We start from the raw sequence: 53,364 nt of genomic DNA, 5'->3' as shown, positions 1-53,364 counted from the left end.
GGCCGGCGCCCCCCCCCCCCCCCCCCCCCCCCCTCGCCCCCCCCCCCCCCCCCCCCCCCCCCCCCCCCCCKCGSCCCCCATCGGCCCCCATCGGCCCCACCTATTCGCCGCCCCTCACCGCTTGGCCCCGGCGGAGTATGCTGGCCACATGCAGACCTCCACCGAGCTTGCGCGGCCGATCGACCGCTATTTCGCCAGCTACTCCGACGACCACCGCAATGTGATCAACCAGCGCATCCACGTGGTGGCGGTACCGGCGATCCTGTGGTCGGTGGTAGCCCTGCTGTGGTGCCTGCCGCCGCTGATCACCTGGTTCCAGTACGGCATCTGGTCGGCATTCGCGATGTTCAGCGCCTGGTGCTTCTACAACAAGCTGTCGCGCCCGCTGGGCATCGGCATGCTCATCCAGTTCTTCGTATTCGGCTGCCTGTGCCGTCTGCTGGAGGCCGAAATCGGCCTGCACAACCTGTTCTGGCTGGCGGTGGGCGTGTTCGTGGTGGCCTGGATCGCGCAGTTCATCGGCCACAAGTTCGAGGGCCGCAAGCCCAGCTTCCTGACCGACCTGACCTACCTGCTGATCGGCCCGGCGTGGGTGATGGCCAAGTTCTACCGCAAGCTCGACTGGCGCTACTGACACGCCGGCAGCCGACAACGACCGTCGTTTCCTGAACGGGCAGATCCCGTCACCCGCACTCCACGACGGCCCTGCCAGCCTGCACCGGTGATCCGCTCCCCATCGCCCGCCCGTCGACGGCAGCCCCTGTGCGACAGGGCCTGCGGTCTCCCTGCGTGGGCGTAGGGTGTCCTCCGAGGGCAACCGGGGAGGAACCACAGGAGCGTGATGCTGCGCTGCAGAAAAAATGAATCAGCGGACGTTACATGCAATTGATCGCTGTTCGATGGGTTTCGGCGACATTTCGCAGCCTGTTATCCTCCCTGACCTGCTCGTGAATCATGGATTCCCTGCATGCTCCCCAGCCTGCCCCTGCTGCTGGCCCTGCCGTTCCTGATGGCAGCGGCTGTTGCGGCCTTCCCCCGTAGTTCGCGCTCGACTGCTGCCTGGCTGGCGGCGCTGGCGCCGTTGGGCGGGCTGGCCATCCTCGGCTGGCTCACGCCGTCCGTGCTCGATGGCCAGGTGGTCCGCACCCTGGTGCCCTGGCTGCCGCAGATCGGGCTGGACTTCACCCTGCGCCTGGACGGGCTGGCCTGGATGTTCGCCGGGCTGGTGCTGGGCATCGGCGCGCTGGTGGTGCTGTATGCGCGCTACTACCTGAGCCAGCAGGACAACGCGCACCGCTTCTACTGCTACCTGCTGCTGTTCATGGGCGCCATGCTGGGCATGGTGCTGTCGGGCAACCTGCTGTTGCTGATGATCTTCTGGGAAATGACCAGCATCAGCTCGTTCCTGCTGATCGGCTTCTGGTCGCACCGCCAGGACGCCCGCGAAGGCGCACGCATGGCGCTGGTGATCACCGGCGGCGGCGGCCTGGCCCTGCTCGGTGGCGTGCTGCTGATCGGCCGCATCGTCGGCAGCTTCGATCTGGACGTGGTGCTGGCCGCCGGCGAGCAGATCCGCGCCAGCGCGCTGTATCCGTATGCCCTGTTCCTGGTGCTGGCCGGCATCTTCACCAAGAGCGCGCAGTTCCCGTTCCACTTCTGGCTGCCGCACGCGATGGCGGCGCCGACCCCGGTCTCGGCCTACCTGCACTCGGCCACCATGGTGAAGGCGGGCGTGTTCCTGCTGGCGCGCCTGCACCCGGCGCTGGCCGGCAGCGACCTGTTCTTCTACACGGTCAGCGGCATCGGCGCGCTGACCCTGCTGATCGGCGCCTGGAACGCGATCTTCCAGCACGATCTGAAAGGCCTGCTGGCCTATTCGACGATCTCGCACCTGGGCCTGATCACCCTGCTGTTCGGCCTGTCCACGCCGATGGCGGTGGTCGCCGGCGTGTTCCACATCCTCAACCATGCCACCTTCAAGGCCTCGCTGTTCATGGCCGCCGGCATCATCGACCACGAGACCGGCACCCGCGACATGCGCAAGCTGGGCGGCCTGAGGAAGCTGATGCCGTTCACCAGCGCGCTGGCGATCATCGCCTCGTTGGCGATGGCGGGCATTCCACTGCTCAACGGCTTCCTGTCCAAGGAAATGCTGTTCGCCGAGGCACTGACCGCCGGCGGTGGCCCGGGCGCGATGCGCACGGCGGTATCGATCGCCGCGCTGCTGGCCGGCGTGTTCGGCGTGGCCTACAGCCTGCGTTTCGTGCACGACACCTTCTTCGGCCCTGGCCCGCACGACCTGGACCGCGTGCCGCACGAGCCACCGCGCTGGATGAAGGTGCCGGTGGAGCTGCTGGTGGTGATCTGCATCGCAGTGGGCGTGGCACCGGCACTGACGGTGGCGCCGGTGCTGCATGCCGCTGCCGCCTCGATCCTCGGCAACGCCATGCCCGAATACAGCCTGGCGGTGTGGCACGGCTTCAACCTGCCGCTGGCGATGAGCGCGATCGGCGTGGTTGGTGGCGTGGCGCTGTACTTCGGCCTGCGCAAGCTGATCAACCTGCACGGCGTGGAAACCCGAACCACCGGCCGCAATGTGTTCCATGCGCAGCTGGATGCGATTTCCGCGCTGGCCATGCGCCTGACCAACGGCATCGCCAATGGCAGCCTGCAGCGCATGCTGCTGGGCCTGGTGCTGGTGGCGATCGTGGTCGCCGCCGCGCCGTTCGTGGCCAACCCGGCCTCGCCGAACTGGACCGCGCCGCAGCCGATCCCGCTGCTGGGCTGGGCGCTGTGGCTGGTGATGATCTCCTGCGCGGTGGCCACCCTGCGCGTCTACAAGCAGCGCCTGCTGGCAGTGCTGCTGGTCGGCGGCGTCGGCCTGATGGTGGCACTGACCTTCGTGTTCCTGTCCGCGCCGGACCTGGCGCTGACCCAGCTGCTGGTGGAGATGGTCACTCTGGTGCTGATGCTGCTGGGCATGAACTACCTGCCCGCGCAGTCCGGGCCGGAGCGACCGCGCTGGCGCAAGCGGCGCGACGCGGTGATCGCGATCATCGCCGGCGCCGGCCTCGGCGCACTGGCCTATTCGGCGATGACCCTGCCGCCGACCACCATGGCCGGCGAACTGCTCGCCCGCGCCCTGCCCGAGGCGTACGGCCAGAACGTGGTCAACGTGATCCTGGTCGACTTCCGCGGCTTCGATACCTTTGGCGAGATCACCGTGTTCGGCATCGCCGCGCTGGTGGTGCACGCACTGCTGCGCCGCACGCGGATGGCACCGGAGCAGATCATGCCTGGCCCGCCGATCAAGCTGCCGGTGCCGGCCGACCTGGCGCAGATCATGTTCCCGCTGACGCTGACCGTGTCGATCTTCCTGTTCCTGCGCGGCCACAACGCGCCCGGTGGTGGCTTCATCGCCGGCCTGGTACTGGCGGTGCCGCTGCTGATCCAGTACGTGATCCAGGGCACTGCCTCGGTGGAATCGCGCTTCGGCTTCGACTACATCCGCTGCATCGGCATGGGCCTGCTGATCGCCCTGCTCAGCGGCAGCGCGTCGATGCTGTTCGGCGTGCCGTTCCTGACCAGCGGCCACCTCGACCTGCACCTGCCGCTGATCGGCGACGTGCCGCTGGCCAGCGCGATTGGCTTCGACATCGGCGTCTACCTGGTGGTGTTCGGCGGCGCCATGCTGATGCTGTCGATGATGGGCACCATCAAGCCGTCGCGTACCCGTACCGCCCGCAAGGGTGAGATCGACCTGCAACGCCGTTCGGCCCGCACCGGGGAGATGGACTGATGGAACTGGCCCTGGCTACCGCGATCGGCGTGCTGACCGCCATCGGCATCTACCTGCTGCTGCGTGCGCGCAGCTTCGATGTGATCCTCGGCATGACCTTCCTGTCCTACGCCACCAACCTGCTGATCTTCGCCGGTGGCCGCGTGGTACTGGGCAAGGCGCCGGTGCTGCAGGAAGGCGTGGACAGCCACCTCGGCAACTACACCGACCCGCTGCCGCAGGCGCTGGTGCTGACCGCGATCGTGATCGCCTTCGCGATGACCGCGGTCAGCATCGTGCTGGCCATGCGCAGCCGCAGCGACAACCACAGCGACCATGTGGACGCCCACGAGCCCGACGACGACCTGCAGGATGAGCGCGTGCCGCCACGCCAGGGCGAGGACCGCGCATGAACCATCTGGTGATCCTGCCGATCCTGATTCCCCTGCTCGGCGCCGCGCTGTCGCTGTTCGTCGAACACCGCCGCTACGGCCCCAGGGTGCAGCGCGCGGTGGCGTGGACCGCGCTGTCGGCGCTGGCGCTGGCGGTGGGCCTGCTGTTCGCCAACACCGCCAGCGGTGACATCAACGTCTACCTGCTCGGCGACTGGCCGTCGCGCCTGGGCATCGCGCTGGTGGCCGACCGGCTGTCGGCGTGGATGCTGCTGACCACCCTGCTGCTGGCCATTCCCTGCCTGCTGCATGCCTGCTCGGGCTGGGACCGCCGCGCGCCGCACTTCCATGCACTGTTCCAGTTCCAGCTGGTCGGCCTCAACGGTGCGTTCCTGACCGGCGACATCTTCAACCTGTTCGTGTTCTTCGAGGTGATGCTGATCGCCTCCTACGGCCTGCTGCTCAGCGGTGGCCGTGGCCTGCGCATGCGCATCGGCCTGCATTACGTGGTGTTCAACGTCACCGCCTCGACCCTGTTCCTGATCGCACTGGGCCTGCTGTACGCCTCGCTGGGTTCATTGAACATGGCGGAACTGTCGCAGCGCATTGCCGAGGTGCCACCGGCGCAGCTGACGCTGGTAAAGGCCACGATGGGCCTGTTGCTGCTGGTGTTCTGCGCCAAGGCCGCCTTGATGCCACTGTACCTGTGGCTGCCGGAAGCCTATTCGCGCGCGCCAGCCGCCGTGGCCGCCCTGTTCGCGATCATGACCAAGGTCGGCCTGTACTCGGTGCTGCGCATCCAGATGCTGTGGTTCGGCGATGACGCGGGCGCGATGGCCGGCTATGGCCGCGACTGGCTGCTGTGGGCCGGCGTGGCGACGCTGGTGCTCGGTGGCCTCGGTGCGCTGGCCGCGACGCGGCTGCGCGTGCTGATCTCGTACCTGGTGATCGTATCGGCGGCCACGCTGTTCATCGCCTTCTCGGTCGGCATCCCGCAGGTGCTCTCGGCCGGCCTGTACTACCTGCCGCACAGCAGCTTCGTGGCCGCGGCGCTGTTCCTCATCGCCGATCTGATCCGCCGCCGCCGTGGTGGCGCCAGCGACCGCAAGGAAGTGGTCGCGCCGATGCCAGGCAAGGAAACGCCGGCGGTGCTGTTCCTGATCGGCGCGGTATCGGTGGCCGGCCTGCCGCCGCTCTCCGGCTTCCTGGCCAAGGCCGCCCTGCTGGCCGGCATGCCGGCGCAGTACACCGGCCCGGTCTGGACCGCGGTGCTGGTCAGCAGCCTGCTGGTGATCATGGGCCTGACCCGCGGCGGCATCCGCCTGTTCTGGCGCGTGCCGCCGGTCGACCCCGATGCACCGAAGCCGCGCAAGGCACGCCTGCGCCGGGTCGAGCTGTACGCCGCCTGCATCCTGCTGGCCTATGGCATCGGCATGACCCTGGCTGCCGCCCCGTTGATGCGCTACACCGACGCCACCGCTGCACAGCTGCTGCACCCCAGCGAATACGTGCAGCAGCTGCGCGCGACCACGCCGGAGATCCGCCAGCCATGACCGCCCAGCGCTCCCTGTTCCGCCGCGTCATTCCCTCACCGATGCTCAGCATCATGGTGGTGGCGTTCTGGCTGCTGATGTCCGACAGCTTCACCCTCGGCCAGATCATGCTGGGCCTGCTGCTGGGCGTGGTGGTGCCGCTGTTCGCCGCGCGCCTGGACCGCGAATTCGCCCGCATCGGCACGCTGCGGCCGCTGCCCAAGCTGTTGTGCGTCACCCTGTGGGACATCCTGATGTCCAACATCCGCGTCGCCATCCAGGTGCTGGGCCCGGAAAAGAACATCCACCCGGGTTTCATCTGGCTGCCGCTGGACATTGCCAACATCCATGGCATCGCCGCGCTGACCAGCATGATCACGCTGACCCCGGGCACGGTCTCGGCTGCGCTCAGTGACGACCGCAAGTACCTGCTGGTGCACGTGCTGCACCTGGAGGACCCGCAGGACCTGATCGATACGATCAAGCGCCGTTACGAGGCGCCGTTGATGGAGATCTTCCCATGACCGGTTTTGAAGTCATCCAGACCACGCTGGTGGTGTGCATGCACGTGGTCGGCCTGGCCATGCTGCTGGCCACCTGGCGCCTGCTGCGCGGGCCGACCGTGCCCGACCGCATCCTCGCGCTGGACACCCTGTCGGTGACTGCGATCGCCGAGCTGATGCTGTTCGGCATGTACCTCAATTCGCCGATCTACTTCGAGGCCGCGCTGATCATCGCCATGCTCGGCTTCGGCAGCACCGTGGTGTTGAGCAAGTTCGTGCTGCGCCGGGACATCGTCGAATGATCACCGCGATCCAGATCGGCCTGTCGATCCTGCTGCTGTTCGGCTGCTTCTTCATCCTGGTCGGCGCACTGGGCCTGGTGAAGCTGTCCACCTTCTTCAAGCGCCTGCACGCACCAACCAAGGCCAGCACGCTGGGCGTGGGCTGCGTGCTGGTGTGTTCGGTCTGCTACCACATCTTCCTGGGCCAGGACCCGCAGCCGCGCGAGCTGCTGATCACCGTGTTCCTGTTCATCACCGCACCGATCAGCGCGCACATGATGGCCAAGGCCGCGCTGTCGCTGCTGATGGAGAAGCGCCCCAGCCTGCCCGGCAACGAGCCGGTTGCCGAAGAACAGATGCCTCCGCCGGAACCGGTGCGGGAAGAAGAGCACGCGCAGAATCGGTAGTGCCGGCCGCTGGCCGGCATGGTGACGCCCGGTGGGTGGCGACCGTTGGTCGGCACGAAATCGACCGCATCCACGCAGAGCGTGGATCTACAACGCCGGGGCGCCGACCAGCAGCAGCTCCAGCACGAACCAGCCGATGAACGCGACCAGCAGGATCGCGCCTTCGCCGCGGCTGATCTTCAGGTCGCCGCGCAGCATCGGGTACAGCACCAGCGCGAACGCCAGCAGCGCCGGCAGTTCCAGGCGCACGAACGAGGCCGGCAACGCCAGCGGCTGCAGCACGGCCATCGCACCAATCACCAGCAACAGATTCACCACGCTGGAACCCAGCACGTGGCCGAGCACCATGTCGCCGTGCCCGCGACGCGCAGCGGCGATGGCCGTGGCGACCTCCGGCAATGCGGTGCCGATCGCCACCGGCAGCAGGCCGACCAGCAGGGGCGTCCAGCCCAGCGCGGCGCCGAAATCGGCGGCGGCGCCCACCACCAGGCGCGCGCCCCAGTACAGTGTCAACGCGGCAATCAGCACGCGCAGCACGTTCAACGGCAGGCTGGTGCGGCTCAGCGCGGATTCGGCAATGGCCGCCTGCACCTCCGCGCCTTCGCTGCGGCCACGGCGCAGCAGCACCACCTGCACCGCGATGAAGCCGGCCACCAGCACGCCACCTTCCCAACGCACCAGACGGCCATCCAGGCCGAACAGGATCAGCAGTACGCCAGCCGCCAGCAGCGACCACCACAGCACCGCCTGCAGGCGCGCGCGCAGCAGCAGGGGCGCGGCAATCGCCGCTACCGCCAGGGTCAAGCCCAGGTTGACGATGCTGCTGCCGACGGCATTGCCCAGTGCCAGCTCCGGTTGGCCGACCGCCAGCGCGCGCGCGTTGACCGCCAGTTCCGGCAACGAGGTGGTCACCCCGAGCAGCAGCAGTCCGGCCGTGAACGGGCTGGCCCCGAAGCGCTGGGCCAGGCCGGACACGGCCTTGACGATGGAGTCCCCGCCCAGCGCCAGCAGCAGCAGGCCGAGCAGGAACCAGGCAATGGCAATGGCGATCATCGAGCACTCCCCCAGCGGTCGTGGCGCGATTCTACGCTTGGCCCGCGCACCTGGCTGGGCCCTCGATCAAGAATCAGCCACAGCCTTCCGCATAATCGACCTGCGGGGTGCGGCCCACCCGCCAAGCGCCGACCCGGCCATCGGCACCGAGCGCGAAGTCGATCACCGCAGCCCCTTCCTGCGCGGGGCGAACGCGCAGGTGCTGGGCCTTCTCGTCGTACTTGTCAGGGCCGACATCAGCCCGCTCCGGGTACAGCACCTGCAGCTCACCCAGCGTCATGCCGACCTTGCCGCCACCCGGTGCAGTGATGGCAGCGCTGCGCACGTCGTAGCGCACCAGCTTGCGGCCCTCGATCATCAGGCGCGGATCCTCGGCATCCTGCGGGCGCAGGAAATAGCAGCCCTCGTTGCCGTCGTCAGCGGGCAGCGGCTTGCCGGCCGCGTCGGTACCCAGCCCCTGCAGCGGCGTGCCGAAGCCGGTGCGGACCTCGGCGATGCCGGCACCCAGCTTTGCTCCCGCGAAGCCGTCCAGGCGCGCCGGGCCCTGTTCTGCCGCCGGCGCCGGCACAGCAGGAGCGGCAGGGGCGGGTGAAGGAGTCGCATCAACCGCGGCGGGCGCCTCGGCGGTGCGGTTGCAGGCGGCAAGAGACAGCAACAACAGACCGGCAATCGGAAGGTGCTTCATCGGTGCGGTTCCCTGGCACGAAGGTGGCTGCACGCTAGCGCAATGGGCGTGCACGCGCTGCATTGTCATCGCCGTTTCATCGCCCTCGTTCAGGCTCGGCGTGCACCGACTTGGCTGTCCCTTCCATGCAACCGCGCAAGACCGATCTCGCCCGAACCGCGCTGCAGGCCCACCGCGCGCCGCTGGACATGCGCCAGCGACGGCTGCTGATCCTGTGCGACGGCCAGCGCACCGTTGCCGACCTGACCGGCCTGCTCGGCCAGGAGGCCCCGGCGATGGTGATCCAGCTGGTGCAGGCGGGCTATCTGGCGACCGGCACGGCAACGGTGGCGGCGCCCCCTCACACCGTTGCCGAACCGGCCAATGCGGCGCCGGTGAAGGGCCCAACGACCGCCACCGCCACGCCGGTCGAACGTCGCCGTTCGCTGGTGGCGGCGCGCATCTACGTGCTGGGCATCCTGGAAATGCAGCGGCATCCACAGGCAGCAGCGCTGTTCCGCGACCTGCAGCAGGCGCGTGCGGAGGATGAGGTGCTGCAGCGGCTGCAGTCGGCAATGCAGCTGCTGCCCGCGCTCACTTCGGATGGCTATTGCCAGCGCGTGCGGCAGCGCCTGCTGGAGGCGTTGCCATTGGAGCATTGCGACGCGTTCGCCGAGGCCGCTTGAAGAAAAAAGGGACGGAGGGGATTAAGTCGTTTCAAGCACACGTGCGCTGTTTGCGACTTAATCCCCTCCGTCCCCTTTTCCGGGTCAGCGGAAATTGTTGCGCAGGCCGTTCCAGCACTGCTGGTAATCGCCCTGGCGATGGCCCGCAGCCAGCGCCTGCGCGGTCGGGCGGATCACCGCGCGGGTCTCGAACATGAAGGCCATCGTGTCCTTGATCACGTCCGCCTTGGACAGGTCCGCATTGGACGCCTTGTCGAAGGTGGGCGCATCCGGGCCGTGCCCGCTCATGCAGTTGTGCAGCGACGCGCCGCCCGGCACGAAGCCTTCGGCCTTGGCGTCGTAGGCGCCATGCACCAGGCCCATGAACTCGCTGGCGATGTTGCGGTGGAACCACGGCGGGCGGAACGTGTTCTGCGCCACCAGCCAGCGCGGTGGGAAGATCGCGAAGTCCATGTTGCTGGTGCCTGGTGTGTCGCTGGGCGAATGCAGCACCAGGAAGATCGACGGGTCCGGGTGGTCGTAGCTGATCGAACCAATGGTGTTGAAGCGGCGCAGGTCGTAGCGGTACGGCGCGTAGTTGCCGTGCCAGGCCACCACGTCCAGCGGCGAATGGTCGATCGGTGCACGCCACAGGCGGCCCTCGAACTTGGCGATCAGTTCGAAGTCGCCATCCACATCCTCGAACGCCGCATGCGGGGTCTCGAAGTCGCGCGGATTGGCCAGGCCGTTGGAACCGATCGGACCCAGGTCAGGCAGCTTCAGCAGCGCGCCGTAGTTCTCGCAGATGTAGCCACGGCTCGGGCCATCGGGCAGTTCCACCCGGAAGCGCACGCCACGCGGAATCACCGCGATCTGCTGCGGCTCGATCTCGATCACGCCCAGTTCGGTCAGCAGGCGCAGCGCGCCCAGCTGCGGCACGATCAGCAGCTCGCCATCGGCATCGTAGAAGTAGCGGCCGACCATGTCGCGGTTGGCGGCGTAGAGGTGGATGCCCACGCCGGCATGCGCATCGGGCGAGCCATTGCCGCCCATCGTGTACAGGCCCTCGACGAAGTCGGTCGGCAGCTCCGGCAGCGGCAGCGGGCTCCAGCGCAGCTGGTTCGGCGAGGCCGGCTGTGCGCCGAAATCACACTGCAGCTGCGACTGCGCGAACGGAGTGAATTCGCCATGGGTCACCGCCGGGCGGATCCGGTACAGCCAGCTGCGGCGGTTGCTGCCGCGCGGCGCGGTGAAGGCGGTGCCGGTCAGCTGCTCGGCGTACAGGCCGTGGGCCACCTTCTGCGGCGAGTTCTGCCCGACCGGCAGCGCGCCGACGACGGCCTCGGTGGCGAATTCGTTGCCGAAACCGGACTGGTAGCCGCGGGCGGTGAGGGCGGTGGACATGGAAACTCCAGAGATTGCCGGCCAGCGGCCGGCACTACCATTTGGACAGGCAATGTCGGCGGGAGGCCGACATTGCCTGCAGACCTTACAGCACGCCGCGGCGGATCTGGTCGCGCTCGATGCTCTCGAACAGCGCGGTGAAGTTGCCTTCGCCGAAGCCTTCGTTGCCCTTGCGCTGGATGATCTCAAAGAAGATCGGGCCGATGCAGTTCTGGGTGAAGATCTGCAGCAGCTTGCGCTGGTGGGTTTCCGGATCGGCGTCGATCAGGATCTTGTTCTTCGCCAGGCGCGCCACGTCTTCACCATGGTTCGGCACGCGCTGGTCGATCACGTCGAAGTAGGTCTCCGGCGTGTCGAGGAAGTCCACGCCCTGCGCGCGCATCGCTTCAACGGTCTCGTAGATGTTCTCGGTGAAGCAGGCGATGTGCTGGATACCCTCACCCTTGTACGCGTCCAGGTACTCGTTGATCTGGCTCTTCGGGTCGGACGATTCGTTCAGCGGGATGCGCACGATGCCGTCCGGCGCGGTCATCGCCTTGGACACCAGGCCGGTCTTCAGGCCCTTGATGTCGAAGTAGCGGATCTCGCGGAAGTTGAACAGGCGCTCGTAGTAGTCCGACCACTGCTGCATGTTGCCGAAGTACAGGTTGTGGGTCAGGTGGTCGATGAAGGTCAGGCCGAAGCCCACCGGGTGCAGGTCGGCACCGGCGATCGGCTCGTAGTCGCCGTCGAAGATGCTGCCGGCACTGCCGTAGCGGTCGACCAGGTACAGCATGCAGTCGCCGATGCCCTTGATGACCGGGGCGCTGACCGCCTTGCTGTCCGGCTTGAAGGCAATGGCTTCGGCGCCGTTGCCCAGCGCGGTCTGGTAGACCTCCTGGCCCGGCTTCTTGAAACGGATGGCGAAGCCGCAGGCGCACGGACCATGCTTTTCAGCGAAGTCGGCGGCGAACGAATCGGGGTCTTCATTGACCAGGAAGTTGACGTCGCCCTGGCGATAGACGGTAATCGGACGCTGCTTGTGCTTGAGCACCGCGCTGAAGCCCATCTTCCGGAAGTACTCGTGCAGCTCCTGGCCACGGCCGGCCGGGGCGGCGAATTCGACGAACTCGAAGCCGTCGATGCCCATCGGGTTCTCGAAGGTGGTGACCTGCATGCCGGGGTTGGGGTGCGAGGCGGTCGGGACTGCGGTATTCATGGCGTGGCTCCGAATCGGTACCGCATCGGTACAAACCAGGTGCGGGCAGGTAGGGACCCGGCGAGAATGCAGGGTCTGGACCTACCCCTTATAGTTACACTTGAAACCACCAGCAAGGTGCACCGCAACATGAGCCCCGCCGATCCTGCCTCGACCCGCCTGCGTGCCTCGCACGTCCTGCTCGACCTGGAACAGTTCCTGCCGTACCGGCTGAGCGTGCTGTCCAACCGGGTCAGCGGCAACATCGCCAAGCTATACGGCGATCGTTACGGTCTGGCGATTCCCGAATGGCGGGTCATCACCATCCTGGCGCTGTACCCCGGCTCCTCGGCCAGCGAGGTCTCCGACCGCACGGCCATGGACAAGGTGGCGGTCAGCCGCGCCGTGGCCCGCCTGCTGGAGCGCGGCTTCATCAAGCGCGAGACCCACGGCGACGACCGCCGCCGCTCGGTACTGGCGCTGTCGGCGGCCGGCTTCGAGGTGTACGAGACCATCGCACCGATGGTGATCGAGATCACCCGCAAGCTGATGTCGGTGCTGAGCGAGGAGGAGGAACAGCTGCTGGAAAAGCTGATCCTGCGCCTGGCCGGCGACGGCCTGGAACGGATGGGCGAAGGGGTCTGAAAGAAAAAGGGGACGGAGGGGATTAAGCCGCAATCAGCACACATGTGCCTGAAACGACTTAATCCCCTCCGTCCCCGTTTTTCAGCTCAGGTGCTTGCGCCGTGCGTGGATCCACGGCACCGCCAGCGCGGCGATGGCGCCACCGGCGAAGCCGAGCGAGGCGGCGACGGTGGCTGCTTCGACCGCCCCCGGCAACGCCAGCGCGGCTGCCACCAGCAGCAGCGACGGCAGGCCGACGAAGGTGCCCAGGAAGAAATGCCAACGCGGCGACCAGGTGTTGAGCTGCAGCAGGCTGACCGGTTGCCAGGCTTCCGAGGCGGCGTCCTCGGCAATCTTCGCCACGGCCTTGGCCAGGTCCACTTCCGGCAGCGCGCGCCCCAGGCGGGCGGTGGCCAGCAGTTCGGCCACGGCCTCCACCGGCGGGAAGCTGGACGGCCACGCCACCGGTGCCGGCACGCCGTAGGCGGTCAGCAGCGGAACACTCAGCCAGGGCGCCACCAGCGGGCGCATGCGGCGGCGGCCATGCACGCACCAGATCTGTGGCTGCCCATGCGCGGTGACGCTGTACAGCGCCAGTTCGTTGGCCGGCGGATAGCCGAGCATGGTCACGCGTGCGGCCAGGCTGTCCTGGCCCATCGCGCGCAGGAAGCCGGGGCGGCTGCGCCCTTCCTGCATCCACGCCAGGCCCAGTGCCCCCACCAGATACGCCTCGGCCACGTCCTTGCTGCCAGCGGTGGCGCGTTCGTCACTGGCCAGGTACCAGGCCAGCGATTTCGGTTCGGACACATCCTCCAGGCCCCAACGGCTGTCGTCCCCCAGCACATGGCGCACCGGCAGGCGCGCAGGAGCGGTTTCGCCACGTTCGCCCGGCTGCAGGAACGGCAGCACGCCCTGGATGAAGGTGGACAGCTCGATCGCACGCACGCCGTGGCCCTGCCACTCCGGTGGCAACAGTCCGGCCAGCTGGCCGTTGGCGGCCAATGCATCAAGCCGGGACTTCTGCTCGACCAGCTTCTGCACCGCGCCCTTCAGCACCACGTTGTCGGGCAGCGCGATCTGCGGCAGGCGATGGCGCGGCGCGGCCAGTTCAACGGTGTCCTCGCCGGTACCGGCGTCATCCAGCAGCGCCTCCTGCGGCGGCAGGGTCACGCCCTCGCCGGCTCCGCCCTCGGCCAGCTCACTGGCGGGTTCGGGCAATCGTTCGGCGTGGTCGCTGTGCATGGGCGTTCCGGCAGGGTGCATCGACGGGATGTCGACTGAGGTCCTTGCCGGTAACGGCGAGCGCGTTGCGATATTGAGATGCCGATTGCGGGAATGTGACCGCAACCACAGTAGATCCACGCCATGCGTGGATGCGACCCAACCTCAGTGCCGACCCTGCCGGCCAGCGGCCGGCACTACCGGTCAGGCGCCCACTGCTTCAGGAAGGCGCTTACCCGCGCGGGCTGGAACACCTCGCCCCTGCGCAGCTCACCGGTAGCCTGCGAGACCAGCAGGCTTCCATCGGCATCAAGCACCAGCAGGCGCGGATAGTCGCGCTCCATCTCCGGGAACTGGGCGAAGAAGGCGGTGTTGGGCTGTTCGTCGCTGGCGTTGACCTTCACCCACACGTAGTGGGCATCGCGGAAGCGGCGCAGGTCGCCGTTGCCTTCCACGATCTCGTCCAGCGCATGGCAGCGGTCGCAGGCGGCATTGCCGACCTCCAGCAGGATGCGCTTCTTGCCGCGCTGGGCTTCCACCTTTGCGGTGGCCAGATCATCGGCGGGGTCGCGGGCCGGGTCGAACTGTGCGCCGAGCCCGGCGATGGCGGCGATGTCCGCCGCCACCGGGGTGTTGCCCGAGGCCACCGGTTCGCTGGGGTCAGCGACCGGTGGCTCGGTGGGCCGGGTATCCAGGGGCTGCGTGGGCTCGGCGGCGGCAGGCGGTTGCGGTTGGGAACAGGCGCCGATCAGCGCCGCACAGACCACCACCACTGCACCACCGAGCTTCATGCGCATGCCTTCTACCCTCTCATCGTTACTTGACGCCGTGCATCAGCTTGTTGATCAGCGGGGCGATCAGGAACAGCACCACGCCGGAGCCGATCAGGGCCCAGAACCCGAAGGTATACCCCTTCAGGGCCGACTCGACCGTCATGCCGCCTTCACCACTGACCACGCCGGCGAAGATGCCCGACAGGTTGTTGCCGATGCCGGTGGACAGGAACCAGCCGCCCATGCCGAAGCCGACCAGGCGCACCGGTGCCAGCTTGGTCACCATCGACAGGCCGATCGGCGACAGGCACAGCTCACCCACCGACTGGATGACGTAGACCATGAACAGGGTCCAGAACGGGATCTTGCCGTCCACGACCATCTGCGACAGGGCGAACATCAGCAGCGCGAAGGCGGCGCCGTTGAACAGCAGGCCCAGGCCGAACTTGCGCGGGATGGACGGATTGGTGCGGCCCATGGCCACCCAGATCCAGGCGATGATCGGCGCCAGGGTGATGATGGCCACCGAGTTGACCGACTGGAACCACGCGGTCGGGAAGGTCCACTCACCGAACTGGCGGTTGACGATGTTCTCGGCCAGGAAGGTGAACGAGCTGCCGGCCTGTTCGAAGAACATCCAGAACATCACGTTGAAGGCGAAGATGATCAGCATGGCGATCACGCGGTCGCGCTGCACCTTGCCCTCGCGGATGCCCTCGATCAGCAGCACCACGGCCAGCGCGGTGAACATCGCGCCCAGGATCCAGGCTAGGGCGGTAGCGCCGGTGGCCAGCAGGAAGTAGGCGATCGGAATGGCCACCACGGCACCGATCAGCACCATGATGATGCGGCCGAAACCTTCAGCGCCGGCCGGCGGTGCACCAATGCCCTTCAGGCCGGCACGACCGATGTAGAACCACACCAGCGAGATCAGCATGCCCACGCCCGAGGCGATGAACACGACCTTGTACGACGGCATTTCCGAGGTGCCGAAGACCTTGCGGGCCAGGTACTCGGTCAGCACCGGGGCGATCATCGCGCCGATGTTGATGCCCATGTAGAAGATGGTGAAACCCGAATCGCGGCGCTCGTCCTTCAGGCCGTACAGCTTGCCGACCATGGTCGAGATGTTCGGCTTGAACATGCCGTTGCCGACGATGATCGTGGCCAGGCCGAGCTTGAAGATGTGCTCCTGCGGCAACGAGATCATGAACAGGCCGGCGGCCATGATGACCGCGCCGGTCAGGATCGAACGCTGGTAGCCCAGCACCCGGTCGGCCACGTAGCCACCGAAGATCGCCGCGGCGTACACCAGCGCCAGGTAGGCGCCGTAGATGCGGCTGGCATCGCCTTCACCGGCGGCATTGCCGTTGTAGAACTGGGCGACGATGTACAGCACCAAGGCCCAGCGGATGCCGTAGAACGCAAAGCGTTCCCAGAACTCGGTCATGAACAGCATCCACAGCGGGCGCGGATGGCCCAGCGTGGTCTTGAAGTCCGGCAGGGCCGGCTCTGGGGTGTTCGCAGTGGCGTTTACGCTCATGCGGGTTTCCTGGTTCGGTGGATGACGAGCACGTCCGCTGTGCAGTTGGAGCAACGCGCGAGGATCACCGACTTCTGGCGTTCACGTCAAATACACGCCGTTTGAGGCAGGTGCCGGCCTGCTCGCTGAACTTGCATCTGAAACGATCCAGCCAGCGGCCGGGATCCAAGCTGAATACGGATCAGCCCTGTGCTGACGAGGGCCCGGCCTGCAGGCTGGTGCGCACCTGGAACAGCTCGGGGAAGAAGGTCAGTTCCAGCGCCTTGGCCAGGAAACCCACCCCGGACGAGCCGCCGGTGCCGCGCTTGAAGCCGATCACCCGCATCACCGTGCGCATGTGGCGGAAGCGCCAGAGCTGGAAGGCGGTCTCCAGGTCCACCAGGTCCTCGCACAGCGAATACTCGCGCCAGTACCGGTCGGTGTCCTGGTAGATGCGTTCGAAGACCGGCTGCAGTGCGTCGTCGGCCACATGCGGCTGGGTCCAGTCATGGGCCTCGTAGACCGTGGGGACAGCATGGCCGAAGCGGGCAAGGTACTTCAGGAACTCCTCGTACAGGCTCGGCGCCTCCAGCACGGTGCGCAGCTGCGCCTGCCCGGCCGCGTCATGCTCGAACACCTGCAGCATCTGCGCGTTCTTGTTGCCCAGCAGGAACTCGATGTAGCGGTACTGCAGCGACTGGAAGCCCGACGAAGGGCCCAGCACGTCGCGGAAGCCCATGTACTCGGACGGGGTCAGCGTTTCCAGCACCGACCATTGCTCGGTGAGCTGGCGCAGCACCTGCTTGCTGCGCGCCAGCACCTTGCGGCACTGCCAGACTTCATCGCGCTGCAGGAAGCCGATTGCGGCACGAAGCTCGTGACCCAGCAGCTTCAGCCACAGCTCCGAAGTCTGGTGCTGGATGATGAAGAGCATCTCGTCGTGGTGCGGCGGGTTGGACAGCGGCTGCTGCGCGCTGAGCAGCTGGTCCAGCCGCAGGTAGCCGCCATAGGTCAGGCGCCCCTGCAGATCGGTGTGGATGCCGGCTTCGAGATCGCGTTGGTTGTTGTCGACGGACATGGGTGCGGCCAGATCGGGGGCGGCAAGGGTAGCGCGTTGCCGCCATGCTGGCAGCCGCCACGTCCATACCGGGGCGTCCGGTTGGCCGTGGAGCATCGGCCGATGCCGGGCCTGCGCGTGGAACCGCCCATGCCGTTGTACTGGCGGTCAGCCAGAGGCGTATTCTGATGCTTTGCAGCAACGACTGAATACGTTGTTGTTATTGGCGCCCCACCCGCCGGCAGGGGTAAAACGGGGAATCGCCGTGTTGCGGCGCAGGAAGGCTATTCCGTACGCGTTCCTTAACATGGCGATTCATATCATTTGTAACTTCTCTGTCGAAGGTGCAGTACGCAATGACGGTTGCCGCTGAATTCAAGATCGAATACCTGCAGTACCTGGACGCGGACGGCAAGCTCGTCCGCGATGACCTGCCCGCGTCGCTGCGCGACCCCAAGGTCCTGGTACCGCTGTTCAAGCAGATGCTGTACGTACGCACGTTCGACAGCAAATCCATCGCGCTGCAGCGCACCGGCAAGCTCGGCACCTATGCCGCCTGCCTGGGCCATGAAGCCGCGCACGTGGGTATCGGCGCTGCGATGCAGAAGGACGACGTGTTCGCACCGTCCTATCGCGAGTACGGCGCGATGTTCATGCGTGGCGTGCGTCCGCACGACGTGCTGATGTACTGGGGCGGCGACGAGCGCGGCAACGACTACGGCGGCAATGCGGCCAAGGACTTCCCGTTCTGCGTGCCGATCTCCACCCAGTGCCTGCACGCCGCAGGTGCCGCGCTGAAGTTCAAGCTCAACAAGGAACCGCAGATCGCCGTGGCCGTGTGCGGCGACGGCGGCAGCTCCAAGACCGACTTCTACGCAGCCCTGAACTCGGCCGGTGCCTACAAGCTGCCGCTGATCCTGTGCATCGTCAACAACGGCTGGGCCATCTCGGTTCCGCGTTCGGCCCAGACCGGTGCCGAAACGCTGGCGCAGAAAGGCCTGGCCGGCGGCCTGCATTGCCTGCAGGTGGACGGCAACGACCTGATCGCGGTGCTGGCGGCGATGGAGCAGGCGCGCGAACGCGCGCTGGCCGGCGACGGTGGCACCGTGCTGGAACTGATGACCTACCGCCTGTCCGACCACACCACCGCCGATGACGCGCGCCGCTACCGCGACGACGCCGAGGTGAAGGATGCCTGGCAGCGCGAGCCGATGCTGCGCCTGCGCAAGTACCTGACCGCGGCCGGCGTGTGGAGCGAAGAAGAAGAAACCGCCTGGATCGCCGAGTGCGGCACGCGCGTGGACGAGGAAGTGAACCTGTACCTCAACACCCCGGTGCAGCCGGTCGAGGCGATGTTCGACTTCCTGTATGCCGATCCGCCGCCGGACCTGCTGGCCCAGCGTGCCCAGGCGATCGCCCTGGAGAAGCGCCATGGATGAGATCAAGAACGGCGCGCCCGGCGCGCACACCAACGCCGCCGACAGCGCTGCGGTCGCGCGCGGAGAAGAAAGCATGACCACCACTCCGATCACCCTCATCGAAGCCATCACCCAGGCGCTGGCCTGGGAGCTGGAACACGACCCGTCGGTGCTGGTGCTGGGCGAAGACGTGGGCGTCAACGGCGGCGTGTTCCGCGCCACCGCCGGCCTGCAGCAGCGCTTCGGCTCCGAGCGCATCCTCGACACCCCGCTGGACGAAACCACCATCGCCGGCCTGACCATCGGCCTGGCCGCACAGGGCATGAAGCCGGTGGCCGAAGCCCAGTTCGACGGCTTCATGTACCCGATGGTCGACCACATCGTCTGCCACGCCGCACGCCTGCGTTACCGCACCCGTGGCCGCCTGCACTGCCCGATGGTGCTGCGCGTGCCGTGGGGCGGTGGCATCCGCGCGCCGGAACACCACAGCGAAGCCAACGAGGCGATCTTCACCAACGTGCCGGGCCTGCGCGTGGTGCTGCCGTCGTCGCCGCAGCGCGCCTATGGCCTGCTGCTGGCCGCGATCCGCGAGCCGGATCCGGTGATCTACATGGAGCCCAAGCGCATCTATCGCCAGTACAAGGAAGTGGTGGTCAACGACGGCGAAGCCTTGCCGCTGGACGTCTGCTTCGTGCTGCGCGACGGCACCGACGTGACCCTGGTGACCTGGGGTGCACAGGTGAAGGAAGCGCTGGAAGCGGCCGACAAGCTGGCCGGCGAAGGCATCAGTGCCGAAGTCATCGACGTGGCAACGCTGCGTCCGCTGGACTTCGCCACCATCGCCGAATCGGTGGCCAAGACCGGCCGCTGCGTGATCGTGCAGGAGGCCCCGAAGACCGCGGGTTTCGGCGCCGAGATCGCCGCGCGCCTGGCCGAGGAATCGATCTACGACCTGCTGGCCCCGGTCGAGCGCGTCACTGGCTACGACACCCACATTCCGCTGTTCCGCCTGGAAATGAAGTACCTGCCGAGCGTTGAGCGGATCGTGGCCGCGGCCAAGCGCGCGGTGGCGGCCGGCTGACATGCGGGCCCGCCTTCTGGGGGCTTACCGCAGCCAGTATCCCAATCCGCTCCGGTTCCACACCGGCCAGATCGTCGAAGTGGGTGTACGTGACGAGGAATGGCCGGCGTTTGCCTGGGTACGCACCAACGATGGGCGCGCTGGATGGGCGCCCATCGCCTGGTTGCAGCTGCTGGACGAGGGTCGCGCCGAAGCGCTGTGCGACTACGACGCCCGCGAGCTGGATGTGGAAAGCGGCGAGATGGTGAAGCTTCATCACGAACACGGCGGGTGGTGGTGGTCCGAGCGCGCCAATGGCGCGACGGGTTGGCTGCCGGCCCGCGAACTGGAACTGCTGGAAGAGAACTGCAAATGAGCCAGACCAAGAACTTCAACCTGCCCGACCTGGGCGAAGGCCTGCCGGACGCGACCATCGTCGAGTGGTTCGTCAAGGAAGGCGATGTGATCAAGCTGGACGAGCCGCTGGTCTCGATGGAGACCGCCAAGGCCGTCGTCGAAGTGCCCTCGCCGTTCTCCGGCAAGGTGCTGAAGCTGTCCGGCGGCGCCGGCGACATCATCCCGACCGGCTCGGTACTGGCCAGCTTCGAGCTGGACCCGAACCTGCCGCAGCGTGCCGATGGCCAGGACACCGGCCACAGCCATGGTCACGCAGCGCCCGCCGCTGCACCGACGCCGCCGCCGCTGCCGGCCGCTGCCGCACCGGTCGCCACGGAAGAAACCAAGCCCGCCGCTGCCGAGCGTGATGACGCCGGTACCGTGGTCGGCGCGATGCAGAGCTCCAATGCCGTGCACGCCGAACAGGCGCTGGCCGTCGGTGGCGTCAAGGCCGTGCCGGCCGTGCGTGCGATGGCACGCAAGCTGGGCGTGGACCTGAGCCGCGTGGCCGCTACCGGCACCGATGGCGCGGTGACCATGGCCGACGTCAAGCAGGCCGCCGCCAATGGCAGCGCCAAGCTCGGCGCTGCCCCGGCTCCGGTCGCTGCCGCAGCGTATGCCGCGCCGGCCCCGGCGCAGGTGTCTGCCCCGGTGCAGAGCGAAGCCCGCACCCCGCTGTCCGCCGCCGGCAAGCCGATGCGCACCCAGCCGCCGGGCGTGGTCGCCAAGGGCCAGCCGGAACCGCTGAAGGGCGTGCGCCGCAACATGGCCCGCGTGATGGCCGATGCGCACAGCAAGGTTGTACCGACCACGCTGAACGACGATGCCGACATCCACGCCTGGCTGCCGGGCAACGACGTCACCGCGCGCCTGGTGCGCTCGATCGTGGTCGCCGCGCAGAAGGTGCCGGCGATGAACGCATGGTTCGATGGCGAAGCGCTGACCCGCACCCTGCACGCCCAGGTCGACATCGGCATCGCCGTGGACACCGACGACGGCCTGTTCGTGCCAGCCCTCCGCAACGCCGACATGCTCGACGCACGCGGCATCCGCGAAGGCGTCAACCGCCTGCGCGAGCAGGTGGAATCGCGTTCGATCGCCGCCTCGGAACTGAGCGGCTACACCATCTCGCTGTCCAATTTCGGCATGTTCGCCGGCCGCTACGCGACCCCGGTCGTGGTGCCGCCGTGCGTGGCCATCGTCGGTGCCGGCCGTGCCCGCCACCAGATGACCCCGGTGATGGGCGGCGTGGAAGCGCACAAGGTGATCCCGCTGTCGGTCACCTTCGACCACCGCGCGGCCACTGGTGGTGAAGCGGCCCGCTTCCTGCGCGCGATGATGGACGACCTGGCGCTGGCCAGCTGATCAGGTGGGTGCCAACCTTGGTTGGCACATGAATTGAAAAAAACGCCGGGCACTGCCCGGCGTTTCTTTGTGCACGCATCCACGCATGGCGTGGTTCTGCAGAACGCGTGCGATCAATCGCGAGCGACCAGGCCCTCGGCGCGACTGTACACACGCAGGCGGTGGCCATCCGGATCGGCGCCGACGAAGGTATGGCCAAATTCCAAGGTCACCGGCGCCTGCAGGATCTCCACACCGAGAGCGCGCCACGCATCGTGCATCTGCTGCACAGCCTTGGGGTTGGCCGCCACCATCGCCAGTTCGGCGGCACCGGCCTGCGCAGACACGGGGGGCTGCACGTCATCGCGCTGCCACAGACCCAGTGCGGCGCCATCGCCGAGCAGGAACAGGGCGAAGCCGGGCGACTGCTCGACCGGTGGCTTGCCGAGAATGCCGCTGTAGAAACTGACACTGGTGGCGACGTCGCGCACGTACTGCAGCAGGGTGCTGGGCGTGAACATGGGGGAGCTCCGTTGTTGGGAGCGATCATGGTGGAACACGCCTGCTGACGGATTCTGTCAGTAGCGTCGACTGTTGGTAGAGTCGACTGTCAGTCGACTGCTCTTCCTCCAGCCTGCTTGAACCCCGCGCTGCGCGCGATAGTCGACTGTTGGTAGAGTCGACTGTTAGTCGACTGCTCTTCCTTCAGCCTTCTTGAACCCCGCGCTGCGCGCGATAGTCGACTAACAGTCGACTCTACCCCCCGCCGCTCCCCGTTGTTGCTGTGGTCATGAGCGGTCCAGCCAGTCCGGGGCGATGCCCTGCGCCTTCTGCCAGCGCCGCAGCAGGGTGGCGCGTGGCACGAGGTAGCGGTCCTCCAGCACGCGCACCTGGCGGATGCGGTCCAGCCGGAAATGGCGGAAATCCTCGCGGCTCTCGCACCACGCCGCCAGCATCGGCACCTCATCGAAGTAGCCCAGCGCGAACGGCCAGACAATGCGTTCGCTGCGCTGGCCGTGCGCATCCTCGTAACCGAACTTCAGGCGCTGCTGTGAACCCACCGCTTCGCGCACGGCCTGCAGGCGCGCAGGCGGCACCTTGGCCGCAGCGCGCGAAGGGCCAACGCGCAGGCCGCTGTCACGCAAGGCTTCCCGACGCGCTGCCGGCAGCACATGCGCGATGCGCGCCAATGCATCACGCGCGGCCTCGGCCAACGCAGGCTCGGTGCGCGCCGCAACCCAGCGCAGGCCCAGCACCAATGCATCGATCTCTGCGGGCGGCAGGGTCATCGGTGGCAGCGTATCGCTCGGCGCCAGCTGGTAGCCGACGCCGGCCTCACCACGCAGGTCGGCACCCTGCTCGCGCAGGGTCTCGATATCGCGGTACAGCGTGCGCAGGCTGATGCCCAGCGCTTCGGCCAGCACCTGCCCCGCCACCGGCCGCCGATGGCGGCGCAGCAACTGCAGCAGCTGGGTCAGGCGCAGGGCACGCGACATCAACCGACCAGTGCGCTGGAAGTCACCACGTGCTCGCCCGGCGGCGGGGCCAGCGCGGCATCCACCAGTGCCCTGGCAATCCGTTCGGCCGGATTGATCCGCCACGCCCGCGGCAACACCGGCCCCAACACGCCCAGCACCCGCAGGGCGAAGTGTTCGCCACGGCGCACCTGCTGCCGCTGCCCGCCAATCAGGCCAGGCCGCACCAGGGTGAGCGAAGCAAACTCGAGCGCGCGCAGATCGCGCTCCAGTTCACCCTTCACCCGGTTGTAGAAGATCGCGGAGCCTGCATTGGCCCCTGCTGCCGAATTCAGTACGAAGGCGCGCGCACCCTGGCCGCGTGCCAGCCGCGCAAATGCGAGCGGGTAGTCATGGTCGATGCGATGGAAGGCCTCACGGCTCCCCGCCTGGGCCATCGTGCTGCCCAGCGCGCAGATCACCGTATCGACCTGCGCCCAGTCGGGCGCCTCCGGCAGGGCGTCGAACTGCAGCAGAGGGGCGTACAGCTTCGGGTGGGCCAGGGTCAGCGCCCGTCGGGTCGGGGCCACCACGGCACGGCAGCGCGGGTCGTCCAGCAGCATCGGCAGGGCCAGCCCGCCGACCAGACCGGTCGCCCCCAGCAACATCACGCGCATCACCACCTCCACTGCGGCATCCTGTCGCCCATCTTAGCCGTTCAAGCCGTCGGCGACCGCGCCGATATGCTGGAACCAGTCCCTGCCAGCCCCAGGATTTGCTCCATGACGGACCAGCCCGACCACCGCCCTGCCCCCGGTACCGCCCTTGGGCCGCCGGCACGCGTGCGCGCGGTGGTGGACGATGGGCTGGGCGACCGCGTGGTTCTGCAGGGCGGCGGTGGCGTGGCCCTGCAGCAGCTGTTCGCCTGCGCCGACGCGCCCGAGCCGCTGCTGGCCGCGTTCGCCAATGGCATGGCCACCCTGCCCGGCGAACTGGGCGACATGGGCGACCGCCTGCAATCGGCGCAGGCCAGCGCCGATTGGCCACGCTATGGCCGCGCGATGCGGCAGTTGATCGACAAGTACATCCGCACCATCGAGCAGCATTCACCGGATGGGCAGCCGGAAAGCCTGCGCCTGTCCGAGCAGCTGCGGCTGCTGCTGGGCGGCGCGGTGGTGGCCCTGCTGCAGCACGACCCGGACCTGCGCGAGCAGGCGCAGGCGCTGGCCCTGCGCCTGCGCCAGTGGCAGCCGGGCACGGCACTGGAACCGATCGAACAGGGCGTGCGCGAACTCGGCCACCAGGTCGGCGTGCGTGCCGAGAGCTGGCAGGAGCAGCAGGCGCTGCTGCTGGAACTGTTCGCGCTGCTGCTGGAGAACGTGAGCGAGCTGCTGGACGACCGCAGCTGGCTGCAGGGCCAGATCGCCGCGGTGCGCCAGCTGCTGGATGGGCCGCTGGAAGCCGAAGCGGTCGAGCGCACCCGCGCCGAACTGCGCGAGGTGATCTACAAGCAGGGCCTGCTGCGCCAGGGCATTGATGATTCGAAGGCGGCGATGCGCGGCTTGATGGGCGAGTTCATCGAGCGCATGGATGGCATGGCCGCCAGCACCGGCGAGTACCACGATCGCATCGGCAGCTATGCGTTGCAGCTGCGCGAGGCGCGCAGCATCGCCGACCTCAACCAGCTGCTGCAGGACGTGATGCGCGACACCGGCAAGGTGCAACAGCAAGCGGCGCAAGCGCGCGATCATCTGGCCAACGCGCGGCAGGAAGTGGAGCGTGCAGAGCAGCGCATCGCCGAGCTGGAACAGGAATTGCGCGCCGCCGGTGACCTGGCGCGCATCGATCCACTGACCCAGGCGCTGAACCGCCGCGGCCTGGACGAACTGCTGCAGCGTGAACTGGCCCGCGCCGCGCGCAACAACTCGCCGCTGGGCGTGGCGGTGATCGACCTGGATGATTTCCACCAGACCAACGATGCACATGGCCATGCCGGTGGCGATGCACTGCTGCAGCACCTGGTAGCCGTGTGCAAGCTGCTGCTGCGCGCCACCGACGGCATCGCGCGGCTGGGCGGCGATGAATTCGTACTGGTGCTGCCGGAAACCCAGGGCGCCGACAGCATGGCCACCGTGCAGCGCCTGCAGCGTTCGCTGGCACACCGCGTGCTGACCGTGCAGGACCAGCGCGTGCCGGTGCATTTCAGTGCCGGGCTGGCGCAATGGCAGCCCGGCGACGATACCGAAACCCTGCTGCGCCGCGCCGATGATGCGCTGTATGCAGCCAAGCGGCAGGGCAAGAACCGGGTGCAGGCGGGCTGATCGTGGCGTGGGGTCAGATCCCTTTTCCACAGGAAAAGGGATCTGCCCCCGACGATCAGCGAGATTACTTCCCGCGCAGCTTCTGGAACCCGGTCACCGCGGCCAGCACGATGGCGCCGGCGATGGTGCCGGCCACCGACAGGAACTTCATCAGCCACGGCGCCGAGGCCACCAGGCCGCGACCAAAGGCGGCCACAGCCCCGCCCTTGCGCGAGAGGTACAGGCCAACGTCATCAAGCTTCACGATGCCCGCCACCAGCCCATAGACGAAGACCGTCATCGCCAGTGCCACCACGGCCAGCGTGACCACCTGGTTGGTGAACGATGCGGTGGCGACCACGCCCAGGGTCAGCACGATGATCTCGGCCGAGAGGATGAAGTCGGTGCGGATCGCGCCCTTCACCTTGTCCTTCTCCCACGCCACCATGTCCACCTGCGCGTCGGCCAGCGCCTTGCGCCGCTCGGCCTGGCGCTCGGCATCGTCATCGGACGAATGCAGGAAGCGATGTGCCAGCTTCTCAACGCCCTCAAAGCACAGGAACGCGCCGCCGATCATCATCAGCGGCACGATCAGCGGCACGTTCCAGCCACGGCTGTGCAGCCAGGCCTCCAGCGCGCTGATCGCCAATGCTGCGGGCACCAGGATCACCTTGTTGACCAGCGAGCCCTTGGCCACCGCCCACACCACCGGCAGCTCGCGGTTGGCGTTGACCCCGGTGACCTGCTGCGCGTTCAGCGCCAGGTCGTCGCCGAGCACACCGGCGGTCTTCTTCGCCGCGACCTTGGTCAATACCGAGACATCGTCGAGCAGGGAGGCGATATCGTCGAGCAGGGCGAACAGGCTGGCACCGGCCATGGGGCGTCCAAGAATGGGAATGAGCGGATTCTGACCGATACCGGGGCGGCTGCGGAAGCGGGTGGATTCACTGCGTGCCTACCGCCCCCCGGCGACACTGCGGAATCCGGACATTGCCGGCCAGCGGCCGGCACTACCAACTTTGTCGCATGGGAGTGTCGCTTGAGCAATCCGCCCACCGCCAATGGCAATCCTCCGCTGGTCAAAGGCATGAACCGGCGCAGCCAGATCCTGCGCCTGCTGATGCGCTATCGCCATTCAGGCGTGTTCTCGGGCATGAACCTGGATGCCGCAGGCAGTCCGGCCGACGTTCCCGCGGACGGCAACCCGGAACAGTTCGTCAGCGACCTGGAAGCGCTGGGGCCGACCTTCGTCAAGCTGGGCCAGATGCTGTCCACCCGCCCGGACATGGTGCCGGTGGAGTTCGCCACGGCGCTGGAGCGCATGCAGGAAAAGGTGGCCGAGATTCCGGTCGAGCGCATCCACGCGATCGTCGAGCAGGAGCTGGGCGCACCGGTGAACAAGCTGTTCGCCGCATTCGATCCCGAGCCTCTGGGCTGCGCGTCGATCGCGCAGGTGCATCGCGCAGTGCTGCACGACGGACGCCAGGTGGCGGTGAAGGTGCAGAAGCCTGAAGTGGCCGCACAGCTGCGCTCGGACCTGGAAGCGTTGCGCAGCTTCGCGCTGGCCGCCGACCACCTGACCCAGGTCGGCCGCCGTGTGCGCCTGCGCGACTGGCTCAACGAGTTCGCAAAGACCCTGATGCAGGAGCTCGATTACCACGCCGAGGCCGAGAACCTGGCCCGCTTCGGCCGGCACCTCAAGCCGTTCCGCCGTCTGTGGATTCCGCAGCCGCTGTGGGACTACAGCAGCCAGCGCGTGCTGACCATGGAACTGGCCACCGGCGTGCGCGTGGATGCGATTCCCGATGTGCGCCGCACCGAGCAGTCGATGGACCCGCTGGCGGCGGCGCTGATACGCGGCTACCTGGACCAGATCTTCGTGCACGGCGAGATCCATGCGGATCCACACCCGGGCAACCTGCGGGTGATGCCCGATGGCCGGCTGGCGATCTTCGATCTGGGCATGGTGGCGCACATGCCGCCGCGCCTGCGCGAGCGGCTGCTGAAGATCCTGTTCGCTGCCGTCGATGGCCGCGGCGAGGAAGTAGCCGACGACCTGATCAGCATCAGCACGCGGCTGGAGGCGTTCGACGAGGAACGTTACCTGCGCGAGACCGGCCAGTTGATTGCACGCTACGCCGCCAGTGGCAGTTTCTCCGAAGGCCGGGTGGTGCTGGACCTGGTGCGCATCGCTACGGCCTGCGGCCTGCGCACACCACCGGAACTGAGCCTGCTGGGCAAGGCGCTGCTCAACCTGGAAACCGTGTGCCGGTTGCTGGCACCCGAGCTGGAAACACGTCGCATCGTCGAGCGCCAGCTGCAGCACGTGATGCGCGCGCGCCTGAAGAAATCACTGTCCGCGGCCAACATCGCCAGCGAGGCGATGGAGCTGCAGCAGCTGCTGCGCGATGGGCCGCGCAAGCTCTCGGACATCATGGCGCTGCTGGCCGAGAACCGCCTGCAGATGAAGGTGACCGGCCTGGAAGAGTCGCGGTTGATGGAAAACCTGCAGAAGATCGCCAACCGGGTGGCGGCCGGCATCATCAGCGCGGCGCTGATCATGGCCGCGGCGATGATGATGAAGATCGACACCGGCTGGCACCTGTTCGGCTACCCGCTCATTGCGCTGATTCTGTTGTTCATCGGCGTGGTGCTCGGCCTTGGCATCGTGACCAGTGCATTGTTGTTCGACCGTCGCGCGCGGGCACGCGAAGAACGTGGTCATCGCTAGCGCGTCAGCGAAAACACCCGTATTCATGCGGTTCTTAATGCAATCCAACGAAGCCCTTCACGCTCGTTTTACCTTCTGAGCGCGATCTCGCGCGCGTCATTTCAACAAACATTTCAGTCAGGTTCGTGCATGCACTATCGGGTCATCGGCCTGTCACATGCATGTGCTTGCGGCAGCGCCGGTCGGATGGACACGCGTCGGTACGACGTCCATCACCACCACCCCGTCACTGCCGAAGCTGCCTATGCTCTGGATACTGCTGCTGTCGTTGTTGCTGCTGTGCTGGTTGTTCCTCGCGTCCGACAAGTGGGTGTGGTGGAAGGCCAGTGCGTTCTCGCTGCTGCTGCTCGCGCTCAGCGCATGGTGGCTGATCGACAAGCTGTCCGGTGATGGGCTCAACGCCGCCACCCTGTACCACCTCGGCGCCGACATGGAAGGCGCCGGTGTCTCCGATTTCAAGGGCTATATCGCCGGCTTCATCGTGCTGGTGCTGGTCTCGCTGCTGCCACTGTTCGCCACGCGGGTGAAGCGCTGGCGCCAGTCCGGCCACGGCGCTGCCTGGTTCGCCGGCTTCGCTGCAGTATGGGTGGCCACGATCATGATCAGCCCGCTGGCCCGCGACGGCCAGCGCCTGTACCAGCAGCTGCGCCCGGTCGACTTCGCCCGCATCGCCCCCGAGTACCAGGTGCCGACGCAGCCGCTGCAGCGCCCGCGCAACATCGTCTGGATCTACGGCGAGAGCCTGGAACGTACCTACCTGGACGAGGCCGTGTTTCCCGGCCTGATGCCCAACCTCAACCGCCTGGCGTCCGAGTCACTGGACGTGCGCAACCTGGCCTCGGCCGAGGGCAGCGGCTGGACCATCGCCGGCCTGGTGTCGTCGATGTGCGGCGTGCCGCTGACCACCTCGCAGGGCGATGAGAACAGCATGGACCGCATGGGCAGCTTCCTGCCCAAGGCCGTGTGCCTGGGCGATTACCTGAAGCAGCAGGGCTACACCAACCACTATCTGGGCGGTGCCAACGGCCAGTTCGCCGGCAAGGGCCAGTTCCTGGCCAGCCACGGTTTCGATGAAGTACACGATCTGGCGTGGTTCAAGCAGCAGAAGAAGATCGGCCGCATCCACTACTCGGCCTGGGGCGTGCACGACGACGTGCTGCTGGACACCGCCTACCAGCGCTTCGAGCAGCTCTCGCGTGCGGGCTCGCCGTTCATGCTGACCACGCTGACCATGGATACCCACCACCCGGCCGGCCATCTGCCGGTGGCGTGCAAGGGCGAGCGCTACCAGAGCCAGTACGGCAACATCAACATGCTCAACGCGCTCAAGTGCAGCGACCGCCTGATCTCGCAGCTGGTGCAGCGCATCCAGGCCAGCCCGTACGGCAAGGACACGCTGATCGTGATCGCCTCCGACCACCTGGCGATGCCCAACGATCTGACCCACATCCTGACCCGCCAGAAGCGCGAGAACCTGCTGCTGTTCCTCGGCGACGGCATTGCCCCGCAGCAGCTCAGCGCCGACGCCGGTACCACCCTGGATTCGGGCGCGACCCTGCTCAGCCTGCTGGACCCGAACCTGAAGACGATGGGCTTTGGCCGTTCGCTGATCGACAGCCAGCGCGCGCCCAGCGCCAGCGTGGCCACCCAGCGCGATGGTGGCCGTGACTATCCGCAGTACCTGGCCTTCGCGCGTTCACTGTGGCTGGGCGAACCGACCCGCGAACTGAAGATCGATGGCGATGACCAGGTGGTGGTCGGCCTGCAGCACGTGCAGCCACCGGTACTGCTGGAGTACGACAAGGACTGGGGGTTGAAGTCGGTGTACCTGGAGAACACCTCGCGCCAGTTCGATGATGCCAATCCGGACAACACCCTGGCCTACGTCGACCGCTGCACCGCATTCGAGGATGGTTCGGCCGATGGCGACTGGTGCGCCCTGCTGGTCAACCGAGACAACGGCATCAAGCTGTACCGCGACAGCGACCTGCGCGGTGGCATCGCGGTGGATGCGCCGCTGGATGCGTTCCAGGGTCCGCGCCCGAGCGTGCGCCAGGCGCACATGATCACCCAGAAGGGTCGCCGCACCCGTGCCGGCCAGTACATGCTGCAGCTGGTGGCAAGCACGCGCCCTGATCGCGGTTTCTGGATCGAGGCGGTGTCCTCGCAGCGCAAGGTGGTGCTGGCCCAGCAGTGGGTGCAGCCCGATGCCGACGGCAAGATCAACGTGTCGTTCGGCCTCGACCACGAAGTGGACGATCTGGAAATCCGCGCGTGGTTGAACCATGCCGAGAAGCTGGCGGTGGATACGTTCGCACTGGTGCCCTCGCGCGGCCGACCACGAGGATAGGGGGTTTCTTTGCAGGGCTGCGCCCTGCACCCGCTACGATCCAGAGCAACAGCAACAGCAACAACCGAAGCAAAAGCGGGTTCCCTGTAGGTAGGCGGGGTGGGTCCGGTTGCGGGAGACGCCGTAAACCCGTCCMTGGGGGCTTGGCCGCGGCATCCATGCCGCGGACACTCCCGCAACCGGACCCACCCCGCCTTCGACAKTTTCCCGCGATCTGTCGGAAATACTCTTGGGGTCAGATMCGTTTTMCGTAGGAAAACGGATCTGACCCCAGATTGATTTCGATATCTGACAGATGTGTCGACCAAGGTCGACACCTACCCAAAGCCGCGGGAAACTGTCAGAGGTGGGGCGGTGTCGGAGTGCGGGGTGTCAGCCGCATGGATGCGGCTGCCAAGCCTCCATGGACGGATTTACGGCGTCCCCGCACTCCGACACCGCCCCACCAAACCACGGAATGCACGCTGTTGCCGTTGCCGTTGCTCCGGCCTGTAGCGGGTGCAGGGCGCAGCCCTGCAGAACACTCCCTACTCCTGCGGATCGCGGGTGATGTGGATGTCGGTCGGGGTCGACAGCGGAATGTTCCGCTCCGCCAGGATCTGCAGCAGGCTGAAGTACAGATCGCTGCGGGTGGCGTACACCTGCCGCGGGCTGGCCACGTACGCAAAGCTGTTGATGGTGATCTGGCCACCGGCAATGCTGTCGATGTAGACCGTCGGTGCCGGCTGCTTCAGCACGTTGGTGTGCGCGGTGTACGCATCCAGCAGTGCCTGGCGCAGATTGCCGACATCGGTGCTGGGCGGCACCGCGAACTGGATCTGGATGCGCCCCTGGTTGTTGCCCATCGTCATGTTGCGCACGGTCTTGGTGACCAGCTCGGAGTTGGGCACGATCAGCGTCGACTTGTCGCCCACCTGGATCTCGGTCGAGCGCAGGCTGATGCGGCGGATGTCGCCTTCCTGGTCGCCCAGCTTCACCCAGTCGCCGATCTTCACCGGACGCTCGGCCAGCAGGATCAGGCCAGAAACAAAGTTCTGGGTGATCACCTGCAGGCCGAAACCAATACCGACCGACAGCGCGCTGACCAGCAATGCCAGCTTGCTCAGCTGCAGGCCCATCGCGCTCAGCGCCCAGATCACCGCGATGATGATGCCGACGTAGCGGGCAACCGTACTGACTGAATTGCGTGCGCCCAGGTCCAGTTCGGTCTTGGGCAGGTAGGTGTCGGTCAGCCAGCGCTGCACCAGCTGGGTGACCGCCAGGCCGGCCAGCAGCACCAGCACGGCCAGCACGATGCGCACCGGCTCCAGCTTGGTTCCGCCGATATCGAATCCGGAAGTGAACAGCGACGAGAACCGCTCCACCACTGCGCCGATGTTGCCGAACGGCGCCACCAGGGCCAGCAGCGCGATCAGCACGACGATGGTGCGCAGCGCTGCCGACAACAGCACGCCGGCCTGCTCCAGCCGCGACACGCTCAGGCCGGTGCTGAGCAGGATGGTCTGGCCAACCTTGCTGTCGGCGTTGAGCATCCAGGTGCTCAGGTCATCGACGAACTTGAACAGCAGGGTCGCCGCCAGCACCACGATGCTGCCGCCGATCAGCTGCTGGTTCACGAATTTGGCGAAGTTCAGATAGCCCAGCAGCGTGGCGATGATCGCTGCCACCACCGCGATGTTGCCTGCCACGCGCGCCAGCACCAGCCAGCTGCTGCGGCGCACCGGCGTACTCGGGCCCTGCCCGTCGGCCTGCGCTTCCAGCTTGGCTTCAGCATCGGCGGTCTGCCGGCGGTGCAGTCGCGCCAGCGTCACCAGCATGGCCATGATCAGGCCGAGGTAGGTCAGGGCAATCAGGCCATCCAGCGCCACCGTGGTGACATCGCTGGTGCGCGTGGCCTGGTCGAGGGCGACCAGCACCGTGCTCAGCCAGGCCAGTGCGGCCGCGCCCCAGGCGTACTTGCGCAACTTGAGTGCAGCGGTGTCGTCCAGGTTCAACAGTCGCCATGACGGGCGCTTGGGCACCAGCAGGCAGGCGCTGAGCGCAGCGATGAAGGCAGCGCGGAAGGTCGCGGTTTCCAACCCGTCAGCCACCACCTGCAGGCGCGGCGCGATCGCATCAACGGCATCCAGCGCTGCCATCAGCACCACTACGGCATAGCCGGGCAGCAGCGTACCCACCAGCAGCAGCCACATGGCCAGGCCGGAACGGCGCAGGCGGCCATCGGGCGCACGCTCGGATGCGGCGAACTGCCGCCCCAGGCGGCGCAGCCACAACCGCAGCGGGAACATCATCACCAGCGCGGCCACCAGGCCCAGCAAGGGCGTGCCCCAGCCATTGGTGCGGATGCCGGCGATCAGCGCGTCACGCCCCTGCCCGGCCAATGGCACAACGCGTGTGATATCGATCGGCAGACGCTCGGCCACCTTGCTCCACAGCGCAGGCGACAGCGGCGAGGCCACCTTCTGCCCCAGCTCTTCGGTGCGTTGCGCGGCGCGTTGCTGGTCGATGTCGGTCGCCAGCTGCTGCGCACGCACCGCACTGGTCTTGGCCTGGGCCACCGATGCGGCCAGTCCGTCGCGCTGCTTGTTGAGGGTGCGCCGTTGCGCTGCCAGTTCCGGCGGCTCTGTGGCGCCTTCGGCAGGAGTGCCCAGCTGCGCCAGCTGTTCGTCGAGGCGGTCCAGCTGCGGCTGCAGCGCCTTCTCCAGCGCCTCGGCGTCACGCCGTGCCTTCGAAGCATCCTCGGACAGCATGGCCAGTGTTTCGATGGCCGAGGCATCACCACGCTTGCGGTCGACTTCCTTCAGCTTCGCATCGATATCCGCCAGCTGCTGCTTCGGCGTGGGGTCCTCATCCTGTGCCAGCACCGGTGCGGACAGCAGGAAGGCAGTGCACAGCAGCAGGACCAGCCAGGGCCCCCGTGCACGGATCGATCGCAGGAAAGAAGACACGCCAGCCACACCGTTTCGCGCGGACCACCGCGCCTGCGCGCGACTATACGGCACCGCCGATAAAGGGCGGGTGGGCAGCCCCGGCAGCGTCGAGTGTCAGTACTTCAGCCGCAGCTCTTCCACGGCTGGCTGCTGCAGCGCGTACCAGTCCTGGAACTCTTCCTCGGTGATCTCATCGGGCGCATACACCGCCACCGGGTGCCAGTCGTGGTCGGTCGGCAGCGGCTGGCGCGGGCCGGCACGCAGGCTGTAGCTGACGCCCTCGTAGTCGACCAGGTCATCAACCTGCGGCCACTGCTCGCGCGCGAACGCGGATTCACTCTTCAACAGGATCACCTGGTACATCGGCACCTCCACCTCGGTTGGATCAGGAAAACACGGCGCTGGCGGCAGCATACCGCCGCACCGGTGACAACGGGCACGCCGCAGCAGCGACGGAACGTTCTGGACACGGCCATCGCCCCGGCTTCACCCGCCCATGGCAAGGCCATCGGCATCGTGGAGGCTCCCCCCCCTGCCACGACCGCCGATGACCGACCACCCGCCGCTGAAGACCGTCGCCGACCTCAAGCTGCCCCGCTACCTGGGCACCTGGTACGAGATCGCGCGCCTGCCGATGCGCCACGAACCGGAAGGCTGCACCGACGTGTCGGCGCACTACGCCCTGCTAGACAGCGGCAACGTCGGCGTCACCAACCGTTGCCGCATGGACGGCGAGGTCGAGGAGGCCAACGGCGAGGCCTGCGCCGTGGACAACGACAGCGCGCGCCTGGAGGTCAGCTTCCTGCCCAAGGGCCTGCGCTGGCTGCCGTTTGCCAAGGGCGACTACTGGGTGATCCAGATCGCCCCGGACTACAGCGTGTCGCTGGTCGGCAGCCCGGACCGCAAGTACCTGTGGCTGCTGGCGCGCGAGCCGCGTCTGGACGCCACCGTGCAGGACCATTATCTGGCGACCGCTCGCCTGCAGGGCTTCGATCTGTCCGAACTGATCCAGACCCCGCACACCGGTCGCCCCACGGCCTGAACCGCGCATGCCCATGGACCTGAAGAGTGGCTATCCGTGGTGGGCGGTGCGCAACGGCCTGATCCACGCCTTCCCACCGCTGGAAAGGGACCTGCGCTGCGACGTGCTGGTGGTCGGCGGTGGCATCACCGGTGCACTGATCGCCGACGAACTGTCCGCCCACGGCCACGAGGTGGCGGTCATCGAGCAGCGCGACATCGGCTGGGGCAGCACCGCCGCCAGCACCGCGCTGCTGCAGTACGAGATCGATACCCATCTGCTGGAACTGACCGAGCGCTACGGCCAGGACGCGGCGGCGTCGGCCTACCTCGCCTGTGCAGAGGCAATCCCGGCACTGGCCGAGGTGGCGCGCGGTCTGAAGGACCTGGATTTCCAGCGGATGGACAGCCTGTACCTGGCCAGCCGCCATCGCGACGCGCCGCGCCTGATGGCCGAGGGCGTTGCCCGTCGCAGTATTGGCCTGGATGCCCGCTGGCTGGGCCCCGGGGAACTGCAGGAACGTTTCGAGGTTGAGGCCGGCGGCGCCCTGCTGACCCGGCAGGCAGCCCGGGTCGATCCGTATCGGCTGACCTATGCGCTGCTGCAGCGCGTGCGCCGGCGCGGCGGCCACGTGCATGACCGCGCGGTGCTGCACAGCCTCGACGCCACCGCGCGCGGGGTGACCGCCCGTACCGAAGCCGGTGCCGCGGTCCGCGCACGCCATGTCGTGCTGGCCATGGGCTATGCCAACCAGCGCTGGCTCGACCAGCGTGTCGCGCGCAACCGCAGCAGCTATGCCTTCATCACCGACCCCATCGATGCGGACGTACTGGGCCGGCTGCGCAACACGATGGTGTGGGAGAGCGCCCGCCCGTACCTGTACCTGCGCGCCACCGGCGACCGGCGCCTGCTGGTCGGTGGGCTGGACGACGCCATCGACATCCCGGCGCGGCGCGACCGGCGCGTGCAGCGCAAGGCCGACCAGCTGATGAAACAGCTGCAGCACTGGTTCCCGCGGCTGGACCCGGTACCCGCCTTCTCCTGGGCCGGCACCTTCGCCGAGACGGCGGACGGCCTGCCGTTCTTCGGCCCGCACGATCAGTGGGGCCCGCGGGTGCATTTCGCCATGGCCTACGGCGGCAACGGCATCACCTACTCGATGATCGGCGCGCAGCTGCTGCGGGCCCGGATCGAGCGGCGCAGGCATGCGCTGGAAGGGCTGTTCGGGTTCGGGCGGTTGTGACCTGCAGCCAGGCATGGCCTGGCTCTACCCCAATCCGGCGCCGACAGGCATCATTCAAGCAGCCCCTGCTAGCGTCGGCCTGTACCGCCGCGTGTTGCGTGGCCACCTGTCCGCTGGAGCGCCGTCATGATCCGCCCCCTGACCCTGCTGCTGTGCCTGGCCCTGCCGGGAACCGTACTGGCCCAGTCTGCCGCCGGCGCCACCGCGCCGCAGGCCGCCGGCCTGGACCTGACGCTGCCGCAGGCGCCGATGCGCTACCTCAACGATGCGAGCCTGAAACAGGATCCGCCGGGCACGTACTACGGTGACAAGAGCGGTCCGCGCGTGCACGACGACGCGAAGATCGCCGACGTGACCGACGACAAGGTCAAGGTGTCCGGCAGCTTCACCACCGGCATCGGCTATTCCAAGAACGGCGGCAACAGCCACTACAACGCCGCCACGCTGAACCTGAGCAAGAACTACACCACCGATGAGGGCAAGACCCATGGGGTCAACGTCAACATCCACGTGAGCGAGGGCAAGGGCCCGGGCTTCTTCGGCCCGTATGGCGGCTATTACGGACGCGGGCCGGGCTACTGGGACTACCCGCCGCCGTTCGGCTGGTAAGCCAGCTCCTGTTGAGCCGAGCCCTTGCTCGGCTGGTAGTCGCACGGTAGCGCCGGCCGCTGGCCGGCGACTCGCGGGGTTGGAAACGATCATGGGTTGCCGGCCAGCGGCCGGCACTACCATCAGGTCAATCCAGCCAGCCATCGCGCTCGCTGTGCAGGATGCGGCCGTCATAACCGCTCAGGCGCACGTCCACCTTCTGGTTGCGGGCATTGCGCGCTTCCAGCGACCAGGTCGCACCATCGCGTTCCAGCGAATGGATGTCGCGCAGCCCATGCGCCTGTGCCCGTGCCAGCACCTGCTCGGTGGTCAACAGCGTGCGGCTGCTGTGCTCGTCGAAGATCTCGCCGGTCTTCGGGTCAACGTAGACCTCGCTGAAGCGGCCATCGGCGCGGCTCACGTCGGCCTCCCACAGGCCATCATCGCGTTCGATCTCGTGGATCTGGGTGTAGCCGGCCTTGCGCAGGGTCTGTTCAACCTGGGCCATGCCCAGCGGCGCGGCCTGTGCGGCCGGCGCGATGGCCAGCAGGGCAACGGTGGCGAGGGTGAGCGACTTCAACATGGGGGTTCTCCTGTTCGTGTTCGTGGCCGGACCATCCCGGCAACGCCACGATGCATGCTCCGGTTAACAGCGCCTTAGCCGAAGCTGTTAGCCCGTTGTTAGTCACCCCCGCCACACTCACGCCTGTTCCTACAGCCCGCCCTGCACCCCGATGCTCTCCACCCTGCCCCTGCTGCTGGCCCTGGCCAGCGCCCCGACCGCCGCCGCGCCCGTGCAGGATCCGGCGCAGCAGGTGGCGCGTCGTGCTGTGCAGCAGGGCCGTTACGTGCCGCTGGAAAGCGTGGTGCGTGATGCACTCAAGCGTTACCCGGGGCAGCTGCTGGAAGTGGAGCTGGACGACGGCGTCTACGAAGTGGAGATCCTGCGCGGTGACGGCGTGGTGGTGGAGCTGGACTATGATGCGCGCAGCGGAAAGCTGCTGAAGACGGAGCTCGACGACTGATGCGCATCCTGTTGGCCGAAGACGACGCCGCGCTGGCGCAGCGCCTGGTGCCCCTGCTGGAGCAGGCCGGCTACGTGGTGCACCAGGTTGCCGACGGGCGCGAGGCCGAGGAGATCGGCCAGATCGAAGAGCTGCAGGCGGCCATCGTCGACCTCGGCCTGCCCGGGCTGGACGGACTGAGCGTGATCGAGCGCTGGCGCGGCAATGGCCGCAGCTTCCCGGTGCTGGTGCTGACCGCGCGCGGGCGCTGGCACGACAAGCTGGCCGGGTTCGATGCCGGTGCCGACGACTACCTGACCAAACCGTTCCAGGCCGACGAACTGGTGCTGCGCCTGCGCGCCCTGATCCGCCGCAGCCATGGCCACGCCAGCCCGCGCCTGCACTGCGGCCCGCTGCAGCTGGACGTCAATGCAGGCCGCTTCGAGCTGGATGGGCAGGCGCTGTCGCTGAGCCCGCAGGAGTTCCGCCTGCTCAGCTACTTCATCCATCACAGCGGCCAGGTGATCGGCCGCGACCGGCTGGGTGAACAGGTGTTCGAGGGCGGGTTGGATCCCGACTCCAACGCGCTGGATGTGCTGCTGGGGCGTGTGCGCCGCAAGCTCGGCACCGAGCTGATCCAGACCGTGCGCGGCCAGGGTTGGCGGCTGGCGGCGCCGTGACGCGGCAGCCCTCGCTGCGGCGGCGCCTGCTGCTGGCCGGCGGCGCTGGCCTGCTGCTGGTCTCGTTGCTGGCCAGTGCGCTGCTGGGCGAACTGTTCAAGCGCAGCGCGCGTGATCGGCTGGACCACGAGCTGCAGCAGGACATGCTGACCCTGCTGGCGCAGGCCGAAGTGGACCCGGAAGGACAGCTGCGCCTGCGCCAGGAACCCAATGACGCCCGCTTCCAGCGGGTGTTCTCCGGTGCGTACTGGCAGATCGCCGGTGCCGATGGCCGCGTGCTGCTGCAGTCACGCTCGTTGTGGGATGAAACGCTGCCGGCTACGGCCACTGGAGCGGCCACCCGCAACCTGACCGGCCCCCTGCAGCAATCGCTGCGCGCACGCGTGCAGCAGGTGCGCCTGCCGCGCGCCAGTGAATCGTTCGTGGCCGTGGTCGCCACCGACCGCAGCGCGCTGGATGCCGATGTCGCCGCATTCCGGCAGCGCACCGCCATCGCCCTGGGCGTGCTGGTCGCAGCGTGGCTGGCGGTGCTGGCCAGCCAGGTGCACTTCGGCCTGCGTCCGCTGCATCGCCTCGGTGCGCAGCTGGAACGGGTGCGGCGCGGTGATGCGCAGCACATCGAGACGCGCGGATTGGGCGCGGAGGTCGCGCCGCTGGGTGAAGAACTCAACGCACTGCTGGAGCACCAGCAGCGCATGGTCGCGCGGGCACGCACCAGCGCACAGGATCTGGCGCATGCGCTGAAGACTCCGCTGAGCGTGCTGGCTACCGAGGCCGACGGCGAAGGTGCGCATTGGCGTGGCACTGTGCGCGAACAAAGTGCGCGCATGCAGGCCAGCGTCGACCGTTACTTGGCTGCCGGACTGGCCGCCGACCATCGCCAACGCACCGACGTGGCGACTGTCGCACAGGCGCTGTGCCGGTTGATGGCACGCGTGCATGGCGAGCGCGGCATTGCGTTCACGGCGGAAGGCATCGATCCGGCGCTGCAGTTCGCCGGTGCCAGTGCGGATCTGGAAGAGATGCTGGGCAACCTGTTGGACAACGCGGGGCGATGGGCACGGCAGCAGGTCAGCGTCGGCGCTGACATCCACGAAGGGCAGCTGCGCATCGACGTGCGTGACGACGGCCCCGGTCTTGCGGCAGAGGCGCTGGCGCAGGTGGTGCAGCGTGGCGTGCGGCTGGATGAGCGCGAAGGCAGCAGCGGGCTGGGCCTGGCGATCGTGGGCGATATCGCCGCCAGCTACGGCGGGCGGTTGGCGTTGGAGAATGCGCAGCCAGGGTTGCGGGCGACGGTGTGGTTGCCAGCGGGGTGACTCGTCAACGCTGGAACGCCAGGCCGGTAGAGTCGACTGTCAGTCGACTTTCGCGCGCAGCGCGGGATTTCCCGGCACCGCAGCCAAGAGCAGTCGACTAACAGTCGACTCTACCCGCCTTCGCCGGTCATTCCAGTTCCGCATCAGCGGTGATGCATCCACCAGCAGTCAATCGCGTCCAGCACGATGTGGATGATCAAACCGATGCCGAACAACCGCGTTTTCTTCGGCACGCACAACCCCGCATAGACCGCAATCGCCGGTGCGGTGTGCAGCGGATGGAAACCGATGCTGCAACGGTTCGGCGCGTAGATCGGATCGGCCAGCAGGTGGTCCAGATCGATGATCCAACCCAGCAGCAGCAGCAACCACGCCGAGGCGAAGCGCTTGCGCCAGAACAGCCATGCCAGCAGGGCTGGCACGGCGGCATGCAGGAACAGATGGAAGATCGCGCGTGCGCTCATCGGGACCGGTAGCGCCGGGCCATGCCCGGCGTTCCCGTTGGCCTCACACCAACGGTTCGTCGGACAGGTAGGTGTAGCCGGTCAGGCCGGCTTCCAGCGCTTCGGACAGCTCCTGCGCGCGTTCCGGCGACAGCTGTGCCTCGGCCACACGCTGCGCATAGGTCGCACGCAGTTCGTCCAGGCGGTAACCCACGTAGTCCAGCATCACGTCGGTGGTATCGCCACGGCGCTGCTGGGTGATGGCATAGCCATCGGCGTCAGCCAGCACTTCCACCGCGTCGGTATCGCCGAACAGGTTGTGGATGTCGCCCAGGATTTCCTGGTAGGCGCCCACCATGAAGAAGCCGATGCGGTAGCTCTCGCCCGGCTTCATCTTGTGCAGCGGCAGCGAGCTGTCCAGGCTCTCGTTCTCGACATAGGTTTCCACCATGCCGTCCGAGTCGCAGGTCATGTCGGCGATGATGCCGCGACGGTCCGGGGTTTCGTCCAGGCGCTCGATCGGCACGATCGGGAACACCTGGTCGATCGCCCACACGTCCGGGATCGATTCGAACACGCTGAAGTTGACGAAGTACTTGTCGACCAGGCGCTCGTTCAGTTCGTCCAGCACCGGGCGATGGCTCTTCTCGTCGTAGCTCAGGCGCGCACGCACGCCGTGGGCGATGGCGTAGAACAGATCGTCGATGCGCGCACGCTGCGGCAGGTCAATCTGGCCCAGCGCGTAGCTGGCCAGGCCTTCGGCGTGGAAATGCTGCGCTTCCTGGAACAGCTCCACCGCCGGGCGCACGTCCAGCTCGTCGTGGATCTCGCGCAGGTGGCGGATCGCCGCCGGCTCGTCGTCGTGCTGGTCCGGCACGCGGCCTTCCTGCGCCTCTTCCACTTCCGACACGTTGGCGATCAGCACCGCGTGGTGCGCAGTCATCGCGCGGCCGCACTCGGTGACGATGCGCGGCGGGGTCAGGCCGAATTCTTCGCAGGCATTGGCCAGCGGCTGCACGATGTTGCTGGCATAGGAGTGCAGGCCGTAGTTGATCGAGCAGAAGCTGCGCGAACGGGTGCCTTCGTAATCCACGCCCAGGCCACCGCCCACGTCGACGTGGGTGATCTTCGCGCCCAGGCGCGACAGCTCCACGAAGTAGCGGGTGGCTTCGCGCATGCCGTTGGCGATGTCGCGCACGTTGGAGATCTGCGAACCCATGTGGAAGTGCAGCAGGTTCAGGCAGTCGGCGTACTCGGTGTCACGCAGCGACTTCCACAGGTCCAGCAGCTGGCGCGGGGACAGGCCGAACTTGGCCTTGTCGCCACCGCTGTTCTGCCACTTGCCGGCGCCCAGCGAGGCCAGGCGCATGCGCACGCCCAGGCCCGGCTTCACGTCCAGCGCCTTGGACTCTTCCAGCACCAGCTTCAGCTCGGACGGCTTCTCGATGACGATGAAGGTCTGCAGGCCCAGCTTGCGGCCGATCAGGGCCAGGCGGATGTACTCGCGGTCCTTGTAGCCGTTGCAGACGATCAGGCCACCCGGGCGCGACAGCGCCAGCACGGCCATCAGCTCTGGCTTGCTGCCCGCTTCCAGGCCGAAGCCCTCGCCGTGGTGGCTGGCCAGGGTGCCGGCCACGCCGCGGGTCTGGTTGACCTTGATCGGGTATACGGCGGTGTAGCCGCCACTGTATTCCCAGTCCTGCTGGGCCTGGCCGAAGGCCGCCTGCAGCTTGCCTAGGCGCTGGCCGAGGATGTCCGGGAAGCGCACCAGCAGCGGCAGCTTGGCGCCGGCCGCACGGGCCGCGTCCACCACCTTGGGCAGCGACACCACCGGGCCGTCCGCCCCGGTCGGTCTCACCACCATGTGCCCGGCCTGATCCACGTCGAAGTAACCGTCCGCCCAATGCGGGATCGAGTAGGTCTTGCGGGCTTGGTCGAGGGACCAATCGGTCATTTCAGTCGGCCTTGTTGGCAATAAAAGGGGGGGCATGATAACGCCTATATGCCCACAGGTTCGTTATCATGCGCGCCCGCGCCCGTGACAGGTTCCAACCTGAACGGGCCGATCCGTCCGGATGTGGCATCTGTGCCACGCGGCCCCGCCCGCCAGCCCGGCTCCACCCCTCCGAACAGGACTGTTTTCCAATGACTGACAGCAATAACTGGTACATCGAACACTTCGAGCGCACCGGCTCGGCCATCGGCTACCGCATCACCGGCAAGCTGGACGAGGTGCAGTCGCCGTTCCAGAAGATCGAGATCTTCCAGACCACCGACTGGGGCAACCTGATGACCATCGACGGGGCCATCATGCTGACCAGCAAGGACAACTTCTTCTACCACGAGATGATCAGCCACCCGGTGCTGTTCACCCACGCCGCGCCCAAGCGCGTGGTGATCATCGGTGGCGGCGACTGCGGCACCCTGCGCGAAGTGCTCAAGCACACCGGCGTGGAGAGCGTGACCCAGTGCGATATCGACGAGCAGGTCACCGTGATGGCGCGCAAGCACTTCCCGGAACTGTGCGACTCCAACGACGATGCCCGCGCCGAGCTGCTGTTCGACGACGGCGTGGCCTACATGGCCAACTGCCCGGCGGGCAGCGTGGACGTGGTGATCGTCGATTCGACCGACCCGGTCGGCCCCGGCGAAGGCCTGTTCAACAAGGCCTTCTACGAGAGCTGCTTCAAGGCCCTGAAGGACGACGGCATCCTGGTGCAGCAGTCCGAATCGCCGCTGATGCAGCTGGACCTGATCAACGAAATGCGCACCGAGATGGGCAAGGCCGGCTTCGGTTCGTTCAAGACCCTGCCGTTCCCGCAGCCGTGCTACCCCACCGGCTGGTGGAGCGTGACCATGGCGCGCAAGGGCGACAGCAGCTTCGACTTCCGCCAGGCCGACTCGGCCGCCAAGACCTTCAACACCCTGTACTACACCGCCGCGCTGCACACCGGCGTGCTGGTGACCCCGCCGTTCGTGCAGGCGGCGCTGAAGGGCTGATCGGAAAGCGTGCCAACCAAGGTTGGCACCTACCGGGGTTGAGGCGTGCCGGCCAACGGTCGGCACCCATCCATGCAAAAGAAAAACCCGCGCTGGCGACAGCACGGGTTTTTTCATGTTCCGGTAGTGCCGGCCGCTGGCCGGCAACCGCATGTAACGATCAAAGCGCCCAGATACCGGCGATCACCGCCACCACCAGGCCCCACTTGATCAGCTGGTAGGCCACCACGCTGCGCTCGCGCAGCGCCTTGGCCTTCAGGCGCACCTTGTAGACGCTGCCAAAGGCCTTGTTGACGCCACCGGTCGGGTCACCCGGCAGGTTCGGCGAGGCACCACCGGCCAGCAGCGTGGCCGCCACCGCGCGGTTGAACAGGCCCGGCAAGCCGAAGCGCAGCGGGCGGGCGATGTCGCAGAACAGGATCACGCGATCATCCGGCGTCTCGTTGTGCGCGTGGTGGATGTAGGTCTCGTCGAACATCATCCACTCGCCGTCGCGCCAGCTCTTCTTGATGCCGTCCACTTCGATGTAGCAGCCGTCGTTGTTGGGCGTGGCCAGGCCCAGGTGCAGGCGCAGCGAACCGGCGAACGGGTCGCGGTGCGGGCGCAGTTCACTGCCCGACGGCAGCTGCGCGAACATCGCCGCACGCACGTCCGGCAGCGATTCCAACAGCGCCGTGGTCTTCGGGCACATCGCCTTCGCCGACGGGTGCGACGGGCCGTACCACTTCAGGTAGAAGCGCTTCCAGCCACGGCGGAAGAACGAATTGAAGCCGGCATCGTTGAACGTGCTGGAGGCAGCGATCTTCTGTGCATCGCGCAGCGCCAGCGCCTCGTCGCGGATCATCTGCCAGTTCTGGCGCAGCGGCTCCAGCTGCGGGAACTCCTTGGCCGGGTCCAGGAACGGGGTGGTCGGCACCTTCGAGAACATGTACATGACCACGTTGATCGGGGCCATGAAACTGGAGTGGTCCAGCAGCTGGCGCGACCAGCGCGCGCGCACCTTGCCACGGAAGTGGATGTACAGCACGCAGGCCACGAACAGCGCTGCAATGACAATTTTGATGATCAAAGCACTTTCCTCCAGCCGCAGCCGGAACGGGAAACGGGGCGATGCACGGCCTGGCGGCCAGCACCGGTTGGGAACGCGGCAGGGGACGGGGACGTGCCGGAGGGGGGCGGCCGCCGATGTCGCGGGTTAACAGCTTATGGTCGGCAGGGCGTGCGCCGGGGTCAAGCCGGACGTGCGTGGCGTTCAGCGCGGCGCCGATGAATGGGCCGGAAGCGCGCCCAACTCCTTGATCCAGCAGGGCGAGCCTCATAAGTGAGACGGAATTGTCCGATTCTGCGTGACGAACTGTTCCAGCCACGGCCCCGACATTTCTCCGACAAATCGTGGAATAGCGAACTGGCGAGTACTAAAATTAACGAAAACTTAGTAACTCCCTGTAGCACCGGTTCGCTTGACGCTTTGCGCCACCCACCGGGTCGTCCGAGACCCCGACATGTATCTTCCTGCTCTCCCCCCCTCCTCCTGCGGCAATGACGCCGCCTCCCCGCTGCTGCTCAAGCGCGGCGAGCGTTTCCTGGCCCCCGACGTCTACCGCACCTGCCTGGACGGGCGCGAGGCGGTCATCAAGGATTACTCCCGCTACCGCGGCACCCCCGTTTCGCTGATTGCACGGCTGATGGTGCGCCGTGAAGCCCGCATGCTGCAGCGCCTCGGCGGCTGGAAGCATGCCCCCGCACTGCTCGGCACCCTGGGCGGCCTGGCGCTGGGCATGGAGTTCATTCCCGGCCAGACCCTCAGCACCGCGCAGGCCGTTGGCAACGACGTGTTCGAGCAGCTGCAGCACGCGCTCAGCCGCCTGCATGCCGCCGGCATCACCCACAACGACCTGCATGGCACCAACGTGGTGGTCAGTGGCGGCGTGCCGGTGCTGCTGGACTTCACCTCCGCATGGCGCGTACCCCGCTGGCTGCGCCGCGGCCCGCTGAGCCGGCAGATGCGCCGCAGCGACATGAAGAACCTGCTGAAGATCCGCCAGCGCGTAACCGGCCAGGCGCCGAGTGCCGCACAGGCCGCACTGGTGGCCGACCCGGGCTGGGTTGCTGCCGTGCGGCAGGGCTGGAAGCAGTTCTACAAGTGGGCGAAGCGCCGTTAAGCGCTGTTCGCCCCTGCATTGCTTGCGCGACTGCCGTTTGCCCCTGCATTTGCCCGGGGTCACACGCCCGATTTGCTCTGCGATACTCGTCGGCACGCCACTCGCAAGGACGCTGGGGATGCCGACACCTGAACACACCCGCCTGCTGACTTCAGCCGCAAGATCCATACTGCGCCCCTTGGGCTGCGTGCAAAAGGGCCGTTCGCGCACCTGGCTTGACGACCAGGGCTGGTGGGTCGGGGTGGTCGAATTCCAGCCTTCGGCATGGGACAGGGGCAGCTACCTCAATGTCGGCGCCTGCTGGCTCTGGGAAGAAAAGGACTACCTGTCCTTCGACGTGGGCGGCCGCGTCGCCGGATTCGAACGCTTCACCGAAACCACCGAGTTTGCCTCGGCCGCACAGGTACTGGCCACGCAGGCCGCCGCCGAGGTACTGGCCCTGCGTGACCGCTTTCCCACCCCGGGGCACGTGCGTACATTGATGAGTCATCACCCCAAACCGGGCATCCGCGAACACATACATGCGGGCATCACTGCCGGGCTGGCGGGCGCTTACGACGAGGGTCGCAGGCACTTGGCACTGGCCGCTACGGAGACCCACCCAGCGCCATGGGTCGATGTGCTGAAGCAACGCTGTGCCGAACTCATGCCGCTGCTGCAACGTGATGGCGGCTTCGAGGCAGAGATCGCCGCCACCGTGACGCGCACCCGCCGTGCGCTCGGTCTGCCGGAGTGGCGGTCGTCCCCCCTCATTCCGCCGGGCTGATCACACTGGGAGGGCACTTCGTCGAACACGGGTGTTCGCGCCGCCCGATTCCGGTCGTAGAGTCGAGCTTGCTCGACCGCTTTACCGCTCATTGTAGAGCCGAGCCCACGCTCGGCTGCTGTTCCTGCATCGCGCGAAATGCAGCCGAGCATCGGCTCGGCTCTACAACATCCCGCCAAACGGGCTACAACGCGTCCGCGTCCAGCTCACCGGTACGGATACGCACCACGCTGCCCAGGTCGTACACGAACACCTTGCCGTCACCAATCTTGCCGGTGCCGGCGGCCTTCACGATCGCCTCAACCACGGCCTCAACCTGGTCATCGGTCACCGCCACTTCCAGCTTCACCTTCGGCAGGAAATCGACCACATACTCCGCACCGCGGTACAGCTCGGTATGGCCCTTCTGGCGACCAAAGCCCTTCACCTCCGTCACCGTGATCCCGGTAACCCCACGCTCGGCCAGCGCTTCGCGCACGTCATCGAGCTTGAACGGCTTGATCACCGCCATGACCATCTTCATCGTCTATCTCCTGTCTTCCGGCGTGGAGGATAGCGCCTGAACGCGGCCCGTGCGAAGCCGCTGCGGCCTGTCCGGGCAGTGGGTGCCAGCAGTATCCTTGTGCCCGATCGGCCTGCCCGCGCCGGATGCACGGGCCCTACCCCACGGAGCACCCCATGATCGACCTGAACCAAATCGATGACCTCGCCCGTCGCCTCAGCGACCTGGTTCCGCCGGGCCTGCGCGAATCGCGCGAGGAACTGCAGGCCACCTTCAAGAGCGCGTTGCAGGCGGGCCTGGCCAAGCTCGACCTGGTCACCCGCGAGGAGTTCGAAGTGCAGCGCGCGGTGTTGTTGAAGACCCGCCAGAAGCTGGACGCACTGGAAACCGCCGTGCGCGAGCTGGAAGGGCGCGGCGCCACAGAATGAAAAAAGCAGGCGCACCGCGCCTCCCGTTTACAGAGTATTTCCCGGATGGGGCCTTGCAGCAAGGCCCACCGGGCGCCCTAGACTCGCCGGCCTGTCGATCCGGCAGGACACGCAGGGGCAGTGCCGATGGCGCAGGACACCGAATGGACACCCGTTTCGCATGACACCTGCGGCCAGGTTGCCGGGCCGTTCTACCACGGCACCCGCGCTGACCTCGCGGTGGGTGAGCTGCTGAGCGCGGGCTTTCGCTCCAACTATCGCGATAGTGTGGTGATGAACCACATCTACTTCACCACGATTGCCAAGGGCGCCGGGTTGGCTGCGGAGATGGCCCGCGGTGAGGGGCGGCCGCGCGTGTATGTGGTGGCGCCGACCGGGCCGTTCGAGGACGACCCGAACGTGACCAACAAGAAGTTTCCGGGGAACCCGACGCGGTCGTATCGGAGTGCGCAGCCGTTGCGGGTGATTGATGAGATTCTGGAGTGGGAGCTCTACGACGCGGAGTTCGTTCGGCAGTTGAAGGCGTTTGTTGCGTCCGGTAGCGGCGAGATCATCAACTGAAGAAGTGGAAGATCGGCACGGCCACGTAGCCCTCATTTGCAGGGTGAGCTACCCGGTAGCTCGCCCTTAAGCCGCCGCATCGTGGAGTCGAGGGCTCCAAGGAACGACGCATCGCCGTCCGTCACAAGCGTGCGCGCACGCACCAGCATTACTTCAGCCCGGTGGCAATTCTCGGTCCCGCCCAACGAGATGAGATGGGAAGCGAGGCGCTGCATCGCTGCGGGGTCTCCTCTCGAAACTCCTTCCTCCATCCACTGCCTGTACAGCGCTGCATTGCCTATCTCGCGATAGTGATTCTCGACCAACCCTTGAGCGTGCCCGTCGCCAGAGCGGGCCCTGGCTTCCATCTGCGCGGCGGACTCGGGGCCGTAGCTTCCGCTTCTGCTCCCTGCGATCACATTGCTGGCGGTGCCACCGGGATTGGTGCAAGCCAGAAGGCATAGCGCCATGCTCGTGAACAAGACCAGTCTCACACAAGCGTTCATCCTGCATCCCCACATGTCTGGGCGGCTCCCCTGATACAGCGCGATCCTAGGGCGGCCAAGTTCAGCCATCAAGCCGGCGCATGGCCGGACCCACGCATGGGATCAGGAGCCCCGCCAGTAAGCCTCCCTCTCGTGCAAGACACCCTTGCTGTGCCAGTGATTGACGCCCCTTAAAGCTTCGTAGTGCCCGATCTCCGTGCTGGACAAAGGGTGCCAGCTGGATCCTCGGCGAAAGCCGCTTGCGACCTCGACACCAGGAGGGAAACTGGAAAGAGCATTCTGCTGCGCTTGCGCCAGAGACTCGCCGTTGGCTCCGCCGGCGGATGTGGGGTTGGCAAGTTGTACTCCGTCATCCTCCCAGTTACAGAGCGGACATATCGCATAGGACCCGTAGAAGTCTTCCAGGGTCAGGAAGCCACACGATGGACAAGGCAGATCGATCATTGAGAACCAAGAACCTTGGGTGGACGAACCATTGGACCAGCAGGTGTCGCGTAGAGTTGAAGGGGACGAACGTCCGCTTCGGATCGAGAGCGGACTCTAGCATTCCTGGTCGCGTTGCCTGGCGCCGGCTCGTTTTCTCTCAGCCAGGAGCGGACATCAATCGCAAGAGCCTTCCTTATCGCGGAACACCGCGCGCGCGAGTCTGAGTTCCATAAGGCCGGCTGGATACGCGATGCGCGATTCTCAAGCTCGACCCTTGCCACGCTACAGCAAGGTGATTGCCGGTTAGCGACCTTGGGCTCTGGAGCAGCTCCATGTCGGAACCAGGCGTCTGCTCCGGCGATTCGTCATTCCTGCCTTTCCGCTTGAATATGGATAGACGAAACACCGGAAACCAGGGAATGACTGGACCAAGCATCCAGCTCTTCTGCAATTGAGCCAGTCAAGAGCCATCCGCGGCCGGTGGATTGAGCCGAAGCCAGGGCAAGAACCACAAATTCAGGCCACGACTGAGCTGCATGACTGGAGCGGGTACTGACCATGAAGCCGCCCTTGTGATATGGCTCGACGTGGAGATTGCTGACGCCAAGACCAGCTTGTTCAAAAGTTCGCGCCGCCACCTTGAGAGCGGCCTGTTGCGATGTGCAATTGGTGAACAAGCGCCAGTACAACTCCATGAGTCCACAATCTTCCCGAAGGCCCTCAGGGCGCGATTGCGCTACTTATAGCAGAAGGCGCGCGCGACCATTCCCCTCTTGCCACCCGTGGTGAGCGCCCACGGCCTGAACAGTGAGAACCGCAGCATGAGCCCCGAGAAGATAACCTTGGGCTGGGGCCGGAGAATCGAGAAGTTCCTGGCTGGACCCGCCTCCTCCTGTCGTACGCCCCCATCAATGCACCGGCCGCGCCTTCAGTGGACTTGAATCCCTGCGCAACAGATACAGCGCCACCAGGAATGGCCACAGCGAGTTGATCGACGAGAACAACCGCTGGGTCAGCCCCCGGTAACCTTCCGGGTCCGCGCCCACCACGTTCAACCAGAGATAGACGATGCTCGCGATGCTCACCAACGCGGTCACGGCGTACGCCCTTCGGTTGGCCGACCACGCGCTCAATTCGATGTGCGACATCGCCGGTGCAATGATGTTTGCGATACCAATGGTGTAGAAGCCGTGCATCGGATGGCCCATGGGCCAGAGCCCGTTGGTCAGCATGGAGACGCCAAAGATCATCCAGCAGATCGCGCCTACGGCAATCCGGCGACCGGACTCCCGCCATACCCCGATGGAGAACGCCACGAAGCCCACGCCGGAGCCGATGGCGGCAGCCCTGCCGCAAACGCTTGCGATCGTTGGCGCCTGCAGCAGCTCGCTGGCGTGCTGTGCAAGCGGGTTGTAGCCCGGCGCGAACACGGCGGCAACGCTGGTCCAGAACAGGAACCACGGAAGCGGGACCAGACCCGCGCAGAGAAGCAGTCGGCTGCGGCGTGACACGTAGGGTGGTCCTTGTTTGGCCTGCGCCAGTGGGTGGAATCCAGTCGAACGCTGCAGAACCTTCCTACTGCGGGCAGGACGATCTTGAGTGACTACAGCAGTAGTCAGATTGCGCGCGGCACTCGGTAGGTTCAATAGGCAAGAAGTCATTTAAACCATCCAGCGGGTGTCGCAGCGGTTCGGTTACACGAGCGATCACACATTGCCGTCGGCCCGATGTTGTCGCATTTGCCGTTCCCTGCGTCTCTTGCGGAAGGTTCTGACGACTCCGTTCCAGAAGTGCCGTTCCGCCTAGCACGCCAATGCTCTCGCCCCTTTCCACGCTGTGCGACAATGCCAAAAGCGTCTCGGGTTTTGGCGGCATTGACCCCTACCCGTTGGCATTCCGAACAACAGCAGGTAATCGTTACTGCGCCACCGTGCATCGGTGGTCGGGACTCGAAAGCCCGTTTTGTTGGGAAGTAGTTTGCGCTTGCCAGCCGGCACCACCGCGCGTGGTGCCGGCTGGCAATCCGTCTGCCGGCTATGGCGGGCGGGGCGTGGGGGTCTTGTACCCGCCGGTTCCCAACATCCGGTTTTCGAGCCACGCTCTGCCCGCCACCTTTATCGGTGGCGGCGTCCGCCTGCATGCACGGAGCCCGCCATGACCACGCCGCACTCCCCGCCCCCGCGCCCGATCCAGGAAGCGCCCTCGGCCGCTCCGGCCCCGGACCCCAACAGCCTCATCGCCATCCTGCACGCCATCGGCGCGGGCGCTGCGGCCGATGGCCAGCCCTGGCCCGAGCGGCATCACCTGCGCAGCCGGCAGATGCAGTTGTCCGACGCCGACTGCGCACTCACCGGCCAACGCATCGTGCAGGAGATCCTGCTGGCGGCCGAGCGCACGCGCCAGAACGGCGAGCCCGAGCAGTACGTGGGCGACCGGGTGATGGAGGGGCTGGTGATGGCCGATCTGGCACTGACCGCCTTCATCCACGAGCGGATGCGACCCAAGGACTGAGCGCGCTTATGGCGCGGAGTTTTCCACCTGTGTGCGGGGTGACGAATGAAGAAGCACGGCCTTGCCGCTATGGCGGCGTGCGTCATGGTGATCGGCACGGTGTGGATGGCGTGGCCCGAGCCCGCGGGCGATCAGGTGTGGGCCTACCAGAAGCTGCGGCCGGCCGATTACCGCCTGCTGCACAGTGATGCGCTGGGCTTCGTCACTGCGAAGGCGCACGAGGGCTTTGAACTGCACGCGCGCCATGTCGGGGCGACGTCCTTCGAGATCCGGTGCAAGGGCGTTCTGGTGATGGACGTGGAGAACGCGCCCTCGCGCGTGCTGATCCGCATGCCTGCCGATGCCGTGTGGCGTGCGCCGGATATCGAACGGCTGCGCATCAGCTTCGAGCGGTGGCTGGATCTGCACCAGAGTCAGGGTCGGTTGTTGCTGGAAAGTGCGGGACCTTCGTGGGTTGAGGCGCGGTTTGGGCGCTTCACTGGGCTGGTGCCTGAAGAGCAGCGGTGTCTGCTTGGGGCCCCAGGCCACCGCCAGGCCAATCCCACCAACCATGTCCGCGCTGAAGTGCCTTCGTAGGCTGACGCCTATGGTGGGCGCTGCGTCTGCACCGCAAGGGGCAACCCGATGCTCGATCATCAGGGGCGACGCCAACATCATGGATGGTCTGTGCTGACGGAAACCGAGCCATCCTGCCGCATGCGGACGTTTACATATGCATCTGGCGGAGGTATCCGATTGATCGACGCACCTGCAGGAAGAATGTCCCAGCTGGTGATCGAGCCGCAGACTGTCCTATGAACCAACCGGCGACCATCCATCCCTCGCTTGGCAAGCTCGGCCACAACTACTTCAGGAGGCTGGCGGTCGAAGCCCTTGTAGGCTGTGCACGTCTCCCCTGTCTGACCAACGGGATAGGTTGAACTCTCCACCTCGTCCCCGCAGCCCGGCAGGCCCATGGCGAGCGAGAGGGCCATCAGTACTCGAATGCTCTGCATTTCAGCTCGCTCCTTTCCTTTACCGCCCTGTTGTACGCCTTGTCTGACGCAAGACCTCCGAGACCGCCATCGAAGAGCCGCGCTGCACAGATCATCTGCCCTTGATCCGAATGCTGCACCCTTTGCAGGCAGAAATACCCCGAGACGCATTGCCGGCAATTCCCGATAGTCCCACGCAGATTACCTGCCGCACCATCAAGCGTCTTTCTGCAGGAAACCACACATGAGCCTGGCGCTGGTCCACAGCCGTGCCCGCGCCGGGGTCGATGCCCCGCTGGTGCGGGTGGAAGTGCATCTTTCTGGCGGCCTACCTGTCACCCAGATCGTGGGCTTGGCCGAAGCCAGCGTGCGCGAGTCCCGCGAGCGCGTGCGTGCCGCCCTGCTCTGCGCGCGCTTCGACTTCCCGCAGCGGCGCATCACCCTGAACCTCGCGCCCGCCGACCTGCCCAAAGAAGGTGGGCGTTACGACCTGGCGATCGCACTGGGCATTCTGGCGGCCAGCGGCCAGGTCGATCCGCAGTCGCTGCTGCAGTACGAGTTCCTGGGCGAGCTTGGCCTGACCGGTGAACTGCGCCCGGTGGCCGGCGCGCTGCCGGCGGCGATTGCGGCGGCCGACGCCGGGCGCATCCTGGTGGTGCCGCCGGGCAATGCCGCCGAGGCTGCGTTGGCCGAGCACGCTGATGTGCGGGTAGCGCGAACGTTGCTGGAGTGCTGCGCTGGGTTGGGGAACCCACGCCTGCTGCCGCCAGTAGAGCGTGTGGACACAACGCCATTGCCACTGCCGGATCTGGCCGACGTGCGCGGGCAGGCGCATGCACGGCGTGCATTGGAGGTCGCCGCAGCGGGTGGGCACCATCTATTGCTGATCGGTAGCCCTGGCTGCGGCAAGACGCTATTGGCTTCGCGCCTGCCCAGCCTGCTGCCGGATACCGAGGAAGCCGAGGCGTTGCAGCTGGCCGCGATTGCCTCCGTGAGCGGTGAGGGGCTGGACCCGCGCCGCTGGCGGCAGCGTCCCTTCCGGGCACCGCACCACAGTGCGAGCGCGGCGGCGCTGGTGGGTGGCGGCAATCCGCCCTGCCCCGGCGAAATCTCGCTGGCCCATCATGGCGTGCTGTTCCTGGACGAGCTCCCGGAGTGGAATCGAAGTGCGTTGGAGACCCTGCGCGAGCCGCTGGAATCCGGCCACATCCGCATCGCCCGCGCGGCGCGCAGCGTGCAGTATCCGGCGCGCTTCCAGCTGGTGGCGGCGATGAATCCCTGCCCGTGTGGCTGGGCCGGTGACCGCAGCAACCGCTGCCTGTGCAGTGACGAACGTATCAACCGCTATCGCGCGCGGGTGTCCGGCCCGTTGCTGGACCGCATCGACCTGCATATCGGCGTAACGCGGATGGACGCGGTGGAGCTGCGAGAAAGCACGCCGCTGGGTGAGCCCAGTGCTGCGGTACGTGCACGGGTGGAAGCCGCCCACGCCCGGCAGCAGGCGCGTGGCGGGCTGAATGCACATCTGCCACCAGCGGCGCTGCGTGCCTGCACGAAACTGAGCGAGGCCGATCAGGATCTGCTGGAGCAGGCGATTGAGCGCCTGCAGCTTTCTGCGCGGGCGATGCACCGGATTCTGCGGGTGGCGCGCACGATTGCGGATCTGGCCGGTTGCGAGGTGATCCAGACGGCGCATCTGGCTGAGGCGATTGGCTATCGGCAGCTGGACCGGGGAAAGCCTTAGCAGCACCAGCTGGAGAGGACGTTGGTAGAGTCGACTGTTAGTCGACTCGCGCGAAGCGCGGATTTCTGCGGAGCCGATGAGTAGAGCAGTCGACTAACAGTCGACTCTACCAAGAGCAGGTCACGGCAGCGGATAGGTCAATGCCAGAGCAGGTCACGGCAGCGGATGGGTCAATGCCAGAGCAGGTCACGGCAGCGGATGGGTCAATGCCAGAGCAGGTCATGGCCGCCGGGCGACGCCAGGGTCATCCCCGCGCATCACGCCGCGGAATCCACCCGCCCACGTCTCGCCAGCAACGCCACCCGACGGCTGACCAGCGCGTGCAGCTCCGCCAGCTCCGACGCCCGGTCAGCCGTCATGTTCCCGCCAAACAGCACCCGCGACAACGCCGCCTCGTCGCTGTCGTGCGGGTGCTGCCACCGGTCCCGGTACACCTTCTGGCACACCAGCCAGGCCAGCCGCAGCCCCCCGCCG

General features: G+C 66.8%; 52 protein-coding genes and 1 pseudogene (1 of these 53 only partly in view). 30 read left to right on the top strand and 23 right to left on the bottom strand.

Annotated elements, in window-relative coordinates:
- Nucleotides 1-148: 148 nt before the first annotated feature.
- The 7 genes from D7T59_RS07950 (at nt 149) to D7T59_RS07920 (ending at nt 6,893) form a co-directional block, all read left to right on the top strand.
- Nucleotides 149-634, top strand: coding sequence for an Mpo1 family 2-hydroxy fatty acid dioxygenase (locus tag D7T59_RS07950; RefSeq protein WP_005411329.1), 486 nt, complete (start codon nt 149-151; stop codon nt 632-634).
- 333 nt (nt 635-967) lie between these two features.
- Nucleotides 968-3,799, top strand: coding sequence for a monovalent cation/H+ antiporter subunit A (locus tag D7T59_RS07945; protein WP_180853389.1), 2,832 nt, complete (start codon nt 968-970; stop codon nt 3,797-3,799).
- A complete protein-coding gene (locus D7T59_RS07940) occupies nt 3,799-4,191 on the top strand; it encodes a Na+/H+ antiporter subunit C (RefSeq protein WP_005419863.1) in 393 nt (130 codons plus the stop codon). Before D7T59_RS07945 ends, D7T59_RS07940 begins: the two co-directional genes overlap by 1 nt.
- Nucleotides 4,188-5,723, top strand: coding sequence for a monovalent cation/H+ antiporter subunit D (locus tag D7T59_RS07935; protein ID WP_180853388.1), 1,536 nt, complete (start codon nt 4,188-4,190; stop codon nt 5,721-5,723). The genes D7T59_RS07940 and D7T59_RS07935 overlap by 4 nt, the downstream gene beginning before the upstream one ends.
- Entirely contained in the window at nt 5,720-6,226 is a 507-nt protein-coding gene (locus tag D7T59_RS07930) for a Na+/H+ antiporter subunit E (protein ID WP_180853387.1), read from the top strand. The genes D7T59_RS07935 and D7T59_RS07930 overlap by 4 nt, the downstream gene beginning before the upstream one ends.
- Complete coding sequence (locus D7T59_RS07925; protein ID WP_005411334.1) at nt 6,223-6,507, top strand: K+/H+ antiporter subunit F; 285 nt, start codon at nt 6,223-6,225, stop codon at nt 6,505-6,507. The genes D7T59_RS07930 and D7T59_RS07925 overlap by 4 nt, the downstream gene beginning before the upstream one ends.
- Entirely contained in the window at nt 6,504-6,893 is a 390-nt protein-coding gene (locus D7T59_RS07920; protein WP_164138191.1) for a Na+/H+ antiporter subunit G, read from the top strand. The genes D7T59_RS07925 and D7T59_RS07920 overlap by 4 nt, the downstream gene beginning before the upstream one ends.
- 87 nt (nt 6,894-6,980) lie before the next feature.
- On the opposite strand, the gene D7T59_RS07915 is transcribed toward D7T59_RS07920, so the two are convergent.
- Both D7T59_RS07915 and D7T59_RS07910 read right to left on the bottom strand, forming a co-directional pair.
- Nucleotides 6,981-7,946 (bottom strand): sodium:calcium antiporter, encoded by a 966-nt coding sequence (locus tag D7T59_RS07915; protein WP_180853386.1) that lies wholly within the window; start codon nt 7,944-7,946, stop codon nt 6,981-6,983.
- A gap of 73 nt (nt 7,947-8,019) precedes the next feature.
- Entirely contained in the window at nt 8,020-8,631 is a 612-nt protein-coding gene (locus D7T59_RS07910; RefSeq protein ID WP_180853385.1) for a hypothetical protein, read from the bottom strand.
- Nucleotides 8,632-8,756: 125 nt separating this feature from the next.
- On the opposite strand from D7T59_RS07910, the gene D7T59_RS07905 reads away from it, so the two are divergent.
- The gene (locus D7T59_RS07905) at nt 8,757-9,296 is read left to right on the top strand and encodes a hypothetical protein (protein ID WP_180853384.1); all 540 of its coding nucleotides are present in this window, start codon (nt 8,757-8,759) and stop codon (nt 9,294-9,296) included.
- A gap of 84 nt (nt 9,297-9,380) precedes the next feature.
- Here the strand turns inward: D7T59_RS07905 and hmgA are convergent, their stop codons facing one another.
- Both hmgA and hppD read right to left on the bottom strand, forming a co-directional pair.
- A complete protein-coding gene (gene hmgA / locus D7T59_RS07900; protein WP_180853383.1) occupies nt 9,381-10,679 on the bottom strand; it encodes a homogentisate 1,2-dioxygenase in 1,299 nt (432 codons plus the stop codon).
- 85 nt (nt 10,680-10,764) lie between these two features.
- The gene (hppD, locus tag D7T59_RS07895; protein WP_180853382.1) at nt 10,765-11,877 is read right to left on the bottom strand and encodes a 4-hydroxyphenylpyruvate dioxygenase; all 1,113 of its coding nucleotides are present in this window, start codon (nt 11,875-11,877) and stop codon (nt 10,765-10,767) included.
- A 129-nt stretch (nt 11,878-12,006) separates the two neighbouring features.
- Between hppD and D7T59_RS07890 the strand changes: the two genes are divergently transcribed.
- A complete protein-coding gene (locus D7T59_RS07890) occupies nt 12,007-12,501 on the top strand; it encodes a MarR family winged helix-turn-helix transcriptional regulator (protein WP_010482680.1) in 495 nt (164 codons plus the stop codon).
- 81 nt (nt 12,502-12,582) lie between these two features.
- Here D7T59_RS07890 and D7T59_RS07885 read toward each other — a convergent pair whose 3' ends face one another.
- The 4 genes from D7T59_RS07885 to D7T59_RS07870 form a co-directional block, all read right to left on the bottom strand.
- Nucleotides 12,583-13,722 carry a hypothetical protein gene (locus tag D7T59_RS07885; RefSeq protein WP_180853381.1) on the bottom strand — a complete coding sequence of 380 codons (1,140 nt, stop codon included), beginning with the start codon at nt 13,720-13,722 and terminating at the stop codon, nt 12,583-12,585.
- A gap of 176 nt (nt 13,723-13,898) precedes the next feature.
- Nucleotides 13,899-14,498, bottom strand: a complete 600-nt coding sequence (locus tag D7T59_RS07880) for a thioredoxin family protein (RefSeq protein ID WP_180853380.1) — start codon at nt 14,496-14,498, stop codon at nt 13,899-13,901.
- Between the two features lie 19 nt (nt 14,499-14,517).
- Nucleotides 14,518-16,017 carry a peptide MFS transporter gene (locus tag D7T59_RS07875; RefSeq protein ID WP_164138205.1) on the bottom strand — a complete coding sequence of 500 codons (1,500 nt, stop codon included), beginning with the start codon at nt 16,015-16,017 and terminating at the stop codon, nt 14,518-14,520.
- 181 nt (nt 16,018-16,198) lie between these two features.
- Nucleotides 16,199-17,074, bottom strand: coding sequence for a tryptophan 2,3-dioxygenase (locus D7T59_RS07870; RefSeq protein ID WP_180853379.1), 876 nt, complete (start codon nt 17,072-17,074; stop codon nt 16,199-16,201).
- 335 nt (nt 17,075-17,409) lie between these two features.
- On the opposite strand from D7T59_RS07870, the gene pdhA reads away from it, so the two are divergent.
- The 4 genes from pdhA to D7T59_RS07850 are packed head-to-tail and all read left to right on the top strand — an operon-like array spanning nt 17,410 to nt 21,292.
- A complete protein-coding gene (gene pdhA / locus D7T59_RS07865; protein WP_049428059.1) occupies nt 17,410-18,492 on the top strand; it encodes a pyruvate dehydrogenase (acetyl-transferring) E1 component subunit alpha in 1,083 nt (360 codons plus the stop codon).
- On the top strand, nt 18,485-19,552 hold the full coding sequence (locus D7T59_RS07860; protein WP_019338598.1) for an alpha-ketoacid dehydrogenase subunit beta: 1,068 nt from the start codon (nt 18,485-18,487) through the stop codon (nt 19,550-19,552). The genes pdhA and D7T59_RS07860 overlap by 8 nt, the downstream gene beginning before the upstream one ends.
- Nucleotide 19,553: 1 nt before the next feature.
- Nucleotides 19,554-19,907: an SH3 domain-containing protein gene (locus D7T59_RS07855; RefSeq protein ID WP_005411349.1), complete on the top strand. Its 354-nt coding sequence runs from the start codon at nt 19,554-19,556 to the stop codon at nt 19,905-19,907.
- Complete coding sequence (locus tag D7T59_RS07850) at nt 19,904-21,292, top strand: dihydrolipoamide acetyltransferase family protein (protein WP_180853378.1); 1,389 nt, start codon at nt 19,904-19,906, stop codon at nt 21,290-21,292. The genes D7T59_RS07855 and D7T59_RS07850 overlap by 4 nt, the downstream gene beginning before the upstream one ends.
- A gap of 113 nt (nt 21,293-21,405) precedes the next feature.
- Here D7T59_RS07850 and D7T59_RS07845 read toward each other — a convergent pair whose 3' ends face one another.
- From D7T59_RS07845 to D7T59_RS07835, 3 genes are all read right to left on the bottom strand, one after another.
- Entirely contained in the window at nt 21,406-21,792 is a 387-nt protein-coding gene (locus D7T59_RS07845; protein ID WP_180853377.1) for a VOC family protein, read from the bottom strand.
- Nucleotides 21,793-22,059: 267 nt separating this feature from the next.
- Nucleotides 22,060-22,767 (bottom strand): helix-turn-helix transcriptional regulator, encoded by a 708-nt coding sequence (locus tag D7T59_RS07840; RefSeq protein ID WP_180853376.1) that lies wholly within the window; start codon nt 22,765-22,767, stop codon nt 22,060-22,062.
- Complete coding sequence (locus D7T59_RS07835; RefSeq protein WP_049444066.1) at nt 22,767-23,402, bottom strand: Rossmann-fold NAD(P)-binding domain-containing protein; 636 nt, start codon at nt 23,400-23,402, stop codon at nt 22,767-22,769. The genes D7T59_RS07840 and D7T59_RS07835 overlap by 1 nt, the downstream gene beginning before the upstream one ends.
- A 105-nt stretch (nt 23,403-23,507) precedes the next feature.
- Between D7T59_RS07835 and D7T59_RS07830 the strand changes: the two genes are divergently transcribed.
- Nucleotides 23,508-25,046: a GGDEF domain-containing protein gene (locus D7T59_RS07830; RefSeq protein ID WP_180853375.1), complete on the top strand. Its 1,539-nt coding sequence runs from the start codon at nt 23,508-23,510 to the stop codon at nt 25,044-25,046.
- Nucleotides 25,047-25,110: 64 nt separating this feature from the next.
- Here D7T59_RS07830 and D7T59_RS07825 read toward each other — a convergent pair whose 3' ends face one another.
- Nucleotides 25,111-25,902, bottom strand: a complete 792-nt coding sequence (locus D7T59_RS07825) for a DUF808 domain-containing protein (RefSeq protein ID WP_180853374.1) — start codon at nt 25,900-25,902, stop codon at nt 25,111-25,113.
- 207 nt (nt 25,903-26,109) lie between these two features.
- Between D7T59_RS07825 and D7T59_RS07820 the strand changes: the two are divergent.
- Nucleotides 26,110-27,756 (top strand): annotated as a pseudogene (locus D7T59_RS07820) (ABC1 kinase family protein); the annotation flags it as partial.
- A gap of 244 nt (nt 27,757-28,000) precedes the next feature.
- Complete coding sequence (locus tag D7T59_RS07815; RefSeq protein WP_180853372.1) at nt 28,001-30,106, top strand: phosphoglycerol transferase I; 2,106 nt, start codon at nt 28,001-28,003, stop codon at nt 30,104-30,106.
- A gap of 527 nt (nt 30,107-30,633) precedes the next feature.
- Here the strand turns inward: D7T59_RS07815 and D7T59_RS07810 are convergent.
- Together D7T59_RS07810 and D7T59_RS07805 are read right to left on the bottom strand one after the other, a co-directional pair.
- Complete coding sequence (locus D7T59_RS07810) at nt 30,634-33,063, bottom strand: DUF3772 domain-containing protein (protein ID WP_180852571.1); 2,430 nt, start codon at nt 33,061-33,063, stop codon at nt 30,634-30,636.
- A gap of 87 nt (nt 33,064-33,150) precedes the next feature.
- The gene (locus D7T59_RS07805) at nt 33,151-33,399 is read right to left on the bottom strand and encodes a hypothetical protein (protein WP_005414723.1); all 249 of its coding nucleotides are present in this window, start codon (nt 33,397-33,399) and stop codon (nt 33,151-33,153) included.
- Between the two features lie 184 nt (nt 33,400-33,583).
- Between D7T59_RS07805 and D7T59_RS07800 the strand changes: the two genes are divergently transcribed.
- The 3 genes from D7T59_RS07800 to D7T59_RS07790 all read left to right on the top strand — a co-directional run bounded on the left by D7T59_RS07800 (nt 33,584) and on the right by D7T59_RS07790 (nt 35,909).
- Nucleotides 33,584-34,078 (top strand): lipocalin family protein, encoded by a 495-nt coding sequence (locus tag D7T59_RS07800; protein WP_180852570.1) that lies wholly within the window; start codon nt 33,584-33,586, stop codon nt 34,076-34,078.
- A gap of 13 nt (nt 34,079-34,091) precedes the next feature.
- The gene (locus D7T59_RS07795; RefSeq protein WP_180852575.1) at nt 34,092-35,300 is read left to right on the top strand and encodes an NAD(P)/FAD-dependent oxidoreductase; all 1,209 of its coding nucleotides are present in this window, start codon (nt 34,092-34,094) and stop codon (nt 35,298-35,300) included.
- A gap of 126 nt (nt 35,301-35,426) precedes the next feature.
- On the top strand, nt 35,427-35,909 hold the full coding sequence (locus D7T59_RS07790; protein WP_043034272.1) for a hypothetical protein: 483 nt from the start codon (nt 35,427-35,429) through the stop codon (nt 35,907-35,909).
- 127 nt (nt 35,910-36,036) lie between these two features.
- On the opposite strand, the gene D7T59_RS07785 is transcribed toward D7T59_RS07790, so the two are convergent.
- A complete protein-coding gene (locus D7T59_RS07785) occupies nt 36,037-36,471 on the bottom strand; it encodes a PepSY domain-containing protein (RefSeq protein WP_180852569.1) in 435 nt (144 codons plus the stop codon).
- Nucleotides 36,472-36,622: 151 nt separating this feature from the next.
- Between D7T59_RS07785 and D7T59_RS07780 the strand changes: the two genes are divergently transcribed.
- The 3 genes from D7T59_RS07780 to D7T59_RS07770 are packed head-to-tail and all read left to right on the top strand — an operon-like array spanning nt 36,623 to nt 38,888.
- Nucleotides 36,623-36,913, top strand: coding sequence for a PepSY domain-containing protein (locus D7T59_RS07780; RefSeq protein WP_106469373.1), 291 nt, complete (start codon nt 36,623-36,625; stop codon nt 36,911-36,913).
- Nucleotides 36,913-37,572 carry a response regulator transcription factor gene (locus D7T59_RS07775; protein WP_164138409.1) on the top strand — a complete coding sequence of 220 codons (660 nt, stop codon included), beginning with the start codon at nt 36,913-36,915 and terminating at the stop codon, nt 37,570-37,572. The genes D7T59_RS07780 and D7T59_RS07775 overlap by 1 nt, the downstream gene beginning before the upstream one ends.
- Nucleotides 37,569-38,888, top strand: coding sequence for an ATP-binding protein (locus D7T59_RS07770; RefSeq protein WP_180852568.1), 1,320 nt, complete (start codon nt 37,569-37,571; stop codon nt 38,886-38,888). The genes D7T59_RS07775 and D7T59_RS07770 overlap by 4 nt, the downstream gene beginning before the upstream one ends.
- Before the next feature lie 143 nt (nt 38,889-39,031).
- On the opposite strand, the gene D7T59_RS07765 is transcribed toward D7T59_RS07770, so the two are convergent.
- Entirely contained in the window at nt 39,032-39,352 is a 321-nt protein-coding gene (locus D7T59_RS07765) for a DUF6122 family protein (RefSeq protein WP_180852567.1), read from the bottom strand.
- Nucleotides 39,353-39,395: 43 nt separating this feature from the next.
- Entirely contained in the window at nt 39,396-41,285 is a 1,890-nt protein-coding gene (gene speA, locus D7T59_RS07760) for an arginine decarboxylase (protein ID WP_012512349.1), read from the bottom strand.
- Nucleotides 41,286-41,476: 191 nt separating this feature from the next.
- Between speA and speE the strand changes: the two genes are divergently transcribed.
- Nucleotides 41,477-42,331: a polyamine aminopropyltransferase gene (gene speE, locus D7T59_RS07755; RefSeq protein WP_049400802.1), complete on the top strand. Its 855-nt coding sequence runs from the start codon at nt 41,477-41,479 to the stop codon at nt 42,329-42,331.
- Nucleotides 42,332-42,491: 160 nt separating this feature from the next.
- Here the strand turns inward: speE and D7T59_RS07750 are convergent, their stop codons facing one another.
- A complete protein-coding gene (locus D7T59_RS07750) occupies nt 42,492-43,397 on the bottom strand; it encodes an aspartyl/asparaginyl beta-hydroxylase domain-containing protein (protein ID WP_024957655.1) in 906 nt (301 codons plus the stop codon).
- 436 nt (nt 43,398-43,833) lie between these two features.
- Here D7T59_RS07750 and D7T59_RS07745 point away from each other — a divergent pair, with 436 nt between their 5' ends.
- Together D7T59_RS07745 and D7T59_RS07740 are read left to right on the top strand one after the other, a co-directional pair.
- Nucleotides 43,834-44,493, top strand: coding sequence for an RIO1 family regulatory kinase/ATPase domain-containing protein (locus tag D7T59_RS07745; RefSeq protein WP_180852566.1), 660 nt, complete (start codon nt 43,834-43,836; stop codon nt 44,491-44,493).
- A 118-nt stretch (nt 44,494-44,611) separates the two neighbouring features.
- On the top strand, nt 44,612-45,259 hold the full coding sequence (locus D7T59_RS07740) for a hypothetical protein (RefSeq protein WP_258013117.1): 648 nt from the start codon (nt 44,612-44,614) through the stop codon (nt 45,257-45,259).
- A 184-nt stretch (nt 45,260-45,443) separates the two neighbouring features.
- Here the strand turns inward: D7T59_RS07740 and D7T59_RS07735 are convergent, their stop codons facing one another.
- Nucleotides 45,444-45,782 (bottom strand): P-II family nitrogen regulator, encoded by a 339-nt coding sequence (locus D7T59_RS07735; protein ID WP_005411374.1) that lies wholly within the window; start codon nt 45,780-45,782, stop codon nt 45,444-45,446.
- A 155-nt stretch (nt 45,783-45,937) separates the two neighbouring features.
- Here D7T59_RS07735 and ubiK point away from each other — a divergent pair, with 155 nt between their 5' ends.
- Together ubiK and arr are read left to right on the top strand one after the other, a co-directional pair.
- Complete coding sequence (ubiK, locus tag D7T59_RS07730) at nt 45,938-46,189, top strand: ubiquinone biosynthesis accessory factor UbiK (protein ID WP_180852565.1); 252 nt, start codon at nt 45,938-45,940, stop codon at nt 46,187-46,189.
- A 126-nt stretch (nt 46,190-46,315) separates the two neighbouring features.
- Nucleotides 46,316-46,750, top strand: a complete 435-nt coding sequence (arr, locus tag D7T59_RS07725) for an NAD(+)--rifampin ADP-ribosyltransferase (protein WP_180852564.1) — start codon at nt 46,316-46,318, stop codon at nt 46,748-46,750.
- Between the two features lie 587 nt (nt 46,751-47,337).
- Here the strand turns inward: arr and D7T59_RS07720 are convergent.
- The 3 genes from D7T59_RS07720 to D7T59_RS07710 all read right to left on the bottom strand — a co-directional run bounded on the left by D7T59_RS07720 (nt 47,338) and on the right by D7T59_RS07710 (nt 49,172).
- The gene (locus D7T59_RS07720; protein WP_180852563.1) at nt 47,338-47,679 is read right to left on the bottom strand and encodes a CPCC family cysteine-rich protein; all 342 of its coding nucleotides are present in this window, start codon (nt 47,677-47,679) and stop codon (nt 47,338-47,340) included.
- Between the two features lie 347 nt (nt 47,680-48,026).
- Complete coding sequence (locus tag D7T59_RS07715) at nt 48,027-48,356, bottom strand: hypothetical protein (RefSeq protein ID WP_180852562.1); 330 nt, start codon at nt 48,354-48,356, stop codon at nt 48,027-48,029.
- Between the two features lie 213 nt (nt 48,357-48,569).
- Entirely contained in the window at nt 48,570-49,172 is a 603-nt protein-coding gene (locus D7T59_RS07710) for a DUF998 domain-containing protein (protein ID WP_180852561.1), read from the bottom strand.
- A 643-nt stretch (nt 49,173-49,815) separates the two neighbouring features.
- Here D7T59_RS07710 and D7T59_RS07705 point away from each other — a divergent pair.
- The 3 genes from D7T59_RS07705 (at nt 49,816) to D7T59_RS07695 (ending at nt 52,890) form a co-directional block, all read left to right on the top strand.
- Nucleotides 49,816-50,172, top strand: coding sequence for a hypothetical protein (locus D7T59_RS07705; protein WP_180852560.1), 357 nt, complete (start codon nt 49,816-49,818; stop codon nt 50,170-50,172).
- A gap of 45 nt (nt 50,173-50,217) precedes the next feature.
- Nucleotides 50,218-50,748 (top strand): cold-shock protein, encoded by a 531-nt coding sequence (locus D7T59_RS07700; protein WP_164138424.1) that lies wholly within the window; start codon nt 50,218-50,220, stop codon nt 50,746-50,748.
- Nucleotides 50,749-51,390: 642 nt separating this feature from the next.
- On the top strand, nt 51,391-52,890 hold the full coding sequence (locus tag D7T59_RS07695) for a YifB family Mg chelatase-like AAA ATPase (protein ID WP_180852559.1): 1,500 nt from the start codon (nt 51,391-51,393) through the stop codon (nt 52,888-52,890).
- Nucleotides 52,891-53,147: 257 nt separating this feature from the next.
- Here D7T59_RS07695 and D7T59_RS07690 read toward each other — a convergent pair whose 3' ends face one another.
- Nucleotides 53,148-53,364, bottom strand: partial view of a hypothetical protein gene (locus D7T59_RS07690; protein ID WP_164138428.1) — the 3' portion only. Its footprint extends 170 nt past the window's final position; the window shows 217 of its 387 coding nt (coding positions 171-387); its start codon lies off the right edge, out of view; its stop codon occupies nt 53,148-53,150.

Source organism: Stenotrophomonas maltophilia, from assembly GCF_013464915.1.
GTDB lineage: Bacteria > Pseudomonadota > Gammaproteobacteria > Xanthomonadales > Xanthomonadaceae > Stenotrophomonas > Stenotrophomonas maltophilia_AT.
The sequence above is the reverse complement of the archived record's forward strand: the minus strand, read 5'-3'. Positions and strand labels throughout refer to the sequence as shown.

Excerpts from the sequence above, each read along its gene's own strand:
- D7T59_RS07790 (WP_043034272.1), top strand. The coding sequence starts at position 35,427 with ATGATCCGCCCCCTGACCCTGCTGCTGTGCCTGGCCCTGCCGGGAACC.
- D7T59_RS07815 (WP_180853372.1), top strand. The coding sequence starts at position 28,001 with ATGCTCTGGATACTGCTGCTGTCGTTGTTGCTGCTGTGCTGGTTGTTC.
- D7T59_RS07785 (WP_180852569.1), bottom strand. The coding sequence starts at position 36,471 with ATGTTGAAGTCGCTCACCCTCGCCACCGTTGCCCTGCTGGCCATCGCG.
- D7T59_RS07805 (WP_005414723.1), bottom strand. The coding sequence starts at position 33,399 with ATGTACCAGGTGATCCTGTTGAAGAGTGAATCCGCGTTCGCGCGCGAG.
- D7T59_RS07850 (WP_180853378.1), top strand. The coding sequence starts at position 19,904 with ATGAGCCAGACCAAGAACTTCAACCTGCCCGACCTGGGCGAAGGCCTG.
- D7T59_RS07745 (WP_180852566.1), top strand. The coding sequence starts at position 43,834 with ATGTATCTTCCTGCTCTCCCCCCCTCCTCCTGCGGCAATGACGCCGCC.
- D7T59_RS07920 (WP_164138191.1), top strand. The coding sequence starts at position 6,504 with ATGATCACCGCGATCCAGATCGGCCTGTCGATCCTGCTGCTGTTCGGC.
- D7T59_RS07905 (WP_180853384.1), top strand. The coding sequence starts at position 8,757 with ATGCAACCGCGCAAGACCGATCTCGCCCGAACCGCGCTGCAGGCCCAC.
- D7T59_RS07940 (WP_005419863.1), top strand. The coding sequence starts at position 3,799 with ATGGAACTGGCCCTGGCTACCGCGATCGGCGTGCTGACCGCCATCGGC.
- D7T59_RS07935 (WP_180853388.1), top strand. The coding sequence starts at position 4,188 with ATGAACCATCTGGTGATCCTGCCGATCCTGATTCCCCTGCTCGGCGCC.
- D7T59_RS07880 (WP_180853380.1), bottom strand. The coding sequence starts at position 14,498 with ATGCGCATGAAGCTCGGTGGTGCAGTGGTGGTGGTCTGTGCGGCGCTG.
- D7T59_RS07925 (WP_005411334.1), top strand. The coding sequence starts at position 6,223 with ATGACCGGTTTTGAAGTCATCCAGACCACGCTGGTGGTGTGCATGCAC.
- D7T59_RS07950 (WP_005411329.1), top strand. The coding sequence starts at position 149 with ATGCAGACCTCCACCGAGCTTGCGCGGCCGATCGACCGCTATTTCGCC.
- D7T59_RS07720 (WP_180852563.1), bottom strand. The coding sequence starts at position 47,679 with ATGATCGATCTGCCTTGTCCATCGTGTGGCTTCCTGACCCTGGAAGAC.
- D7T59_RS07715 (WP_180852562.1), bottom strand. The coding sequence starts at position 48,356 with ATGGAGTTGTACTGGCGCTTGTTCACCAATTGCACATCGCAACAGGCC.
- D7T59_RS07800 (WP_180852570.1), top strand. The coding sequence starts at position 33,584 with ATGACCGACCACCCGCCGCTGAAGACCGTCGCCGACCTCAAGCTGCCC.
- D7T59_RS07845 (WP_180853377.1), bottom strand. The coding sequence starts at position 21,792 with ATGTTCACGCCCAGCACCCTGCTGCAGTACGTGCGCGACGTCGCCACC.
- D7T59_RS07775 (WP_164138409.1), top strand. The coding sequence starts at position 36,913 with ATGCGCATCCTGTTGGCCGAAGACGACGCCGCGCTGGCGCAGCGCCTG.
- D7T59_RS07830 (WP_180853375.1), top strand. The coding sequence starts at position 23,508 with ATGACGGACCAGCCCGACCACCGCCCTGCCCCCGGTACCGCCCTTGGG.
- D7T59_RS07855 (WP_005411349.1), top strand. The coding sequence starts at position 19,554 with ATGCGGGCCCGCCTTCTGGGGGCTTACCGCAGCCAGTATCCCAATCCG.
- D7T59_RS07705 (WP_180852560.1), top strand. The coding sequence starts at position 49,816 with ATGACCACGCCGCACTCCCCGCCCCCGCGCCCGATCCAGGAAGCGCCC.
- ubiK (WP_180852565.1), top strand. The coding sequence starts at position 45,938 with ATGATCGACCTGAACCAAATCGATGACCTCGCCCGTCGCCTCAGCGAC.
- D7T59_RS07765 (WP_180852567.1), bottom strand. The coding sequence starts at position 39,352 with ATGAGCGCACGCGCGATCTTCCATCTGTTCCTGCATGCCGCCGTGCCA.
- D7T59_RS07825 (WP_180853374.1), bottom strand. The coding sequence starts at position 25,902 with ATGGCCGGTGCCAGCCTGTTCGCCCTGCTCGACGATATCGCCTCCCTG.
- speA (WP_012512349.1), bottom strand. The coding sequence starts at position 41,285 with ATGACCGATTGGTCCCTCGACCAAGCCCGCAAGACCTACTCGATCCCG.
- speE (WP_049400802.1), top strand. The coding sequence starts at position 41,477 with ATGACTGACAGCAATAACTGGTACATCGAACACTTCGAGCGCACCGGC.
- arr (WP_180852564.1), top strand. The coding sequence starts at position 46,316 with ATGGCGCAGGACACCGAATGGACACCCGTTTCGCATGACACCTGCGGC.
- D7T59_RS07870 (WP_180853379.1), bottom strand. The coding sequence starts at position 17,074 with ATGTCCGTCGACAACAACCAACGCGATCTCGAAGCCGGCATCCACACC.
- D7T59_RS07695 (WP_180852559.1), top strand. The coding sequence starts at position 51,391 with ATGAGCCTGGCGCTGGTCCACAGCCGTGCCCGCGCCGGGGTCGATGCC.
- D7T59_RS07795 (WP_180852575.1), top strand. The coding sequence starts at position 34,092 with ATGGACCTGAAGAGTGGCTATCCGTGGTGGGCGGTGCGCAACGGCCTG.
- D7T59_RS07910 (WP_180853385.1), bottom strand. The coding sequence starts at position 8,631 with ATGAAGCACCTTCCGATTGCCGGTCTGTTGTTGCTGTCTCTTGCCGCC.
- D7T59_RS07860 (WP_019338598.1), top strand. The coding sequence starts at position 18,485 with ATGGATGAGATCAAGAACGGCGCGCCCGGCGCGCACACCAACGCCGCC.
- hppD (WP_180853382.1), bottom strand. The coding sequence starts at position 11,877 with ATGAATACCGCAGTCCCGACCGCCTCGCACCCCAACCCCGGCATGCAG.
- D7T59_RS07840 (WP_180853376.1), bottom strand. The coding sequence starts at position 22,767 with ATGTCGCGTGCCCTGCGCCTGACCCAGCTGCTGCAGTTGCTGCGCCGC.
- D7T59_RS07875 (WP_164138205.1), bottom strand. The coding sequence starts at position 16,017 with ATGAGCGTAAACGCCACTGCGAACACCCCAGAGCCGGCCCTGCCGGAC.
- D7T59_RS07740 (WP_258013117.1), top strand. The coding sequence starts at position 44,612 with ATGCCGACACCTGAACACACCCGCCTGCTGACTTCAGCCGCAAGATCC.
- D7T59_RS07945 (WP_180853389.1), top strand. The coding sequence starts at position 968 with ATGCTCCCCAGCCTGCCCCTGCTGCTGGCCCTGCCGTTCCTGATGGCA.
- pdhA (WP_049428059.1), top strand. The coding sequence starts at position 17,410 with ATGACGGTTGCCGCTGAATTCAAGATCGAATACCTGCAGTACCTGGAC.
- D7T59_RS07915 (WP_180853386.1), bottom strand. The coding sequence starts at position 7,946 with ATGATCGCCATTGCCATTGCCTGGTTCCTGCTCGGCCTGCTGCTGCTG.
- D7T59_RS07930 (WP_180853387.1), top strand. The coding sequence starts at position 5,720 with ATGACCGCCCAGCGCTCCCTGTTCCGCCGCGTCATTCCCTCACCGATG.
- D7T59_RS07735 (WP_005411374.1), bottom strand. The coding sequence starts at position 45,782 with ATGAAGATGGTCATGGCGGTGATCAAGCCGTTCAAGCTCGATGACGTG.
- D7T59_RS07890 (WP_010482680.1), top strand. The coding sequence starts at position 12,007 with ATGAGCCCCGCCGATCCTGCCTCGACCCGCCTGCGTGCCTCGCACGTC.
- D7T59_RS07780 (WP_106469373.1), top strand. The coding sequence starts at position 36,623 with ATGCTCTCCACCCTGCCCCTGCTGCTGGCCCTGGCCAGCGCCCCGACC.
- hmgA (WP_180853383.1), bottom strand. The coding sequence starts at position 10,679 with ATGTCCACCGCCCTCACCGCCCGCGGCTACCAGTCCGGTTTCGGCAAC.
- D7T59_RS07835 (WP_049444066.1), bottom strand. The coding sequence starts at position 23,402 with ATGCGCGTGATGTTGCTGGGGGCGACCGGTCTGGTCGGCGGGCTGGCC.
- D7T59_RS07885 (WP_180853381.1), bottom strand. The coding sequence starts at position 13,722 with ATGCACAGCGACCACGCCGAACGATTGCCCGAACCCGCCAGTGAGCTG.
- D7T59_RS07700 (WP_164138424.1), top strand. The coding sequence starts at position 50,218 with ATGAAGAAGCACGGCCTTGCCGCTATGGCGGCGTGCGTCATGGTGATC.